Annotated in this window: 48 protein-coding genes; 20 read left to right on the top strand and 28 right to left on the bottom strand. The window is 72.6% G+C overall.

Annotation, left to right across the window (positions count from 1 at the left end; all coding sequences use genetic code 11):
• Positions 1-224: 224 nt before the first annotated feature.
• From argG to ABZY57_RS15270, 3 genes are all read right to left on the bottom strand, one after another.
• The gene (gene argG, locus ABZY57_RS15280; protein WP_356511958.1) at positions 225-1,673 is read right to left on the bottom strand and encodes an argininosuccinate synthase; all 1,449 of its coding nucleotides are present in this window, start codon (positions 1,671-1,673) and stop codon (positions 225-227) included.
• A gap of 159 nt (positions 1,674-1,832) precedes the next feature.
• Entirely contained in the window at positions 1,833-3,008 is a 1,176-nt protein-coding gene (locus tag ABZY57_RS15275) for a GDSL-type esterase/lipase family protein (RefSeq protein ID WP_356511956.1), read from the bottom strand.
• Between the two features lie 66 nt (positions 3,009-3,074).
• Positions 3,075-3,644: a TetR/AcrR family transcriptional regulator gene (locus tag ABZY57_RS15270; RefSeq protein WP_356511966.1), complete on the bottom strand. Its 570-nt coding sequence runs from the start codon at positions 3,642-3,644 to the stop codon at positions 3,075-3,077.
• 71 nt (positions 3,645-3,715) lie between these two features.
• Between ABZY57_RS15270 and ABZY57_RS15265 the strand changes: the two genes are divergently transcribed.
• From ABZY57_RS15265 to ABZY57_RS15255, 3 genes are all read left to right on the top strand, one after another.
• The gene (locus ABZY57_RS15265) at positions 3,716-4,207 is read left to right on the top strand and encodes an FBP domain-containing protein (RefSeq protein ID WP_356511954.1); all 492 of its coding nucleotides are present in this window, start codon (positions 3,716-3,718) and stop codon (positions 4,205-4,207) included.
• 235 nt (positions 4,208-4,442) lie between these two features.
• Positions 4,443-5,858 (top strand): Ig-like domain-containing protein, encoded by a 1,416-nt coding sequence (locus tag ABZY57_RS15260; RefSeq protein WP_356511952.1) that lies wholly within the window; start codon positions 4,443-4,445, stop codon positions 5,856-5,858.
• A gap of 56 nt (positions 5,859-5,914) precedes the next feature.
• Complete coding sequence (locus ABZY57_RS15255) at positions 5,915-6,817, top strand: glycosyltransferase family 2 protein (protein WP_356511950.1); 903 nt, start codon at positions 5,915-5,917, stop codon at positions 6,815-6,817.
• A gap of 39 nt (positions 6,818-6,856) precedes the next feature.
• Here the strand turns inward: ABZY57_RS15255 and ABZY57_RS15250 are convergent, their stop codons facing one another.
• Positions 6,857-8,152, bottom strand: coding sequence for a helix-turn-helix domain-containing protein (locus tag ABZY57_RS15250; RefSeq protein ID WP_356511949.1), 1,296 nt, complete (start codon positions 8,150-8,152; stop codon positions 6,857-6,859).
• Positions 8,153-8,280: 128 nt separating this feature from the next.
• Between ABZY57_RS15250 and ABZY57_RS15245 the strand changes: the two genes are divergently transcribed.
• On the top strand, positions 8,281-9,171 hold the full coding sequence (locus ABZY57_RS15245) for an alpha/beta fold hydrolase (RefSeq protein ID WP_356511947.1): 891 nt from the start codon (positions 8,281-8,283) through the stop codon (positions 9,169-9,171).
• On the opposite strand, the gene ABZY57_RS15240 is transcribed toward ABZY57_RS15245, so the two are convergent.
• The 4 genes from ABZY57_RS15240 to ABZY57_RS15225 all read right to left on the bottom strand — a co-directional run bounded on the left by ABZY57_RS15240 (position 9,168) and on the right by ABZY57_RS15225 (position 13,245).
• Positions 9,168-10,127, bottom strand: a complete 960-nt coding sequence (locus ABZY57_RS15240; RefSeq protein ID WP_356511945.1) for an aldo/keto reductase — start codon at positions 10,125-10,127, stop codon at positions 9,168-9,170. The two genes, ABZY57_RS15245 and ABZY57_RS15240, sit on opposite strands and share 4 nt — an antisense overlap.
• A 9-nt stretch (positions 10,128-10,136) precedes the next feature.
• The gene (locus ABZY57_RS15235; RefSeq protein ID WP_356511943.1) at positions 10,137-12,143 is read right to left on the bottom strand and encodes a peroxidase; all 2,007 of its coding nucleotides are present in this window, start codon (positions 12,141-12,143) and stop codon (positions 10,137-10,139) included.
• 181 nt (positions 12,144-12,324) lie between these two features.
• Positions 12,325-12,489 (bottom strand): hypothetical protein, encoded by a 165-nt coding sequence (locus ABZY57_RS15230; RefSeq protein ID WP_356511941.1) that lies wholly within the window; start codon positions 12,487-12,489, stop codon positions 12,325-12,327.
• Positions 12,490-12,753: 264 nt separating this feature from the next.
• Complete coding sequence (locus ABZY57_RS15225) at positions 12,754-13,245, bottom strand: GNAT family N-acetyltransferase (protein WP_356511939.1); 492 nt, start codon at positions 13,243-13,245, stop codon at positions 12,754-12,756.
• A gap of 182 nt (positions 13,246-13,427) precedes the next feature.
• Here ABZY57_RS15225 and ABZY57_RS15220 point away from each other — a divergent pair, with 182 nt between their 5' ends.
• Both ABZY57_RS15220 and ABZY57_RS15215 read left to right on the top strand, forming a co-directional pair.
• Positions 13,428-14,249: a hypothetical protein gene (locus ABZY57_RS15220; RefSeq protein WP_356511937.1), complete on the top strand. Its 822-nt coding sequence runs from the start codon at positions 13,428-13,430 to the stop codon at positions 14,247-14,249.
• Positions 14,250-14,373: 124 nt separating this feature from the next.
• Complete coding sequence (locus ABZY57_RS15215) at positions 14,374-15,054, top strand: TetR/AcrR family transcriptional regulator (protein WP_356511935.1); 681 nt, start codon at positions 14,374-14,376, stop codon at positions 15,052-15,054.
• Positions 15,055-15,532: 478 nt separating this feature from the next.
• On the opposite strand, the gene ABZY57_RS15210 is transcribed toward ABZY57_RS15215, so the two are convergent.
• Positions 15,533-17,017, bottom strand: a complete 1,485-nt coding sequence (locus ABZY57_RS15210) for a HAMP domain-containing sensor histidine kinase (protein ID WP_356511933.1) — start codon at positions 17,015-17,017, stop codon at positions 15,533-15,535.
• Positions 17,010-17,687: a response regulator transcription factor gene (locus ABZY57_RS15205; RefSeq protein WP_267815321.1), complete on the bottom strand. Its 678-nt coding sequence runs from the start codon at positions 17,685-17,687 to the stop codon at positions 17,010-17,012. Before ABZY57_RS15205 ends, ABZY57_RS15210 begins: the two co-directional genes overlap by 8 nt.
• 133 nt (positions 17,688-17,820) lie before the next feature.
• Here ABZY57_RS15205 and ABZY57_RS15200 point away from each other — a divergent pair, with 133 nt between their 5' ends.
• Entirely contained in the window at positions 17,821-18,513 is a 693-nt protein-coding gene (locus ABZY57_RS15200) for a hypothetical protein (RefSeq protein ID WP_356511930.1), read from the top strand.
• A gap of 106 nt (positions 18,514-18,619) precedes the next feature.
• On the opposite strand, the gene ABZY57_RS15195 is transcribed toward ABZY57_RS15200, so the two are convergent.
• From ABZY57_RS15195 to sigK, 3 genes are all read right to left on the bottom strand, one after another.
• Positions 18,620-20,287, bottom strand: a complete 1,668-nt coding sequence (locus ABZY57_RS15195) for an AMP-binding protein (RefSeq protein ID WP_356511928.1) — start codon at positions 20,285-20,287, stop codon at positions 18,620-18,622.
• A 462-nt stretch (positions 20,288-20,749) separates the two neighbouring features.
• Positions 20,750-21,496: an anti-sigma factor gene (locus ABZY57_RS15190; protein WP_356511926.1), complete on the bottom strand. Its 747-nt coding sequence runs from the start codon at positions 21,494-21,496 to the stop codon at positions 20,750-20,752.
• Positions 21,493-22,017 carry an ECF RNA polymerase sigma factor SigK gene (gene sigK / locus ABZY57_RS15185; RefSeq protein WP_356511964.1) on the bottom strand — a complete coding sequence of 175 codons (525 nt, stop codon included), beginning with the start codon at positions 22,015-22,017 and terminating at the stop codon, positions 21,493-21,495. Before sigK ends, ABZY57_RS15190 begins: the two co-directional genes overlap by 4 nt.
• Positions 22,018-22,505: 488 nt before the next feature.
• On the opposite strand from sigK, the gene ABZY57_RS15180 reads away from it, so the two are divergent.
• From ABZY57_RS15180 to ABZY57_RS15165, 4 genes are all read left to right on the top strand, one after another.
• Positions 22,506-22,745: a chaplin gene (locus ABZY57_RS15180; RefSeq protein ID WP_356511923.1), complete on the top strand. Its 240-nt coding sequence runs from the start codon at positions 22,506-22,508 to the stop codon at positions 22,743-22,745.
• A gap of 264 nt (positions 22,746-23,009) precedes the next feature.
• Positions 23,010-24,695, top strand: coding sequence for a molybdopterin-dependent oxidoreductase (locus ABZY57_RS15175; protein WP_356511921.1), 1,686 nt, complete (start codon positions 23,010-23,012; stop codon positions 24,693-24,695).
• A gap of 83 nt (positions 24,696-24,778) precedes the next feature.
• Positions 24,779-25,438: a fasciclin domain-containing protein gene (locus tag ABZY57_RS15170; protein WP_356511919.1), complete on the top strand. Its 660-nt coding sequence runs from the start codon at positions 24,779-24,781 to the stop codon at positions 25,436-25,438.
• A gap of 282 nt (positions 25,439-25,720) precedes the next feature.
• Entirely contained in the window at positions 25,721-26,353 is a 633-nt protein-coding gene (locus tag ABZY57_RS15165; RefSeq protein ID WP_356511917.1) for an RDD family protein, read from the top strand.
• 53 nt (positions 26,354-26,406) lie between these two features.
• Here the strand turns inward: ABZY57_RS15165 and ABZY57_RS15160 are convergent, their stop codons facing one another.
• Together ABZY57_RS15160 and ABZY57_RS15155 are read right to left on the bottom strand one after the other, a co-directional pair.
• The gene (locus tag ABZY57_RS15160) at positions 26,407-27,243 is read right to left on the bottom strand and encodes a serine protease (RefSeq protein ID WP_356511915.1); all 837 of its coding nucleotides are present in this window, start codon (positions 27,241-27,243) and stop codon (positions 26,407-26,409) included.
• Positions 27,244-27,419: 176 nt separating this feature from the next.
• The gene (locus ABZY57_RS15155) at positions 27,420-27,740 is read right to left on the bottom strand and encodes a hypothetical protein (protein ID WP_356511913.1); all 321 of its coding nucleotides are present in this window, start codon (positions 27,738-27,740) and stop codon (positions 27,420-27,422) included.
• A 92-nt stretch (positions 27,741-27,832) separates the two neighbouring features.
• On the opposite strand from ABZY57_RS15155, the gene ABZY57_RS15150 reads away from it, so the two are divergent.
• Both ABZY57_RS15150 and ABZY57_RS15145 read left to right on the top strand, forming a co-directional pair.
• Positions 27,833-28,228 (top strand): hypothetical protein, encoded by a 396-nt coding sequence (locus ABZY57_RS15150; RefSeq protein WP_356511911.1) that lies wholly within the window; start codon positions 27,833-27,835, stop codon positions 28,226-28,228.
• A 300-nt stretch (positions 28,229-28,528) separates the two neighbouring features.
• Positions 28,529-29,815: an extracellular solute-binding protein gene (locus ABZY57_RS15145; protein WP_356511909.1), complete on the top strand. Its 1,287-nt coding sequence runs from the start codon at positions 28,529-28,531 to the stop codon at positions 29,813-29,815.
• Positions 29,816-29,971: 156 nt separating this feature from the next.
• On the opposite strand, the gene ABZY57_RS15140 is transcribed toward ABZY57_RS15145, so the two are convergent.
• The 7 genes from ABZY57_RS15140 to ABZY57_RS15110 form a co-directional block, all read right to left on the bottom strand.
• On the bottom strand, positions 29,972-30,313 hold the full coding sequence (locus tag ABZY57_RS15140; RefSeq protein WP_356511907.1) for a TcmI family type II polyketide cyclase: 342 nt from the start codon (positions 30,311-30,313) through the stop codon (positions 29,972-29,974).
• A gap of 20 nt (positions 30,314-30,333) precedes the next feature.
• Positions 30,334-30,813, bottom strand: coding sequence for an SRPBCC family protein (locus ABZY57_RS15135; protein ID WP_356511905.1), 480 nt, complete (start codon positions 30,811-30,813; stop codon positions 30,334-30,336).
• 1 nt (position 30,814) lies between these two features.
• Positions 30,815-31,072, bottom strand: coding sequence for a phosphopantetheine-binding protein (locus tag ABZY57_RS15130; protein ID WP_112448182.1), 258 nt, complete (start codon positions 31,070-31,072; stop codon positions 30,815-30,817).
• Positions 31,073-31,090: 18 nt separating this feature from the next.
• Positions 31,091-32,326: a beta-ketoacyl synthase N-terminal-like domain-containing protein gene (locus ABZY57_RS15125; protein ID WP_356511902.1), complete on the bottom strand. Its 1,236-nt coding sequence runs from the start codon at positions 32,324-32,326 to the stop codon at positions 31,091-31,093.
• Entirely contained in the window at positions 32,323-33,606 is a 1,284-nt protein-coding gene (locus ABZY57_RS15120) for a beta-ketoacyl-[acyl-carrier-protein] synthase family protein (RefSeq protein WP_356511900.1), read from the bottom strand. Before ABZY57_RS15120 ends, ABZY57_RS15125 begins: the two co-directional genes overlap by 4 nt.
• A complete protein-coding gene (locus ABZY57_RS15115) occupies positions 33,603-34,049 on the bottom strand; it encodes a cupin domain-containing protein (protein ID WP_243333070.1) in 447 nt (148 codons plus the stop codon). The genes ABZY57_RS15120 and ABZY57_RS15115 overlap by 4 nt, the downstream gene beginning before the upstream one ends.
• 111 nt (positions 34,050-34,160) lie before the next feature.
• A complete protein-coding gene (locus ABZY57_RS15110) occupies positions 34,161-35,282 on the bottom strand; it encodes a SchA/CurD-like domain-containing protein (RefSeq protein ID WP_356511898.1) in 1,122 nt (373 codons plus the stop codon).
• Between the two features lie 285 nt (positions 35,283-35,567).
• Between ABZY57_RS15110 and ABZY57_RS15105 the strand changes: the two genes are divergently transcribed.
• Positions 35,568-37,208 carry an FAD-dependent monooxygenase gene (locus tag ABZY57_RS15105; RefSeq protein ID WP_356511896.1) on the top strand — a complete coding sequence of 547 codons (1,641 nt, stop codon included), beginning with the start codon at positions 35,568-35,570 and terminating at the stop codon, positions 37,206-37,208.
• Between the two features lie 84 nt (positions 37,209-37,292).
• Here the strand turns inward: ABZY57_RS15105 and ABZY57_RS15100 are convergent, their stop codons facing one another.
• Positions 37,293-37,520: an acyl-CoA carboxylase epsilon subunit gene (locus ABZY57_RS15100; RefSeq protein WP_356511894.1), complete on the bottom strand. Its 228-nt coding sequence runs from the start codon at positions 37,518-37,520 to the stop codon at positions 37,293-37,295.
• Between the two features lie 248 nt (positions 37,521-37,768).
• Between ABZY57_RS15100 and ABZY57_RS15095 the strand changes: the two genes are divergently transcribed.
• The gene (locus ABZY57_RS15095) at positions 37,769-38,128 is read left to right on the top strand and encodes a DUF6204 family protein (protein ID WP_356511892.1); all 360 of its coding nucleotides are present in this window, start codon (positions 37,769-37,771) and stop codon (positions 38,126-38,128) included.
• 45 nt (positions 38,129-38,173) lie between these two features.
• On the opposite strand, the gene ABZY57_RS15090 is transcribed toward ABZY57_RS15095, so the two are convergent.
• Positions 38,174-38,845: a DUF4360 domain-containing protein gene (locus ABZY57_RS15090; protein WP_356511890.1), complete on the bottom strand. Its 672-nt coding sequence runs from the start codon at positions 38,843-38,845 to the stop codon at positions 38,174-38,176.
• Positions 38,846-39,173: 328 nt separating this feature from the next.
• Here ABZY57_RS15090 and ABZY57_RS15085 point away from each other — a divergent pair, with 328 nt between their 5' ends.
• Positions 39,174-39,449 carry a galactose oxidase early set domain-containing protein gene (locus ABZY57_RS15085; RefSeq protein ID WP_356511962.1) on the top strand — a complete coding sequence of 92 codons (276 nt, stop codon included), beginning with the start codon at positions 39,174-39,176 and terminating at the stop codon, positions 39,447-39,449.
• Between the two features lie 12 nt (positions 39,450-39,461).
• Here ABZY57_RS15085 and ABZY57_RS15080 read toward each other — a convergent pair whose 3' ends face one another.
• From ABZY57_RS15080 to ABZY57_RS15070, 3 genes are all read right to left on the bottom strand, one after another.
• The gene (locus tag ABZY57_RS15080; RefSeq protein ID WP_356511888.1) at positions 39,462-42,857 is read right to left on the bottom strand and encodes a CARDB domain-containing protein; all 3,396 of its coding nucleotides are present in this window, start codon (positions 42,855-42,857) and stop codon (positions 39,462-39,464) included.
• Positions 42,858-43,540: 683 nt separating this feature from the next.
• The gene (locus ABZY57_RS15075) at positions 43,541-44,152 is read right to left on the bottom strand and encodes a HutD family protein (protein ID WP_356511886.1); all 612 of its coding nucleotides are present in this window, start codon (positions 44,150-44,152) and stop codon (positions 43,541-43,543) included.
• A gap of 149 nt (positions 44,153-44,301) precedes the next feature.
• Positions 44,302-45,837, bottom strand: coding sequence for an MFS transporter (locus ABZY57_RS15070; protein ID WP_356511884.1), 1,536 nt, complete (start codon positions 45,835-45,837; stop codon positions 44,302-44,304).
• Between the two features lie 143 nt (positions 45,838-45,980).
• On the opposite strand from ABZY57_RS15070, the gene ABZY57_RS15065 reads away from it, so the two are divergent.
• From ABZY57_RS15065 to ABZY57_RS15050, 4 genes are all read left to right on the top strand, one after another.
• Positions 45,981-46,424: a MarR family transcriptional regulator gene (locus tag ABZY57_RS15065; RefSeq protein ID WP_356511882.1), complete on the top strand. Its 444-nt coding sequence runs from the start codon at positions 45,981-45,983 to the stop codon at positions 46,422-46,424.
• 146 nt (positions 46,425-46,570) lie between these two features.
• The gene (locus ABZY57_RS15060) at positions 46,571-46,762 is read left to right on the top strand and encodes a DUF5302 domain-containing protein (protein ID WP_356511880.1); all 192 of its coding nucleotides are present in this window, start codon (positions 46,571-46,573) and stop codon (positions 46,760-46,762) included.
• 330 nt (positions 46,763-47,092) lie between these two features.
• Positions 47,093-47,503 (top strand): rodlin, encoded by a 411-nt coding sequence (locus tag ABZY57_RS15055; protein WP_356511878.1) that lies wholly within the window; start codon positions 47,093-47,095, stop codon positions 47,501-47,503.
• A gap of 175 nt (positions 47,504-47,678) precedes the next feature.
• Positions 47,679-48,590 carry a glycoside hydrolase family 19 protein gene (locus tag ABZY57_RS15050; RefSeq protein ID WP_356511960.1) on the top strand — a complete coding sequence of 304 codons (912 nt, stop codon included), beginning with the start codon at positions 47,679-47,681 and terminating at the stop codon, positions 48,588-48,590.
• 21 nt (positions 48,591-48,611) lie between these two features.
• Here the strand turns inward: ABZY57_RS15050 and ABZY57_RS15045 are convergent.
• On the bottom strand, positions 48,612-50,118 hold a 1,507-nt coding region (locus tag ABZY57_RS15045; protein ID WP_356511876.1), incomplete at its 5' end, for a LuxR C-terminal-related transcriptional regulator.

Raw genomic sequence — 50,118 nt, 5'->3', positions numbered from 1 at the left:
CGGGCCGGCAGCCCGGCCGCGGGGGGGGGGGGGGGGGCCCCGGGGGGGGGGGGGGCCGGGGGGGGGGGGGCGCGGGCGCCGCCGCCCGCGGCCCCCCCCCGCGCGGGGCCCCCCCCGCCCCCCGCGGCGTGCGACCCCGCCGGCCCCCCCCCCGCCACGACACCCCCGCCCGGGGTCCCTCCGGGGACCGCGGGCGGCGCTTCACGTCCTGCCGCCGGCAGCGACTAGTCGGTGCCGAACTCCATCGCGGCGCGGTCCAGCAGCTCGTCGTCGCCGGAGACCTCGCCGCGGGAGGCGATGACCTCGGCGCCGCCCTCGGGCATCGCGCCGATCAGGCCGGAGCCCGGCGCCTCGACGGCGCCGATCAGGGCGGGGTGGGTCGTCCCGACGATGCCCAGGCCCGCGTACTGCTCCAGCTTCGCGCGCGAGTCGGCGATGTCGAGGTTGCGCATGGTGAGCTGGCCGATGCGGTCCACCGGGCCGAACGCCGAGTCCTCGGTGCGCTCCATGGAGAGCTTGTCCGGGTGGTAGCTGAACGCCGGGCCCGTGGTGTTCAGGATCGAGTAGTCCTCACCTCGCCGCAGGCGCAGCGTCACCTCGCCGGTGATCGCCGTACCCACCCAGCGCTGCAGGGACTCGCGGATCATCAGCGCCTGCGGGTCCAGCCAGCGGCCCTCGTACATGAGGCGGCCGAGGCGCCGGCCCTCGTTGTGGTACTGGGCGACGGTGTCCTCGTTGTGGATCGCGTTGACGAGGCGCTCGTACGCGGCGTGCAGCAGGGCCATGCCCGGAGCCTCGTAGATGCCGCGGCTCTTGGCCTCGATGATCCGGTTCTCGATCTGGTCCGACATGCCCAGGCCGTGGCGGCCGCCGATGGCGTTCGCCTCCATGACCAGGTCGACGGCGGAGGCGAACTCCTTGCCGTTGATCGTGACGGGGCGGCCCTGCGCGAAGCCGATGGTCACGTCCTCGGTGGCGATCTCGACCGCGGGGTCCCAGAACCGGACGCCCATGATCGGGTCCACGGTCTCGACGCCGGTGTCGAGGTGCTCCAGGGTCTTCGCCTCGTGGGTGGCGCCCCAGATGTTGGCGTCGGTGGAGTAGGCCTTCTCGGTGCTGTCGCGGTAGGGCAGCTCGTGGGCGAGCAGCCACTCCGACATCTCCTTGCGGCCACCGAGCTCGGTGACGAAGTCGGCGTCGAGCCACGGCTTGTAGATGCGCAGGTGCGGGTTGGCGAGCAGGCCGTAGCGGTAGAACCGCTCGATGTCATTACCCTTGAAGGTCGACCCGTCGCCCCAGATCTGTACGTCGTCCTCCAGCATCGCGCGGACCAGCAGCGTGCCGGTCACGGCGCGGCCGAGCGGCGTCGTGTTGAAGTAGGCGCGGCCGCCGGAGCGGATGTGGAACGCACCGCAGGCGAGAGCCGCCAGGCCCTCCTCCACGAGCGCCGCACGGCAGTCGACCAGGCGCGCGATCTCGGCGCCGTACGCCGTGGCCCGCGCGGGCACCGACGCGATGTCGGGCTCGTCGTACTGGCCGATGTCGGCGGTGTAGGTGCAGGGGACGGCACCCTTGTCGCGCATCCAGGCGACGGCGACGGAGGTGTCGAGGCCGCCGGAGAAGGCGATACCGACGCGCTCGCCGGTGGGCAGGGAGGTGAGAACCTTTGACATGGGATGAGTATGCGCGATGATGCATGATCATGCAAAATGGCGGGCCGGTGAAGTGATGGGGAACCGACGGGCGTGCCGACATTGTGACGCGCGGCCGGGTCGGCGGCGAGTCCGGCGGGGCACCCGAGGGGGCCGCCCCGCCGGTCACGGCAGGGCGGTTCAGCCGGCCGTGGGGGCGAAGGGGCCCCCGGCGGCGAAGGCGTGGCGGGCGAAGTTCCCGGCGATGCGCACGTGGCCCGCGGGGTCGGGGTGGAGGTCGTCGGGCAGTGGGAGCTCGGCGTGGTCCTTGGCGCCGTAGAGCTCGCGGCCGTCGAGGTAGGACAGGTGGGGGTCCTCGGCCGCCCGCTGCGCGACGATCCCGGTGAGAGCCTCGCGGATGACGCCCAGCGTCAGGCGCCCGGCGGCCCGTTCGGCGGGGTCGCCCAGGGCCTTGAAGCGCAGGGTCCCGGTGCTGAAGTCGGTGGCGAGGGGGCCGGGGGTGTCCTCCTGGATCGGGCACAGGAGGGGAGACACGACCAGGAGCGGCGTGGTCGGATGGCCCTCGCGCAGCGTGTCGAGGAAGCCGTGGACCGCGGGGGCGAAGGCGCGCAGCCGCATCAGGTCCAGGTTGACGATGTTGATGCCGATCTTGACGCTGATCAGGTCGGCGGGGGTGTCCCGCATGGCGCGGGCGGTGAAGGGGTCCAGCAGGGCGCTGCCGGAGAATCCCATGTTGACCAGGTCCACTGCCCCCTGCGCCGCCGCCAGGGCCGGCCAGGTGCCGGTCGGACGCTCCGCGTTCGAGCCGTGGCTGATGGAGCTGCCGTGGTGCAGCCACACCCTGCGCCCGCTGGCCGGCGCGGGCGTGACGGGTGCGTCGGTGCGCAGGGCGATCAGCTCGGTGATCTCGGTGTGGGGGAGCCAGATCTCGACGTCCTTGTCGCGGGCGGACAGATCCGCGAAGCGGGCGGTGCCGGGCGGTCCGTCTTCGAGTGCGACGGCCTCGGTCGCCAGATCGAGGGTGCGGACCCTGCCCCCGGGCACGGTGGCCCGGGCCGCGAGCACGCCGTCGATCACCAGGTCGTACGCGCCGTCCGGCGAGGCCGGGAAGCCGCGGTAGGCCCTCTTGGTGGGCAGGGCGTCCAGCTCGATGACGGTGGCCGCGGTACGGAAGACCAGCCGCACGCCGGACGGGCGGGCTTCGGCCGTGGCCAGCTGGTCGTCGGGGATCTGCAGGCGGGCCCGGGCGGGCAGCCGGTGGGGCAGCAGGCCGTGCGCGGTGCGTTCCACGTCGAGGGCCCCGCGCAGGAGGCCCTCGGTGACGGGCGTGGTGATCCATTCGTGGTCGGTGGTCATCGCCTCAGCCTCGTGATGATCGGGGATACGGGGTTACCGGGATACGGGGTCACGGGGTTACGCGGGTCACGGGGTCCCGGACGTGCGCAGCATCGCGTCGAGCGAGTCCACGATCCAGTTCCAGGACTCCTGCGGGTCCACGGCGGTGTGGCTGAAGCCGCCGCCCAGTTCCAGGCTGACGTAGCCGTGGAAGACGCTGCCGAGCATCCGGACCGCGTGCGTCTGGTCCGGTTCCGTCAGGTCGTAGCCGCGCAGGATGGCCCGCGTCATCTGGGCGTGCCGTACGCCCGCACTGGCGGCGGCCGTCTCGGGGTCGAGCCGGAGCCGGGCGGCGTCGTAGCGGCCGGGGTGCTGCCGGGCGTAGTCCCGGTAGGCGTCCGCGAAGGCGGCGAGGGCGTCCTTGCCGGCCCGCCCGGCGAGGGCGGCCGCGACCCGGTCGGCCAGTTCCTCCAGCGCGAACAGCGCGATCCGGGTCTTGAGGTCCTGGGAGTTCTTCAGGTGCGAGTAGAGGCTCGCGACCTTGACGTCGAACCGCCGGGCGAGCGCCGAGACGGTCACCTGCTCGAAGCCGACCTCGTCGGCGAGCTCCGCTCCCGCCCGGGTCAGCCGCTCCGCGGTCAGTCCTGCTCGAACCATCATGTGCCTCCTAGCTGGCGATAGACATTATGCATTTGCCTAAAATTTTTAGGCAAATTAGCCTGCCACTCATGAAGCCGTTGACCGAGCAAGAGATCCGTGCCGCCTTCGTGAACTGCACCAAGGGCGAAGCCAAGCGCCTGTCCGTACCCCGCGATCTGGCCGAACGGCCCTGGGACGACCTGGACTTCATCGGCTGGTGGGACCCCAAGGCCCCCGAGCGCGCCTACCTCGCCACCGCACTGGACGGGCGCCCGGTCGCCCTCGCGCTGCGCACCTCCGCCGCCGCCCCCTCGCAGGCGCGGCGCAGCATGTGCTCGCTGTGCCTGACCACCCACACCGGGGGCGTCTCCCTGATGGTCGCGCCGAAGGCGGGCAAGGCCGGGCAGCAGGGGAACTCCGTGGGCGCCTACATCTGCGGGGACCTCGCCTGCTCGCTCTACGTACGGGGCAAGAAGGACGCGGGCCCGGGCGCACGGCTCCACGAGTCGCTCACGCTGGAGGAGAAGATCCAGCGGACGGTCGCGAACCTGGCCGGGTTCTTCGCCAACGTCACGGCCTGAAGCCCCCGGTAGCGCCCCTCCCCCACGGCGGCCACCTGGAGCACCCCTCCCCTACTCCGTACGAGCCCTCTTCGGTGCCCATTCGGCCCCACGAGCCGCGTTCATGATCATCAGGCTGCCCGGAAATCGTTTTGATGCTGCCATCCGGCCGAAGGCGATCTGGGAGGGCTGCGTGGCGCGCATGCTGTCATCGACACACCGTGGAGGACTCCGGCGACGGGGCAGGACGTGGAGCGTGGCCGGGGCGGTGGCCGGAGTGGTCTTCGTCGTCGCCGCCGCACCGCAGTCGGCGTCGCCGTCCGGTGCCGGGAGGCAGGCCGGCGGCGAGCGCACCGGATCCGTCGAGCTGTTGGTCGGCCGGGCACTGGACGACGGGGGCCGGCGGTGCGCGATGGACGCCTTCCGGGCCGGGCTGTGCGGCGGGCTGGAGCAGCAGGTGGTCCGGGCCACCTCCAGCGGAGCCGGTTCCGTGGTGCGCGACGCCTCGTCCCACGGCGCGTCCCGGGCGGCGGCGCACACGGTCGTCCTGCCCACCGACGCGGCCGGCCCCCTGGAGATCACCCTCGGCGGACCGGGGCTGCTCACCTACGTCACCGTCCACGACGGTCACGGCCGCCACGTCGGGGGCACCCTGGGCGCCCGGGGGCACCACTGGGCCAACACCGAGCCGTTGCGGGCCGGCGAGACCTACACCGTCCGGGTCGGCGCCCAGGACGTGGCCGGAACCCCGGTCGGCGTGACCATGGCGTTCCGGACCGCGCCCGCGGCGCGGGACGACCGGCTCACGGCCGAGTTCGGGCCCCGGCCCGGGACGTACGGGGCGGGACAGATCGTGACGGCCTCCCTGAGCCGCCCCGTCCCGGCCGCCGACCCGGCCGCGCGGGCCCGGCTGGAGCGGGCCCTGCAGGTCACCTCGGAGCCGGCGGTCGAGGGCGCCTGGCACTGGGTCGACGACTCGACCCTGCACTACCGGCCCCGCACCTACTGGCCCGCCCACGCCGTGGTGCACGTGGTGAGCGGCCTCGACGGGGTCGAGGTCGGGGAACGGGAGTACGGCGGCCCCTCGGAGTCCCTGCGGTTCACCATCGGGGACCGGATCGAGGCGCTCACCGACGCCGCCTCGCACGAGATGACCGTACGGCGCAACGGCAGGACCGTCCGGACCATCCCGGTGACCACCGGCAAGGCGGGGTTCCTGACGCGCAGCGGCATCAAGGTCGTGCTCGGCAAGGAGCGCAAGGTGCGCATGCGCGGGGACAGCGTGGGCATCAAGCGCGGTACGAGCGAGTTCTACGACCTTCCCGTCTTCTACGCGACCCGGGTGACGTGGAGCGGCGAGTACGTGCACGCGGCGCCCTGGTCGGTCGACGCGCAGGGCGAGGAGAACGTCAGCCACGGCTGCACGGGCATGAGCACGGCCGACGCGGCCTGGTTCTTCGACACGGTGCGGGAGGGGGACGTGGTGTCGGTGGTGAACAGCGGCGGGGAGCCGATGGCCCCGTTCGCCAACGGGTTCGGGGACTGGAACCTCAGCTGGGACGCCTGGCTGGCCGGCAGCGCGCTGAGCGGCCACACCGATTCCCCGCTCGCGTCCCCCGCCTCCGCGCCCGCGTCGGCGCACGGCCCCTCCCGGCTCCTCCCCCTCACCTGAGCCGGCCGGGCGGCTTCCCGCGTGCATGGACCGCAGGCTCCGATAGCCTCCGGTCCATGCCCGACTCCTCCTCCCGCACCTCCCCCACCGCGACCGGGATCGACGTCGTCCTGCTGACGATGAACGACCGTCCCGACGAGGAGGCGGCGGCCGTCCGGACGCTCCTCGCTCAGCAGGACGTCGACCTGCACATCGCGGTCGTCGGCAACGGCTGCGTCCCCGGGCTCTCGGTGGGCGGTGCCACCGTCCTCGCGCTCCCGGAGAACCTCGGCATCCCCGAGGGCCGCAACCGCGGCGCGCTCGCCCTGCGGGACACGGGCAGCGAGTTCCTCTTCTTCCTCGACAACGACGCCTCCTTCCCCCGGCCCGACGTCCTGGCCCGGCTGGTGGCCGAAGCCCGCCGGCGCCCGGAGGCCGCGTACGTCCAGCCGCGGCTGACCGGGCCCGACGACACCACGACGCCGCGCCGTTGGGTGCCCCGGCTGCGCGCCGGCGACCCGGGGCGGCCCGGCACCATCGCCACCATGACGGAGGGTGTGGTCATGGTCCGCCGGGACGCCTTCGACGCGGCCGGAGGCTGGCCCGACTTCTTCCTGTACCACGAGGGCATCGACCTCGCGTACCGGCTCTGGGAGCGGGGCGGCACCGGCTGGTACGCGGCCCAGGTCCGTATGCACCACCCGGTCACCAGCCCCACCCGGCACGCGCTCTTCCACCGGCTGGCGGCCCGCAACCGCGTCTGGCTCGCCTACCGCAACCTCCCCGCGCCCCTCATCCCCGCGTACCTCGGCATCTGGACGGCCGTCACGGCCCTGCGCGGGCTGCGGGGCGGCGGACTCCGGGACTCCCTGCGGGGATTGCGCGAAGGGTGGGCGGCCCGGCACGACCAGGTGCGGCGGCCCATGCGCTGGCGCACCGTGGCGCGGCTGACGGCCGCCGGGCGGCCGCCGGTCCTCTGACGAACCGGCCTGTCCGGCCTGCCGGCCCGCCGGTGCGCATCAGGGGCCGCTGCGGCGGGCGGCGCCGTAGGCCGTGAGGGCCGCCGCGAGGTGGCGGGCGCCGGTGGGGTCGGTGGCGTCGTGGCCGGTGAGCAGCCGGATGCGGCCCAGGCGGTAGGTCAGGGTGTTGCGGTGGACGGTGAGGGCGTCGGCGGCCTCGGCACGCCGGTAGCCGGCCGCGATGAACTCCCGCAGTGTGGCGATCAGATGGGGCTGGTCGTCGAGGGGTGCCAGGACCCGGGCCAGGGCGTCGCGGGCGGGGCCGGGCTGCACGAGCTGGTACTCGACGGCGAGGTCGGCCAGTCGGTAGAGCCCCGGTGGGCGGCCCAGGTCCTCGGCCAGGGAGAGCACGTCGGAGGCCTCCGCCTGGGCCCGCGGGATCGATCCGTGGTCCTCGGCGACGGCGGCCGCCGCCGTGCACCGCAGTTCGGCCGCCGTGTCGAGGCGGGCGAGCAGCCGGCGGGTCGCGCCGTCCGGGCCGGGCGCGCCGTGCGGGCCGTCCGGGCGGTGCGGGCCGAGCGGGACCAGGAGGACGCCGCCTTCGCCCTTGAAGGTGGCCAGCACCTCGGGGTTGCCGTCGAGTTCGGAGCGCAGGGCGCGCAGGATGCGGTGCGTCGCACCGCCGGGTGCGTCGGGGAGGCGCAGGACGACCACCTCGTACCGTTCGGCGAGGGTGCGTCCGTACCGTTCGGCCGCGCGCCGGGCCGGCCGGCCCGCGAGCAGGACCCCCGCGAGGTTGCGGCCGTGTTCGCGCTGCTCCCAGTCGAGGTCGGCCTGTTCCCGCAGGTAGGCCTCGGCGACCTTGGGCATGACCTCGCCGAGGAACGCCAGCAGGCCCGTGACCAGGGCGTACGGGTCGGCGACGGGCTCGGGGCCGGCCGCGGCGAGCTCCCAGGCCCGTCGGGCGCCGAGCGGGTAGACCCGTAGTACCGCCTCCAGGGGGACCCCGTCCCGGGCCCGCTCGGCGCCCCAGGCGACGGGGGCGGCCAGCTCTGCCTCGGTGGGCGCCCGCCCTTCGGCGACGGTGGTGAAGAACAGTTTCAGCACGGCTTCGGTGTTCGCGACGAGGTCTCCGCCGAGGACGCTGTCGGGCAGCAGCCGGTAGGCGGGGATGTCGGCGGTCAGCCGGGCGACGGTCTCGGCCGCCATCTCCGGTATCCGGGGCAGCAGCGCGGCGGCGAGGACCCGCGCGGCCGCGGACTCCCCGTCCGCCGCCGTGCCGCCCGCCGTGCTGTTCGCCGTGCCGCTCGCCATGCCGCTCGCCGTGCTGTTCGCCGTCCCGCCCGCGTCGCCCATCCCCGCATTGTCACCGTGCACAAACGCGGGAGGAAGCATTCTGCGCGTACCGCCAGGGGACACCGGCGGCGCACCGGAGCATTCTGTGCAGTCCGACCAGCACACGACCCCCCGTCAGGAGATGTCGTATGGCCCGCCGTACCCGTGCGTCGCGCACCCGCACCCTGCTCGCCAGAGCCGCACTCCCGCTGGCCCTCATGCTCGGAGCCGCCTTTCCGGCGCACGCCGCGACCGAGGGCGTCACGGCAGGCGGGGTCAACGACTTCTCCTGTCGGCCGGGCGCCGCGCACCCCGAGCCCGTGGTGCTCCTGCACGGCACCTTCGCCACCTGGTACGAGGACCTCAACTTCCTCCAGCTCGACCTCGCCGCCCGCGGCTACTGCACCTTCGCCCTGACCTACGGCGCCTACGACGGCTTCCCGCTGGTCGGAGGCCTCAAGCCGGTGGCCGTGTCCAACCTGGAGATCAAGGAGTACGTGGAGAAGGTGCGCGGCGCGACCGGCGCGGACAAGGTCTCGGTGGTCGGCCACTCCGAGGGCGGGCTCCAGGCCCTGTACCTCGCCAAGATGCAGGGCATCCAGCCCCACATCAAGGCGGTCGTGGCCATCGCTCCCCCGACCCACGGCACGAACGCCGCCGGGCTGCTCGACCTGGGCGACAAGCTCATCGGCCGGGCGACCATGGAGAAGATCGTGACCACCATCGGCATCCCCGTGCTCGCCGACGAGGTGCCCGGCGGTCCCGCGATCCTGGCGCTGAACGACGGTCCGGTGGCCCAGCCCGGGATCGCGTACACCATCATCACCTCGCGCTACGACGAGCTGGTGACCCCGACCGAGACGGCGTTCGTCCGCGAGCCGGGGGTCAAGAACCAGTACGTGCAGGACTTCTGCCCCTTCGACCCGGTGGGCCACATCGGCGAGGCCTACGACCTCAACGTCTGGCACCTGGTCAGGGCCGCCCTCGACCCGCACCGGGCCACCCCGATCCCGGTGTGCGCGGTGGGCTCGCCCGGCTAGGGAAGCGGCCCGCCCCGGGCGGTGAGCCACAGGGAGTACCACTCCTCGTGGCCGAGGTCCGGGGCGCGCAGCGCCGCGTCGCGGCAGGCCCGGATGCGGTCGGGCCGACCGGTGCCGATGACGGGGGCGATCCGGGCCGGGTGGCGTTGCAGCCACCACAGCAGGATCGTCTCCGGTGTCGTGTCCTTGGCCTTGGCCAGGGCGCGCACGTGCTCGGCGGTCGCGTGCTCCCCGACGCTCGACTCCCTCCCGGTGAAGCGGCCTTGGGCCAGCGCCCCGTAGGCCTGGAGGCGGACTCCGTTGGCCGTGCAGTACTCGACGGTGCCGGCCGGGAAGCCGACGGCGGCCGCGGCCGGGGTGTTCACGAGGACCCCGTCCTCCAGCCAGTCCCGCCGCTGCAGGCTCATCTCCAGCTGGTTGGCGACGAGCGGGACGTCGAGGTGGCGTTGCAGGTGGGCGCATTGCGCGGCGTTCATGTTGGAGACGCCGAACTGCCTGACGAGGCCTTGGCGGTGCAGCGAGGTGAGCGCCTCGGCGATGTCCGCCGGGTCGGCCAGGGGGTCGGGCCGGTGCAGGAGCAGGACGTCGATGACATCGGTGCGCAGCCGTGTGAGGCTCTCCTCGACACGGCGCAGGATGCTCGCGCCCCGCAGGTCGTAGATCCCGGGACGGTCGCCCTCGGCGAGGCGGATGCCGCACTTGGTCTGCAGCGTGATGCGCTCGCGCAGGCCGGGGGTGCGGGCGAGCACCTCGCCGAAGACGGCTTCCGCTTTTCCGTGCCGGTAGATGTCCGCGTGGTCGAACATCGTGATACCGCTGTCGAGGGCGGCCTCGATCACCGCCTCGGCCGCGTCGATGTCCTCGGCCTGGTGCGGGCCGGGCTCCCAGCTCCCGCCGAGAGCCATGCAGCCGTAGATCAGCCGGGTGTCGTCCTTCACTGGTGCCGTGATCGCCATGCGGTCACCCTACGAGGCGGAGGCCCTCCACAGCACCCGGGTCCCGGACAGGATCACCAGCTCTCCGGAGGGGCGCAGCAGCAGGCGCGCGCCCGGGTGGCCGCTGGTTCCGCTGGACCAGACCGCACCGCCGTCGGCGTCACGGACGAGCAGTTCACCGTCCTGGGTGAGCACGGCGTCGTGGCCGACGCCACCTGTGTAGGTGTGCCAGGTGCGGGTGCCGCGTGCGTCGAGCAGGGCGAGGTCGCCGGTGGCGTCGAGGGTGAGCCGGGCCTTCCCCGCGTCGAGGACGCCGCCGGGGCGCAGGACGGAACCGGTGTGGAACTCGATGGAGACGTCGAGTTCGCCCTTGGCCAGGGCGCGCAGGACGGGGAGGGAGGGGCTGAAGGCGTAGACCGATCCCTCGGTGCGGACGAAACGGCCGAAGTGGAGGGTGTTGGCCCGGCTGCCGGTGCCGTCCGCCGAGGGCGTTTCGAAGGCGATGGGAGAATCGGGGCCGATCACCGGGTCGCAGCCCGCGCGGGGGTTGCGGCCGGCCGGGAACTCGGGGTCGTTCACCCACTTGCGCATCACCAGCTCGAACTGCCCCACCAGGTCCGACTGGTGGCAGACGAAGACCAGCCCGCGCTGGGCCTGCGGACCGTGCTCCTCGCCCAGTTCGGGCTTGTAGACGGGGCCGTACGGGATTCCGCGCCGCATCAGGCGCCGCGCGTCGAGCTCCGCCTGGGCCACGGGGGGACGGCCCGGGGTGAGGACGAGGCCGCCGCGCGGGTTCCCCTTGCGGATGTGCGCGAACAGCGGCATGCCCCAGCCCTGCGGGTCCTGGCTGTAGTCGAGTCCGGCGTCGGGATGCTTCCCCGGCACGGGCAGTTGCTCCGCCGCGGGGCACAGGGCCACCGGCATGCCGCCCGGCCAGCGGCCCATCAGCCGGGCTCCGAGCCATTCCCGGCCGGCGTCGGCGGGCGCGGCGCCGGCGCGCTGGAGTTCGGCGAGGCGCAGGGCGACCTGGGTCCACCAGCCGGGCACGTCCTGCGCGAGGCGGCGTACCACTTGGAAGGCGCCGCCGGTGGCCCAGGCGGGCAGGCCCGTGGGGCGCTTGCCCACCCGCTCGGCGCCGACGACGAACTCGCCGGCGGGGATCAGCCTGGATCCGGGCTTGCCGAGCACGCCGGTGGCGTCTGCCGGGTCGGGCTCGTCGAAGCCCCGTACGCCGGGCTGGCTGATGCAGTCGAGGAAGCCGAAGTGCTCGTGCCCGCGCAGCTCGCCGGGGAGCGTGGCCCCGTCCTGGAGGAACAGGACCGTCGCCCCCGCGGCGCCCGCGCCCTCGCGGTGCTGTGCGACGGCGGCTGCGAGGCGTTCGGGCTGGTCTGCGGCGAGCGTGAGGACGGCGTGCACCACGCGCCCGGGCTCCTGCGAGCCGAACAGCCAGGACTGCGGGGCGCTGGTACCGGTGTCGCCGAGCTGCTGCGCGCGGGCGGCGGAGCCCTGGGTGAAGGCCTCGGCGCTGGAGCCGGCCGGGGCCGCGGGGAACGGCTCCTTGCCCGCGAACAGGACCAGCCCCGGATGCGTCAGGCTGAGCCCGGTCCACAGCGTGGCCATGGAGTCGGGATCGATGCCCCCGCTGCGCCGGCGGGCCCTGCTGAAGGCCCGGTTGAAGCGGGCCACTTCCTCGGTGGTGGAGATCGAGGGCAGCAGGCCGGCCAGCCAGCGCCGGGCCTTGCCGGCGTCGCGGAAGTGGAGGAAGAGGAAGCAGGCGTGGTCCTTGCGGAACCCGGCGAGGATGTCGCCCTGGGAGTCGCGGTCGGTGCGCAGCGGGAGGAGCGCGGGGTCGGTGTCCCTGCGCGCGGGCTCCGCGGCCGGTCCCGCCGGCGGGCGGGCCGGGGCCTCGGCGGCCCACGCCGCGGGTGCGAGGCCCGTCGTGACTCCGGCGGCGGCGAGGGCCGCCGCCTGGACCACGGTCCTGCGGGCGGGTCCGGTGTGGGGGCAGCCCGGGGGCGGCGACGGGGCGAGGGCCATCGGCTTGCTCCAAGTGGCAGTGGGGGCGAAGGAATCACATACGGCGGAGATGGAACCGCACCGCGCCGGTGGGCGGCAGCGCGATGTGGGCGGCGAAGTCCGGGGAGTCGGCGCGGGCGACTCCGGGACGGGACATGGGGAACCTTTACGTGGGGGGGAGAAGGGGGAAAGGAGGGGGGTCTCAGAGCGCGTGGGCCATGGCCCGGGTCTCTTCGTCCGTGGAGCCCTCACGCGTCCTGGGCCGCTCGTGGTCGATGGCCGGGAGCGCGTGCCCGGCGTGGCCGCGCACCTCCGCCTCGGCGGGGACCGGCAACCGATCGGCGGCGGGGTGCGGCGCGACAGCCATGGGGCCGGTTACTCCTCGATGCGGGGGCCGACGGGCAGCGCACGCTGCCAGTGATCAACACACTCGGTGATCAACGCCGTGCGCGCGCGCCGGGGCCACCGATGGGGTGACGCATCCCTGTCGGACCGTCACCCGTACGCATCAGGACCGGGGCTGTCGCCCCGTTCGGGCGGAACGGGGCGGGCGGGGCCGGTCAGCCCTGGAGGGTCAGCCGAGGGCGGTTCGGCCGTCGACGGTAGGCCGGCAGCGGTCAGCTCGCGCCGGTCAGCCCTCGGCGGTCAGCTCGCGCCGGTAGCTCAGCCCGGGGCAGCCGTCCAGGACGGTCTCCCCCACAACCGTGAATCCGGTCCGCCGGAGCACCGCCGCCGAGGCCGCGTTGTCCAGGGCCGCTGACGCGGTGAGGACGCCGAGTCCGTACTCCGTGGCGGCGAGCCGGCAGACCTCCCGGACGGCGGCGGTGGCCGCGCCGCGGCCCGCCGCTCGTTCACCGATCCGGTAGCCGAGGTCGGCTGCGCCGTCCTCGAGGTCCACCAGGTTGACACGCCCGATCAGCTCTCCGGCTGCGTCCATCACGAGGTGGAACCGGCACGCGCCCGTCTCCTGTTCCGCGAGCAGGGCGCGGTGGCGGGCGGCGAACTCCGCGAAGTACGCGTCCCCGCGGTCCGGTACGGAGCGGGCGAAGTACGCCCGGTTGTCCCGCTCGAAGGCCAGTAGGGCGTCCTCGTGATCGGCCCGCAGGAGTTGGAGTCGCAGCATGCCGGGCAGGATATAAGGACTGCTCGGACGGGTGCCCCCGAGTTTCCCGGGCCTCCCGGGGGAACTTCGCGGCGGTTCGGCGGAGGCCGAAGGAATCGCTCACGGTCGAGGGACCGTGCGAGCGGGTGACGCATCGGGTCCCGTCCGGGGGACGGGGACGACAACCCGCCAAGGGATGGGGAATGAAGGCAGGGACAGTCACCGCGAGCATCGCGGCGGCCGTGATGGTGACGGCGGGCCCGGGCGGCTGTACGGCCGACGCCTCCGTGGGACAGAAGGCCGCCGACTCGGCCGAGACACTGGTCGCAACGCTCACGCAGGCCTCCGACGAGGCCGCGAAGGCGGGCTCGGCCGAGGTCGAGCTGAGCGTGACGATGCCCGACACGGGCGGCAAGCCGGTCCAGGTGAACGGCACCTACTCCTGGGGTGACGGCCTCGCGATGGAGGCCGAGATGCCGGCCGAGGACCTCCGGATGGAGGATCTGGTCGCCGACGGCACGATCACGTACCGGCTCGTCCAGGGGGTCTGCTACTACGGCATCGACCCGGCGCCGAGCGGCCCCTTCGCGGGCAGGACACGGCTGAAGGTCGAGGCCTCCGCCGTGCTCGGCGAGCAGGGCGCAGCCGGGATGAACGCGGGCGACAACGACCCGACGGCCGGGCTGAAGTCCCTGAAGTGGGCCGGCAACGTGACCGAGGTCGGCCGGGAGGACGTCAACGGCAAGAGCTCCGTGCACTATCGGGCCACGGTTCCGGCGGACAAACTGGGCGGCACCAAGGCGATGTTCGGGGCGGTGGGCGGGAGCGGTGCGACCGAGCTCGTCTCGGACCTCTGGGTCGACGACAAGGGGATGCCCTCCCGGCTGAACCAGACCTTCGGGACCGTCACCGTCGACATCGACTTCCTCTCCTTCGGCGTCGCGGAGGACATCGCGATCCCGCCGGCCGCCGACACGGCCGACATCACCGAGGCCGTCAAGGAGGGCCGCTCGGCGCAGGACTGACGCGCACCGGGACCGGGCAGGCAGGCAGGCAGTGCCGACCGGACGGTTCGGTTCATACACTGGACCCGGCGCGCACCGCCCCCTTGCCACCCCATGCCACCCCGCAGGTACGAAGGACTCCCCCATGGAAGCCGAGACGGCGAACGCCACCGACGCCTTCGGCATCCCGGTCATCCCCGTGATCCCCTCTTCCTCCGAGGCCGTCCGGCGCAAGCGCCGGGCGATCGCGGACGCGGCCGCCGCGGAGTTCCTCGCCGAGGGGTTCGCGGCCGCCTCCATGGACGCGATCACCAGCCGTGCCGGGGTTTCCAAGGCGACGGTCTACAAGCACTTCGGCACCAAGGAGCGGCTGTTCCTCGCCGTGATCGCCGGCCTGCTGCGCGAGACCTGCGCCGGACACGAACCCCGCGCCTCCGCCCTCGCGGAGGCCGCCGATCTGCGCGCCGCCCTGATCGCCCTCACCCGGGACCGGGCCGTGCTCCTGCTGCGCCCCGACGTCATGGCGCTGCGCCGCCTGGTGATCGGTGAGATCGACCGCTTTCCGCAGCTCGGCCGGCTCTGGTACCGGGTCACGTACGACAGGTACGACGGGCCCCTCGTCGAGGCCTGCACGGAGCTCGCCAGGCGCGGCCAGCTCGACGTCCCGGACCCCGTACTCGCCGTTCAGCAGCTCGTCGCCGTCACCGCCGGCGTCCCGCAACTGGTGCACACCTTCGCACCCGGCACCGGGAGGGACCCGGCGGAGCTGACCCGTGTCGTCACCTCGGGAGTCGACCTCTTCCTGGCCCGCTACGCCGCTTCGTAGGAACGGACGCGCGACGACAGGGTGAAGCTTCCCGGAATCTCACCCCGGCGCCGGATGCCTCGCCACGGTTGGTCACCGGCTGCCTGCAGACTGCTCCCGAGCGGGAGGGAGCAGACCCGCCCCCACGGCATCGGGCACGTGGAAGAAGGACTCCCCTACGACGGGGCGGGACTGACCAAGACCTTCCCGGACTCGGGCGGGGCCCTCTTCCACGGCGCCGACTTCCGCTACTACAGCGCCAACACCGTGTTCGCGGCGAGCGGGGAGACGCTGCTCCCCCCGTACAACACCGAGTGGGTGGACGCGCCGGCGGGCGGCGGCTGCCCGGCCCTCGGCGACTACCGGGAGCCGGCCCGCCACCGGCGGGACACGGACAGTTTCCCGGCGTACGTCTCGGCCCTCGGCACCCTGAAGGCCGTCTCCACGGGCCGGGTCACCGTGAAGCCCGCCCGGCTCTTCGACCCCCCGGGCCGCTACGTCAGGGGCCGAGCGGGAGCGTGGCGACCAGGCGGGCCCCCTTCGGGGAGTCCCGGACGGCGAGCGTGCCGCCGAGGCGCAGGGCGATGTCGCGGGCGATGGCCAGACCCAGGCCGGTGCCGCCCTCGTCGCGGGCGCGGGCGTCGTCGAGCCGGGTGAAGCGTTCGAAGACCCGCTCGCGGTCGGCGGGCGCGATGCCCGCTCCGTCGTCGGTGACCTCCAGGACGGCCTCGCCGCGGGCCTCGTCGACGCGCAGCACGAGGGCGACGTTCCGCTCGGCGTGCCGGCCGGCGTTGTCCAGCAGGTTGGTGACGAGCCGTGACAGCCAGATCGTGCTGCCGCGGATGGCTATCCCGGGCGCGATGTCGGCGTGTACGGGGACGCGGGCGCCCGGGCGCGTCCGGGCCGCTTCGCGGACCACCTCCGTGAGGTCGACGGCGGTGGCCGGTGGCGGCTCCGAGGTGTCGAGGCGAGCCAGCAGGAGCAGGTCGGCCGCCAGGTCCTGGAGCCGCACGGTGTCCTCGAGCGCGCCGCTGACCAGTTCGCCCCACAGTTCGGGATCCGGGTGGGCCTGCGCGACCTCCAGTTGGGTGCGGAGCACCGTGATGGGGCTGCGCAGTTCGTGCGAGGCGTCCGCGATGAAGCGGCGCTGGCGGATGCCGGCGGCTTCCAGCCGGTCCAGGGTGGCGTTCATGGTGACGGCGAGCCGGGCCACCTCGTCGCGGGTGGGCGGAACGGGCACCCGGCGGTGCAGTTCGCGGTCGCCGATCTCGGCGACCTCGGCGCGGATCGCCTCGACGGGGCGCAGGGCCCAGCCGGTGACGCGCCAGGTGATCAGGGCCACGACCAGGACGAGCAGCGGTACCACGACGGCCAGCACCGCCATGATCGTCGCGTCGGCGGTGTCGGCGTCCCGGAGCGAGGTCCCGGCGTAGACGGTGACCAGGCCCTTCTCGGTGACGGTGGTGACCTGCACGACGCGCTGGCGGTGTTCCTGGCGGACCCGGCCGCCCTTCCAGGTGTCGCGGACCGTGCCGGGTGCGACGGGTGGTTCGGGGACGAGGGCGGGGCGGCCGCTGAGGTTGGGGCTGGCGGCGAGCACGCGGCCCCGCGCGTCGACGACCTGGAAGAAGTCGCTCCCGCGGCCCGGGGGCGGTACGGGGTCCAGCCGGCCGGTGGCCGCCAGCGCGGCCACCTTGACGGCCTGCCGTTCGGCATCCTCCTGGGCGCTCCTGGTCAGGTTGGCCTCCAGGGCCCCGAGCAGGGCGAAGGAGGCCAGTCCGAGGGCCAGGGCCACCACGGCGGACGCGCCGAGGGTGGCCTGGGCACGGACGGACCTCGGACGGAGCCGGGACGCGGCCCTGCGCAGCCGGTACCCGAGCTCGCGCGGCCGGGACGCCGCCGCGCGGGGGCGGTCCCGGTCCGCGTGGAGCTCACAGAACCCGTGAGAGGGCTGGGAGTCGTGGGACCGGTCGGGATCAGCCACCGTCGGCCGCCAGCCGGTATCCGGCGCCCCGGACGGTCTCCACCGCGGCCCGGCCGAAGGGCGCGTCTATCTTCCGGCGCAGGGCGCTGACGTGGACCTCGACGACGTTCAGGTCGCCTTCGTAGGCGGCGTCCCAGACGTGGTCGAGGATGTCCCGCTTGGGTACGACCTCGCCGGCCCGGCGGGCCAGGTGCACCAGGACGGCGAACTCGCGTGCGGTCAGCCGGGCTTCGACGCCGCCGCGCGTGCAGCGCTGCCGGGCCGGGTCGACGAGGAGGTCGCCGAACTCCATGACCTGTGGGCTGCGGCGGCCGGTGCGCCGGATCAGGGCCCGCAGGCGGGCCACGAGGACCACGTAGGAGAAGGGCTTGGAGAGGAAGTCGTCGGCTCCGGTGTCCAGGGCCTCGGCCTCGTCGTACTCGCCGTCCTTGGCGGTGAGCATGAGGATGCCGGACTCACAGCCGGCCGCGCGCAGCCGGGCGCAGACCCGGTAGCCGTTGAGGCCGGGCAGCATGATGTCGAGCACGATGGCGTCGTAGTCGTGCTCGCCGGCCATCCACAGGCCTTGCGGGCCGTCGTGTGCCGTGTCCACAGTGAAGCCCTCGGCCCGCAGACCGCGTTGCAGGGCGGCGGCCAGCCGCCGCTCGTCCTCGACCACCAGTACGCGCATGGGGCAAGGTTCTCAGGTCGCGCCGCCGGCTTGCTGAAGGGTTCTTCAGCTCGCTTCAGCGGGGCTTCAGCATCCTGCTCGCAGGATCGGCCGAGCCGGGCACGTCGCCCGGAGAAGCGCGAGGAGCATCCAGATGACTCAGTCCAGTCCGCAGCCGCCCGAGTTCCCCCCGGCCGCTGTTCCCGTCGAGGGCGGCGGCGAGGGTGGCGGCGACCCGGCCGGCAAGGCGGCGGGGCGCGGCGCCCGCTTCACCCGGTTCGCCCGTGAGGGCCGGGGGCGCTGGGTGGCGCTCGGGCTCGTGGTGGTGGCCTCCGCCGGCGCGGGGGCGGCGGTGGTGGCCGTGGCGGATCACGACCACGACGTCCGCCGCACGCGTGCGGAGCGGGTGTGGGACCGGTTCGACGTCGAGCGGGAGGGGGGCGGCGAGATGACGGCTCCGCTTCCCGCGCGCCCCGGGAAGCCGGGCGAGCCCGGGAAGCCCGGCCTGCGGGGTCAGAAGGGCGAGCGGGGCGCCTTCCCGCCGGACGGGCCGGGCCGGCCGGGGGCGCCCGACGGCGAGGAGGGGTTCGTCGTGGGTGGCCCCGACCGGTCGCCCGTACCGCTGCCCGCGCTGCCGGCGGCCCAGGCCCTGGACAAGGCGGAGGCCGCCGTGCCCGGCGGCAAGGCGGAGGCCCTGCGCGTGGTCGCCCAGGAGGGCGGCGGGAGCGCCTGGCGCGTGGTGGTCCTCGGATCCGACGGGGTCCGGCACGCCGTGACCCTGGCCGGCGCCGACGGCGCGGTCACGAGCAACACCGTGGTGGGGAAGGGCGCCGGGGCGGCCCGCTGAGTGGGTACGGGCGCACGCCCTGTGTCCCGTACCGCGGCGACGGCGGTACGGGACACAGGCGCCGGCGGTACGGGACACCGCGCGGCCGTCCTCGGGTGGACCCCGGTCAGGAGGGAAGGCCCAGCAGCCGGGCCGCCGTCTCGCGCATCTCGACCTTGCGGATCTTGCCGGTCACCGTCATGGGGAACTCCTCCACGACATGGACGTAGCGCGGGATCTTGAAGTGGGCCAGCCGGCCCTCGCAGTACGCCCGCACGGCCGCCGCGGTCAGCGGCTCGGCGCCCTCCCGCATCCGCACCCACGCCATGAGCTCCTCCCCGTACTTCGGGTCGGGCACGCCGATGACCTGGACGTCCATGACGTCGGGGTGGGCGTGCAGGAACTCCTCGATCTCGCGCGGGTACAGGTTCTCGCCGCCGCGGATGACCATGTCCTTGATCCGGCCGGTGATGCTCAGGTACCCGTCCCCGTCCATGACGGCGAGGTCTCCGGTGTGCATCCAGCGGGCCGCGTCGACCGCCTCGGCAGTGCGCTCGGGCTGGTCCCAGTAGCCGAGCATGACCGAGTAGCCCCGGGTGCACAGTTCGCCCGGTTCGCCGCGCGGGACGGTCCGGCCGGTGGCCGGGTCGACCACCTTGACCTCCAGGTGGGGTCCGACGCGGCCCACGGTCGAGACGCGGCGCTCCACGGAGTCGTCCACGCGGGTCTGGGTGGAGACGGGCGAGGTCTCCGTCATGCCGTAGCAGATGGACACCTCGCGCATGCCCATCCGGTCGATGACCTCCTTCATCACCTCGACCGGGCAGGGCGAGCCCGCCATGATGCCCGTGCGCAGGCTGGAGAGGTCGTAGGTCTCGAAGTCCGGGTGGGCCAGCTCGGCGATGAACATGGTGGGGACCCCGTAGAGCGAGGTGCAGGCCTCCGCCTCGACTGCGGCCAGGGTGGCCCCCGGGTCGAAGGCGGGCGCGGGAATGACCATGGCCGCGCCGTGGCTGGTGCAGGCCAGGTTTCCCATGACCATGCCGAAACAGTGATAGAAGGGCACCGGGATGCAGACCCGGTCCTGCTCGGTGTAGCGGCACAACTCCCCCACGAAGTAGGCGTTGTTGAGGATGTTGTGGTGCGAGAGGGTCGCCCCCTTGGGGAAGCCGGTGGTCCCCGAGGTGTACTGGATGTTCACGGCGTCGTCCGGACTCAGCTCGGCCTGGGCACGGAGCAGTTCGGCCCGGTCGGCGCGGCGGCCGCGTTCCGGGAGGGAGTTCCAGAGCGGGCCGTCCAGCAGCGCGGTGAACTCCAGTGCCGGACAGCGCGGCCCGACCTCCTGGATCATGGCCGCGTAGTCGGAGCTCTTGAACCGGTCCGCCGCGACCAGCAGCCGGATCCCGGACTGGCGCAGGACGTACTCCAGCTCGTGGGAGCGGTAGGCCGGGTTCACGGTGACGAGGACCGCGCCGATCCTGGCGGTGGCGTACTGCACCAGCGTCCACTCCGGGCAGTTGGGCGCCCAGATGCCGACCCGGTCCCCCTTGACGATCCCGAGGTCGAGCAGGCCGAGCGCGAGGTCGTCCACGTCCGCAGCGAACTCCGCGTACGTCCACCGGCGCCCGGAGGCCATGTCGACGAGGGCGTCGCGGCCGGGGAACCTGCGGACGGTGCGGTCCAGGTTCTCGCCGATGGTGTCGCCCAGCAGCGGCACCTCACAGGCCCCGGAGGCGTAACTCGGCTCGACGGACGGCACGGACGGCACGGACGGCACGGATGACGTGGACGGCACGGACGGCACATGGACCCCCTGGCTCGGTGGCGGCGCCGGGGCCCCTTCGCTCCGGCGCCCCCTCATGATCCACGCGGCCCGCGGCCGGGGCCAGCCCCCGATGGGGCGCAGTGGGGACGCGGTGCGGCGGCCCCGGATCGGCGACGTGCACGCCCATCTGTGGCCCCCCTCCTACCTGGACCGGCCGGATCGGCCGGGCCGGACCGGCACGGGCACCCGGCGCGGGATCGGCGCGGACGCCACACCGGCTCGCTGCCCCCGGATGCGGATCCCGGCCTCCCCCTGGGCGGCGCGCCGCCGATGCCGCTCCAGCGCCTCGAACGCGGCGGCGCTGTTCGGCGGGTCCCTGAACCGGACCGGGCCCTGAGCCCGGCCGGCCGCTGGAGCCGGCAGGCCCGTGGCCCCGCCGGGCCGGTGACCGGAGCCCTCGCTCCATGCCACCCGCCCGGGCGCCCGTACGCCCTACGCCCGGAGGGCGAGCAGGAGCAGGGGGCTGGTCGTCGGCTGCGGCGAGCCCCCGGCGGGCTCCAGCGTCAGGCCGACCGCCGTGGCCGTACCGAGGCCGCCGTCCAGCACGGCCGCCCCGTCGCCGGTGAGGAAGCCGGCCGGGCGCATCGCGCCGCCGTCGGCGAGCCAGAGTTGGTACGTGCGGCCCTCCCCGGGGGCCGGCAGCCGGTCGGCGAGGAACACCGCCCGGTCCCGGGCCGCGGAGGTGATCACCGTCGCGGCGGCTCCGCCGCTGGTGCGGCCGTGCACGGTACGGGCGTCCGGGGCGGTGACCACCGCCCGCAGCTCCTGGCTGCGCGCCTCGGCCTGCCGGGCGTCCTGCCGGGCCCGGTCCGCCCGCCCGCTCTCGTAGAGCGCGGCGCCGCCGAAGAGGGCCGCTCCGGCGAGGGAAGCGGCGACGACGAAGGCGCCGGCCTTGCGCGGGAGCCGGTCCAGGAATCCGGCCGCCCGGCGGACGCCGACCCTCGGGGGGACCTGGCGGACGGTCTCGATGCGGGCCAGAACCTCCGCCTTCATCTGCGGCGGGGGCGCGAGGGCCACGGCGGAGGCAAGCCGTCCGGCCGTGGCGGAGAACTCCGCCACGTCCCCGGAGCACGGCGCGCAGCGGGCCAAGTGCCGGGAGAAGGACTCCTGTTCACCTGGGCCGAGCGCGTCCAGTACGTAGGCCGCGGTGAGGGTGTGCAGTTCTTCGTCGTGCTTCACGTGGTCACCCCCATGCAGTCGCGCAGGCGGATCAGTCCGTCGCGCATCCGGGTCTTGATCGTGGGAAGAGGGGTCTGGAGGGTCTCGGCGACCTCACGGTAGGTCAACCCCTGGTAGTAGGCGAGGGTGACGGCCTGGCGCTGGAGCTCGGTCAGCCGGCGCAGGCAGCGTGTGACCTGATCGCGTTCCAGCCGGGACTCCACCTGCTCGCTCACCTCGTCGAAGGGGCGTTCCTGGCCGCGTACGCCCACGTCGTGCTCGCGGGTGGCCGAGGCCTGGGCGGAGCGGACCCGGTCGACGGCGCGCCGGTGCGCGATCGTGGCCACCCAGGCCATGACGCTCCCCTGGTCGGGGCGGTAGCGGGCGGCCTGGCGCCACACGTCGATCATCACCTCCTGGGCGACCTCTTCCGACTGGGCGCGGTCGCGCACCACCTTGACGGCGATGCCGAAGACGGTTCCGGCCACGGCGTCGTACAGCACGGAGAACGCGTCCTGGTCGCCCTGCGCGACGCACGCCATCAGCTCCGCGAGTGCGGCCGCGGCCGATCCGGGTCCGGTGCCGGGTCCCTGTCCGGTGCCGGGTACCTGTCCGGGGCCGCTGCCCGGGCCCGGTCCGGGGAAGCGCAGCTTCTCGGGGTTCACCTGAGCGGCCCCCCTGTACGGCCGGGCCCGTGCGGGCACGCCGGGGCCGCGAGCGGTTCTCGCCGGTCCATCCATCGCATGAACGATCCTTCGTGGCAGGCACACCTGTTCCCCGTCGGCCGAGGTCACGGCGCGCGCCGGGTCCTTGCTGTCTCACCCCCTCTTCGGAGCCGGGCCGCGTGCGGATGGGCCGACATGCACGCGAAAGGGCATCCGTTCGGGGGAACCGGCCCCCTGGACCAAACCGCGCCGGGGGTCCGGGCCGAAGGAGGGTCGCGGGCCCGGTCCAGGGGCCGCCGCGCGGCGGGTCACGGGGCTGATGGGCCCCGGAGTCCGCCGCCGCACAGCCAGCAAGGAGATCTGTCGTGTCGCGTGTCCTCAAGAGTGCCGCACTCGCCCTCGTTTCGGGTGCCCTTCTCGTAGGCGGGGCCTCGGCGGCCTCGGCCGACGCCGAAGCCCAGGGGCTCGCCGCCCACTCCCCGGGGGTCGGCTCGGGCAACCTGATCCAGATCCCGATCCACATCCCGATCAACGCCTGCGGCAACTCGATCAGTGTGATCGGGCTGCTCAACCCCGCGTTCGGCACCACCTGCGTCAACGCCTGACCCAGGACCCGGGATGCATGCTCCGGCCCGCCGCCGGCAACGGGGCGGCGGGCCGGTGGTCCTCCGGACCGGCGGGGAGTGGGTCGCCACTCCTGAGCGCCGCCGAGCCCCGCAGGACCCGCGCAGGCGGCGGCAGTCGGCGCCGCCGCCCGCGTGCGGGGGTCGTACGGAGCGATGACGTACGACCCGCACACAAAGGTCAACACACTGACGGATCTTCACTTGATCGGATGACCGACCCATCCGGGAGGGACCCCGTCCCGAATGAGGGTCGTGAGCATCAACCGAAGGACCGTCGAACGCGGGGCCCTCGCCGCGGCGAGCGGCCTGCTGGCGGGATACACGGCACTGGCCGCCGCCGAGCTGACCGCGTCCCTCGTACGACCCCAGGCGGGGCCGGTCACGGTGATCGGCGGGGCGGCCATCGACCGCACTCCGGCGGCGCTCAAGGACTTCGCCATCCGCACCTTCGGCGAGAACGACAAGCTGGTCCTCCAACTCGGCATCCTCACCACCGTGGGCCTCCTGGCGGCCCTGCTGGGGGTGTTCGCCCTGCGCCACCGCCGGACGGGAGCGGCCGGGGTACTGGCCTTCGGCGTCCTCGGCGCGGCGGCGGCCCTCGGCCGGCCCGACGCGGCCGGGGCGGCGGACGTGCTGCCCTCGCTGGTGGGGGCCGCGGCCGGGGCACTGGTGCTGTACCTGCTGGTGGGGAAGGTGGGCGGCCCCGCCACCGGCCCCGGCACCGGCCCCGCCGTCCAGCCCGCCGTCCGGCCCGCCGGAGGGGGCAGCGCTTCGGCGGACGCGCCGACGGACACCACGACGGGCACCCCGGGAGGTGGCTCCGAAGACCCGCCCTCCGCCTGGAACCGCCGGGGTTTCCTCCTCGCGGCAGGGATCACCGCGATCGCCTCCACCGGCGCGGGCGTCCTCGGCCGGGCCCTGACCGGCCGGCGCGGCCGGGACGCCAGCGCCTCACGCGCCGCCGTACGCCTGCCCGCTCCCGCTTCGCCGGCCCCGCCGATCCCGGCCGGGGCGGGCCTGCGGATTGCCGGAGTCAGCGCCTTCACCACACCGAGCAAGGAGTTCTACCGTGTCGACACCGCCCTCGTGGTCCCCAGGCCGGACGCCGGCACCTGGCGGCTGCGCATCCACGGCGAGGGGGTCTCCCGCCCGCGCTCCTACTCCTTCGCCGAACTCCTCCAACGCCCGCTGATCGAGCGCGACATCACCCTCACCTGCGTGTCGAACGAGGTCGGCGGCCCCTACGCGGGCTCCGCGCGCTGGCTCGGCGTACGCCTGTCGGACCTGTTGCGGGAGGCGGGCGTCCGGGCGCCGTCCGGCGGCGGCCGGGCCGACCAGCTGATCGCGCGCTCGGTGGACGGGATGACGCTGGGCACCCCCGTCGAGGAGGTCATGGACGGCCGGGACGCGATGCTGGCCGTCGGCATGAACGGCGAGCCGCTCCCCTTCGAGCACGGCTTCCCGGTCCGGATGGTCGTACCCGGTCTCTACGGCTACGTCTCCGCCTGCAAGTGGATCCGGGAGATCGAGCTCACCACCTTCGACTCCTACGACCCGTACTGGGTCAAGCGCGGCTGGGCCCGCCGGGCGCCGGTCAAGACGCAGGCCCGCATCGACACCCCCCGTCCCTTCGCCCGGATCCCGGCCGGGACCGTGGCGGTGGCCGGGGTGGCGTGGGCCCAGCACCGCGGCATCGAGCGGGTGGAGGTCCGGATCGACGACGGACCGTGGCAGGAGGCCTCGCTCGCGGCGCGGGCCACCGCCGACACCTGGCGCCAGTGGTCCTTCGACTGGAGGGCCTCGCCGGGGGGTCACCGTCTCACCGTCCGCGCCACGGACGGCCGGGGCGAGGTCCAGACCGAGCTGCGGACCCGCACCGTCCCGGACGGCGCGAGCGGCCGGCACGGCGTGTTCGTCACGGTCGGCTGACCGAAGCGCCCCCGGTTCCACACCACTTCACACACTTTCCATTCTTCCGTTCCGTATGTACCGACCCTTCTCTGGAGAACACCATGAACACCCTTCGTTTCCGCCGTACCGCCCTCGCCGTCGCCACGGCAGCCGTACTGCCCTTCGCGCTGGCCGCCTGCTCCGACTCCGACTCCGGCTCCGGAAAGGACGCGGCCGCCGGTGCGGCCGCCGAAGCGAGCGCGGACACCTCCTCCCCGGCCGCGGACGCCTCGGCGCCCATGACGGCGGACGGGCCCTTCGGTGCCGCGTGCGCCGGTGTCCCGAAGGAGGGCGCGGGCAGCTTCGACGGCATGGCCAAGGACCCGGTCGCGACCGCCGCGTCCAACAACCCGGCGCTGTCCACCCTGGTGGCGGCCGTGAAGCAGGCCGGGCTCGTGGACACGCTCAACAACGCGAAGGACATCACGGTGTTCGCGCCGACCAACGACGCCTTCGCCAAGATTCCGAAGGCCGACCTCGACAAGGTCCTCGCCGACAAGGCCACGCTGACCAAGATCCTCACGTACCACGTGGTCGGCGAGAAGCTGACGCCCGGGCAGCTGGAGAACGGCTCCTTCGCCACGCTGGAGACGGGGAAGGTGACCACCACCGGCTCGGGCGAGTCCTACAAGGTCAACGGCACGTCCAACGTGGTCTGCGGCAACGTTCCCACCGCGAACGCCACCGTCTACATCGTGGACACCGTCCTGATGCCGAAGTAGCGATGGCGGCGTACCGGTGACCCGCAGGGGCGCCGGTCGTTGTAGAAGCGGTCAGCGAAGTGGCCCCCGGAGTCCCGGACCCGTCCTCAGGGTCCGGGACTCCATGCTGTGTCTACCGGTCCGTCACGTGGTGGGCACAAGTGACAACGGATTGGACAAGTGGCCGATCTTACTAACACCATGGCCCCGCAAGTTCGCGGCTGCGCAGGGGGGCAAACCCGCTCGTTTCACGTCCCTCCGCCGGGCCGCTCGTCCCCGTCACACCCCTGGAGAGACTTCGCCATGAGCTTCGGCGACCCGAACAACCCCTACGGCCAGCAGCAGCCCCCGCAGGGTCAGCCCGGCTACCCGCAGCAGGCGCCGCAGGGTGTCCCCCCGCAGTACGGCTACCCGCAGCAGCCCATGGGCGGCGTCCCCCCGCAGCAGCCGTACGGCGCGTACCCGCAGACCGGGATGCCCGGTGGCATGCCGCCCATGCCGGGTACCGGAATGCCGCCGCTGGCGCACTGGGGCCTGCGCGTCGGCGCGACCATCCTCGACGGTCTGATCACCGTGGGACCGATGTACGCCCTCGGCTTCATCGACCTCGCCATGAGCGACGACGCGGGCGCCTCCGGGCCGGGCGTCTTCTTCATGATCGGCATGCTCTACGCCTTCGCCATGGGCATCTACCAGCTGTACAAGGAGGGCTCGACCGGCCAGTCGATCGGCAAGAAGGTCGTCGGGATCAGCGTGCGCCGCGAGGCCGACGGCAACGTCCTCGGCTTCGGCATGGCCTTCGTCCGCAAGCTGGCGCACTTCCTCGACGGGATCGCCTGCTACATCGGCTACCTGTGGCCGCTGTGGGACGCCAAGAAGCAGACCTTCGCCGACAAGGTGTGCAGCACCGTCGTCATCGTGGTCCCCAAGGGCTGATACCGCGCGGCGTCGGGGCCCGTCCGGATTCCGGGCGGGCCCCGACGCGTTCGCTACGGCTTGGGGAGCGTGCAGCCGGGGCGGCTCAGGTCGATCGTGTTACCGGGGCCGACGCAGGGGACGATGGTGTAGGTCTGCTGCGCGTAGTTGATGCCCTGGCGGACCGTCACGGCGCCGCTCTCGGACACCTCGCACGGGTTGTTCAGCGTGCAGGACCCGCCGTCCTCGTTGCCCGTGTTGTTCACGGCGACCACCTTGCCCGTCGTCGTGTCGATCACCGGGGAGCCGGAGGTGCCGCCGATGGTGTTGCAGGACGAGGTGTAGCGCAGGGAGTCCTTCCAGGTCCACTCCCCCTCCTTGAGGCGGTACGCGAACCCGTCGACGTTGCAGCTGTACGTTCGCTTCCAGTAGCCGGACACCACCTTGATCGCGGTGCCCTGCACGGGGTGGGCGTCGTTCAGGGTGAGCGCGTTGATGCCGTACTGGCTGCTGATCTGCGCGTAGGTCTTGGTCAGTTGGTAGATCGAGATGTCGGTGTCGGCCATCGTGGCGTACGAGATCTTGCTCGCGCGCAGGGTCGCGACCTTGGAGCCCGAGGCGTTCAGCAGCGAGAAGGAGCGGCTGGACGCCTTGTCCTTGACGACCTGTCCGGCCGCCGGCATGCCGGACTCCAGACAGTGACCGTTGGACAGGACGAGCGCGGGGTCGGTGGGCAGCGAGTTCGGCACGCGGACGACGGAGCCGGAGCAGTTGCTGAGAGCGACCGTGCCGGCGAAGTTGACTGCGACGGCCTGTCGGGCCGTGTCCCGGGGTGCCTGGGCCACGGCCGGCGAGGCCACCGCTCCGGTGAGGAGCAGGGCGAACGCGGCGCCGGCGAGAGGCTTGTTCATGTGGGGGTTCCCCTCTGGGTGACAATGCGACCGAAGATCCTTCGGTTGTCATGCGCATTGTTAAGAGGGGAACCTCAACTCACAAGAGTGCCTTACCAGTTCGGGTTCTCCGGAGAACGGCCGTAATCGGACTTGTGGCGCCGCCCCGTCGGCCGATCAGCGGGCGGCGGCCGCTGTCACGCGGCGAGCTCCCGCTCGGGGCCGGAGCCGTCGGCAGCCGCCTCGGGAATGACGTGCTGCTCCTCCTCGGGGCGGCCCTTCCTGGGCAGCAGGAAGGTGATGGCGAGGAAGGCCACCAGCAGACACGCCTGGACGATCAGCGCGCGGTGGAAACCGGTGGTGAAGTCACCGGCCTCGGCCCGGGCGAAGAACACCGAGCCGAAGATCGCGACGCCGATGGAGCCGCCGACGGCGGTTCCCACCGCGAGCGGCAGGTTGCCGAGTCCCGCCTCCCCGGCGGTGAAGCGCTGGCCGATCTGGAGGTAGAGGGTCAGCACGAGCTGCGTGCCGATCAGCCCGCCGAAGAACAGGGCGATGCCCGGTTTCGCCCTGTTCGCCGTGCAGCAGCGCGGTGCGGCCGCCGCGGGCCGTGATCACGCTGGTGACCCCGGGCCTGCTGCGCAAGCCCGCCTTCACCGTCGGGCTCGGCCGTCGCGGCCACGATCAGCGCCGCGATTCCGATGGGCAGGTTGATCAGGAACACCGACCGCCAGCCCAGACCGAAGAAGCCGCCTTCGATGAGGAAGCCTCCCAGGACCGGGCCGATGATCTGCGCAGCGGCGCCCACATCCAGGAACGGGCGGACGAGTTCTTCGGCCCGCTCGCCCACCGCCTCGACACCACGATGTCGCACTACCCGCCCCAGCTCCTGGAGCAGATCGAGTCGTTCATGGCCGACCTCCGCTCCGCCATGGACGCCCACCTCACGGAGCAGGGGCAGGCGACACCCCGCTCCCCCCGCACCCCCGGCGGCCGGACCGCCTGAGGGGCACGGCGTCCGCGGACGACCCCACCGCAAAGACACCAATCGATTCCGGGCCGAACTTCTCCCCGATTCGGCGCAGACGGGCTTTCGGCATGTCTACGCGCGTCCGCACGCTCACGCACATGTCGGAAAGCACCAGAAGGGAAACTCTCGGCTGGATCATCAACCACACATGTCCGTCCAAGGGATTCAAACCCGCCACCATCGGGAGATGATTCCGGCCGACGGGCCACGGGGCATCCCCGGCCCGAAGTGACATGCGCAGTAGCGAAATCCAAGCGAGATCAGGGGAATACACCCGTGCGACGAAGGATTTTCGGCACGGCCGCCACCACGGTGGTGCTCGGCCTGCTGGTACCGCTCTCCGGATGCGGCGGTTCTGAATACGGCGCGGGTGAAAGCGGCACTCTCCGCCTGGTGGCCGCGGAATACGGGGACACACCTGCCACGAGTTCCGAGGCTTTCTGGTCCAAGGTGACCAGTGAGTTCACCGCAGCCCACCCCGGGATAAAGGTCGAGGTCGAGCTCCTGCCGTGGGCCGACATCGACAGCGAGGTATCCCGCATGGTCAAGGCCGGCAATGCGCCGGACATGGCCCTCATCGGTTCCTACTCGGACTTCGCGGCCCAGGACAAGCTCTACGCCGCCCACGAAATCCTCCCCGTCAGCGCCGAGGCCAACTTCCTCCAGCCCCTCGCCGAGGCCGGCTCCGTCAGGAGCACCCTCTACGGCCTGCCCTTCGTGGCGAGCAGCCGGCTCCTCTTCTACAACGAGGCGCTCTTCGACAAGGCGGGCATCAAGGCCCCCAAGACGTGGAACGAGCTCAAGGCCGCCGCCAAGGCGCTCAAGTCGACGGGCGTGAAATACCCGTACGCCCTGCCCCTGGGCCCCGAGGAGGCGCACGCCGAGGCGATGATCTGGGAGCTGAGCAACGGCGGCGGATACGCCGACAACAGCGGCAACTACAGCCTGGCATCGGCGCGCAACGTCCAGACGTGGAACTGGGTGAAGCAGCATCTGGTCGCCCCGGGCCTGACCGGCCCCACTCCCCCGTCCAAGCTCAACCGCGCCGATGCCTTCGCCGCTTTCCTGCGCGGCGAGGTCGGCATGCTCAACGGCTACCCCTCCCTGTACCACGAGGCGCGCGCCAAGGGCATCGGCGTCGGCAGCGTCGCCATGCCGGTCTCGGACACCCTCCGGTCGGAGGAGGCTCCGCCGGCGGTGGGCGTGGCCGACTGGATGATGGCCTTCAAGCAGAACGGCCACCGCGAGGAGATCGGAGCGTTCCTGAACTTCGTCTACAAGGACAAGAACCTCATGGACTTCGCCGGCCGCTACCACTTGCTGCCGTCCACCGTCTCCGCGTCCCGCGCCCTCGCCGGCAGCGAAGGCATGGACCAGACCGACACCGAGTTCCTGAACGCGCTGCGCAGCGCCCAGCTCTACCCGGTCAACGACCCGTCCTGGATGGCGGTCAGCGACACGATCAAGCGCAACATCGGCCGCGCCGTGGAACCGGGCGGGGACCCCAAGGCCGTCCTGGAGGACATAGCCGACAGGGCCGTCGAGGTCAGCGCGAACCACTGATTCCCGCGCGGCTGCTCGAGCAGGCGCCGACCTGCCGGCCGGCCCGGCTTCGAGCGCGACCGTCGCCCGATCCGCGTGAGCGGCACGGTGGCGGGCCCCGCACCCGGGTGGGTGCGGGGCCCGAGGCCTGCCGGTCGCGCGGGTCGCTCCGTACGGCTAGCCCGTACGGGAGACGCCCGGACGCTCCCAGCGGTAGAACTCGTTGGCCATGGCGTCCTTCGGGCTGCGCCAGGTCTCCGGGTTGTGCGGGCTGACGTAGGCGGTGAGCCGGTCGCTGAGGTCCCGGAACTCCGGGTGGCCGGTGACTTCGGCGATGGCCGGGCCGGGGGGCCGGTCGGACTCGATGAAGTGCATGTACACGTCGCCGAACTGGAAGAGGCTGCGGCGGGTGACCCCGACGAGGTGCGGCAGTTCTCCCGCGTCCGAGGCCGCGAAGAGCTCGGCGATGTCGGGGGCGGACTGCGGCGCCATGCGGGCCACGATGAGAGCGCGGTGCATCCGGTGTGCTGCCTTTCGTCTCAGACGCGGCTGACCGCGGGCGTGCGGGTCTCGCGCTCGCGTTGTTCGATCTTGTCCCGGATCAGCTCCAGCTGGATCTTGGAGTTCTGATTGATGCGCGCGGTCATCCCGGCGTCGTCGACGGGTGCCTGCGGCTTCATCGCGAAGTCCTGGGTCCACACCATCCGGGTGCCGCCGGGAACCTCGAAGTACTGCCAGTGGATGTCCATGTGCTCGAACGGGCCGGTCTCGACCCGGCGGGCGCGCACGGTGCGGCTGACGGGGTCGGGGGTGCGTTCGGAGACCCAGCTCCACACGGTGCCGTTCTCGTCGGGGTGCATCGTCAGGCGGAAGCGGGTGGTGGGCCCGTCCTCCTCCAGGATCTCCAGCGAGGCGTACTCGCTGAACAGCTCGGGCCAGCTGGAGAGATCGTTGGTCATCTCCCAGACGGTGTCCATGGGCGCCTTGACGACGATTTCGTTCTCGGTGTGTCCTGCCATCTCAAGCTCCTGTCATGAGGCTGGTGTTGACGAGTTCGAGGAACTCCTTGGGGGTCTTGCAGCGGTCCGCGTCGGTGGGCAGGGCCCGGCCGCGCTGGTTCTCCAGCAGCCCGACGATGCCGAGCAGGCCCAGCGAGTCGAGGCCGTAGTCGTCGAACAGGGAGTCCGGGCGGTTCTTCATGTCGGCCGGGTCCACGGTGATGCCGGCCCCGGACTTCATCAGGGCGGCCAGCTCCTCGACGGTCAGTCGTTCGGACATGAGCGGCTCCTTCTGTCTCTAGGAGGGGATTCTGAGGACGAGCGCGGCGTTGGAGCCCATGAGGCCCCGGCTCAGCACGAGCGCGGTGCGCAGCTCCGCCGGGCGGGCGCTGCCGGTCACCACCTCGAGGTCGTGGCACACGTCGAACACGTTCGGCGTGGGCGGGATGATGCCGTGCTCCAGGGCGAGGACCGCGGCAGCGGTGTCCAGGGCGGGCGCCGCGCAGTAGGCCCGGCCCGTCCCGGTCTTGGGCGCCGTGACCGGCACCTTGCGCCCGTGTGCTCCGAGCGCGGAGGCGATCGCGGCCGCCTCGGCCCGGTCGGCTTCCGGGGTGCCGAGCGCGTCGGCGAAGACCACGTCGACTTCCTCGGGGGCGCAGCCCGCGTCCCGCAGGGCGCCCCTGATCGCGTGGGCCAGGCCCTCGGCGGAGGCGTCGGCCCGTTCGGGGTGGTGCGGGCCGGTGAAGGTCGCCGCGTGCCCGGCCAGGAGGGCCCGTACGGAGGCGCCCCGGCGCAGGGCCGCCCGCTCCTCCTCGACCAGGAACATCGCACCGCCCTCGGCGGGTACGAAGCCGCAGGCCTTCTCGGTGAAGGGCCGGTAGGCCCGCTCCGGGTCCTCGTCGGTGCTCAGGGCCTCGTATCCGAGCTGGCAGACGATGGAGTACGGGGCCAGGGGCGCCTCGGTGGCGCCGACCAGCATGGCCTTGCTGCCCTGGTTGATGGCCCGGGCGGCGTGCGCGAAGGCGTCGAGCCCGCCCGCCTCGTCGGCGGCGACGACCCCGCAGGGGCCCTTGAGGCCCCGGCGGATGGAGATCTGCCCGGTGCTGGCCGCGTAGAACCAGGCGATGGACTGGTACGGGCCGACGTAGCGCGGGCCTTGGCCCCAGAGGTGCTGCAGCTCGCGCTGGCCGAACTCGCCGCCGCCCGAACCGGCGGCGGTGACCACGCCGACCGAGAACGGGTCGTCCTCGTAGTCGGCCCGGCCGAGCCGGCCGTCCTCCAGGGCGAGGTCGGCCGCGGCGAGGGCGTGGTGGGTGTAGCGGTCGGTCTGGACGAGATAGCGCTCCTCGACCATCGAGGCCGCGTCGAAGTCCCGTACCTCGCCGGCCACGCGCAGCGGGAGGTGTTCGCAGCCTTCCCGGGTGACGCGGCCCAGGACGGAGGCGCCCGACTGGGTCGCCTTCCAGAAGGCTTCGACTCCGATGCCGTTGGGTGCGACGACTCCGATGCCCGTGATGACCGTACGGACGCTCACGAGACCACCTCCTCCTTGCGCTCGTCGGGCCGGGTCATGACCACCGCGGACTGGAAGCCGCCGAAGCCGCTGCCGACGGAGAGCACGTTGCGCAGTTCGCGCTCGCGGGCGACGCGGGGGACGTAGTCCAGGTCGCATTCGGGGTCGGGGGTCTCGTAGTTGGCCGTGGGCGGGACGACCTGGTGGGTCATCGCCAGGACGCAGGCGGCCAGTTCGATCGCCCCGATGGCGCCGAGCGAGTGCCCCACCATGGATTTGATGGAGGTCATCGGCGTCTTGTAGGCGTGGTCTCCCAGGACCTTCTTGACCGCCGCGGTCTCGTGGCGGTCGTTCTGCTTGGTCCCGGAGCCGTGCGCGTTGACGTAGTCGATCGCGCGGGCGTCGGTCCGGGCCTGGGCGAGGGCCGTTTCGATGGCGCGGGCCATCTCCAGGCCCTCGGAGGTCAGCCCGGTCATGTGGTGGGCGTTGCCGAAGGTGGCGTAGCCGCCGATCTCGCAGTAGACGGTCGCGCCGCGTGCGCGGGCGTGTTCCAGCTCTTCCAGGACGAGGACGGCGCCGCCTTCGCCGAGGACGAAGCCGTCACGGTCGGCGTCGAAGGGCCGGGAGGCGTGGGCGGGGTCGTCGTTGTTGGGCGAGGTGGCCTTGATGGCGTCGAAGCAGGCCACGGTGATCGGCGAGACGGGTGAGTCGGAGGCGCCTGCGATGCAGACGTCCATCTTGCCCTCGGCGATGGAGTGGAAGGCATAGCCGATGGCGTCGAGTCCGGAGGTGCAGCCGGTGGAGACGGTCTGGACCGGTCCGCGCGCACCCGTCTTCTCCGCCACGGCGGAGGCCAGGGTGGCCGGGGTGAAGGCCCGGTGCAGGTGGGCCCCGGCGAGCCGGTGGTCCACGTCCCACCAGTCTCCCGACTGGCTGACGGCCACGTAGTCGTGTTCCAGGCGGGTGGTGCCGCCCACGGCGGTGCCGAGGGAGACGCCGGTGCGCCAGGCTTCGTCCGTGGTGAGGTCGAGTCCGGCGTCGCGCACCGCCTCGGCTGCGGCGACCAGCGCGAACTGGATGTACCGGTCCGCGCGGGCCGCCTCCTCGGCGCCGAGGCCGTGTGCGGCGGGGTCGAAGTCGACCTCCGCGGCTATCCGGGAGCGGAAGCCGGTCGGGTCGAACAGGGTGATGCCGCGGGTCGCCGTACGCCCGTTGGAGAGCAGATCCCAGAAGGCGGAGGCGCCGATCCCGCCGGGGGCGACGACGCCGACCCCGGTGACGGCCACGCGTCGGCGGGTCACGAGACCGCTCCCGCGCGGTCCGGGGGCCGCTCCCATGCGGAGCCCTCCGGGTGGACGGCCTCCTCCGTGTCCACGTGCCCGAGCTTCGGGTCCGGGGCGAGCGGTCCGAGGTGGAAGACCATGCGGGCCTCGGTGCCGCCGACGTTGCGGAACCGGTGGCGCACGTTCATCGGGACGAGGAGTCCCTGGTCGGTGAGGAGCGGGTGGGCCTCGCCGTCGAGGTCGACCTCCAGCTCACCGGCGACCACGTACACGAACTCCTCGGAGTACGGGTGGTAGTGCTCGGCGATGTGCTCGCCCGGGGCCATGACGGCCAGTCCCATGAAGCCGCTGGTGCAGCCCACCGAGGTCGGTGTCAGGACGGCCCTCAGGTCGCCGCCGCGCCGCGTGTTGGGCTGCGTCTCGCTGAGGTCCACGATGTGCGGTGGGCGTTGTCTGGTCATGGCGGGGGTTCCTCCTGGCGGTGGGGGCCTGGACGGGGCTGGTGGGTGGGGGGGGCCGGGGATGAGGGATCCGGGTGGGCCGGTGGGCCGGGTGGGCGGGGCCTCCGCGGGTCAGTTTTCGGCGGGGGCCCTGCGGTCGGTGATCAGGCTCATGGTGTGGCGGACCACGGACGCGACGGCGCCGTCGGTCCCGCTGACGGGTCCGGCCATCAGGCGGGCGAGTACGGCCGCCTTGCGCGGTCCGCGGACGCCGAAGGCGGTTTCCAGCCCCTCGTCGTGCGGGGTGCGCACATCGATGAGGCGTACGACGATGTCGTCGCGCTGGAAGATGCTGCTGCTCACGGTCGGGGCGTCGGACCGGTGGGCCGCTTCCTCGTCCTGCCGGGCGAGGAACCGGGCCAGCGCCGGTCCGCAGCCGGGCTTGGCCGGGTAGAACAGCGCGTGGCGCCGTACGTCGGAGCGGTCGGCGCCGCCGGCCTCGTCGGCGGCGACGTGGTGGACGGCGGGGAGCGCGGCCCGCATGAAGAACATCCGGGCGGACTCGGGGTCGCCGAGGTCGCGGTCCTGCTCCAGGTAGGGGTTGATGGCCTCTTCGACGGCCCGCACCTCGGGCTGCTCGGAGACGTGTCGCAGGGCCGCCATCAGGTCGCCGCGGACCTCCACCGTACGCACGACCCGGTTGCCGTGCATGAACAGCGAGGTCCGCAGGAGCCGGGTGTGGCCGTCCACGTCGGCCGCCGGGGAGGCGTAGCTGGAGAGGATGGCGGCGACGTTCTTCTCGCTGCCGGGCTTGACCGTGAAGGTCAGGGCGTGGCGGACGATGCCGGCGCCGAGCCGGGGCGATGCCTGCAGCCGGGCCGCGGTGGGCCGCTGCGCGTCCTGGTAGCCGCGGCCGGTCTCGCGCAGGACGGTGTACTTGAGCGGGCGCATGGCGCGGGCGCAGGCGCCGAGGGGGCGCACCTGCTCGGCGTGGTGCTCGCTGTTGACCCAGGCGAGGTACTGCGGTGCGCTCTCCCACTCGCTGGTGATGAGCCACTGCGAGGGGTTCTCGAAGGACTGGCAGAGCTGGTCGCTGATGTGGCCCGGTTCCGACGCGATGTCGTGGCGCAGTTGCTCGTACGCCTCGAAGAACCGCTGCTGGGCTCCTTCGTGGAGGTCCATCAGCAGGACGACCCGCAGCATGGATCCGTCGAAGGCGGACTGTGACACCCGTTCGGACAGGGTGGTCGTCATCTGCTCGCTCCTTCGTGAGGGCCCTGGGGTAGGGCGGGGGTTTCGTCGCGTACGGACCCTCGTCCGTCATGGGCGGTGGCCGCCCCGGACCGGCGGCCGTCGGGGGGACGGCAGGCCGGCGTGTCTTCGGGGGAACCGCTGTCGCTCATCGTCATCCGGGTGCGGACGTACCGCTACATCTCCGGATCAAGCGGGTGACAACCGGCGTATCTCCTGGGCTTGGCCGGCGATCGGGGGCATAAAAGAGTGCACTCCCCCCACACAGAATTCAGGAGCTCGCAGCTGATGGAAGACACGGCAGATGTTCGCGTACCGGTTCTCGTCGTGGGCGGCTCCCTCGTGGGTCTGTCCACCTCGCTGTTCCTGAGCCGCCACGGCATCAGGCACCTGGTAGTGGAGAAGCACGCCGGTACCTCCGACCACCCGCGCGGTCGCGGTATCAACGCCCGGACCATGGAGCTGTTCCGTGTGGCCGGGGCGGAGGGCGCCATCCGGCAGGCGGCGTCCGCGCTGGAGAACAACATGGGCATCCTTCAGACGGAGTCCCTGCTGGGCGGCGACCACAAATGGCTGGTCAAGGCCATCGATCCGGCCGGGGCGCTCAGCAAGTTCAGCCCGACCGGCTGGTGCGTGTGCAGCCAGAACAACATCGAGCCGATCCTCGCCGCGCAGAGCCGCGCCCAGGGTGCCGACGTGCGGTTCTCGACCGAGCTGATGAGTTTCGACCAGGACGAGACCGGGGTGAACGCGCTGGTCAAGGACCGGGAGACCGGCGAGCACCGCACCGTGCGCGCCGACTTCCTGATCGCGGCGGACGGCCCGCGCAGCCCGGTGCGCGAGCAGTTGCGCATCCCCCAGACGGGCAGCGGCGAGCTCTTCCACAACGTCAGCGTCACCTTCCGCTCGCGCCGGCTCGTCGAGGTGCTGGGCGACCTGCGGTTCATCGTCTGCTACCTGATGAAGCCGGGTGCGGACGGGGCGCTCCTGCCGGTGGACAACGACACCCAGTGGGTCTTCCACCTCCCGTGGCACCCGGACCAGGGGGAGACCCTGGAAGACTTCACCGAGGAGCGGTGCAGGGAGCAGATCCGGGCCGCGATCGGCGTACCGGACCTGGACGTGGAGATCGGCGGGAAGGCTCCCTGGCACGCGGCCGAACGGATCGCCGAGCGGTACTCGTCCGGACGGGTGTTCCTGGCCGGCGACGCGGCCCACGAGATGTCCCCCACCGGAGCGTTCGGCTCCAACACCGGCATCCAGGACGCGCACAACCTGGCCTGGAAGATCGCGGCGGTCCTGAACGGTTCGGCGGGCATGGAACTGCTGGAGACCTACGGGGCGGAACGGCACCCGGTGGCCGTGGCGACCGCCCAGCGCGCCTCGGCCCGTTCGGCGGAGCACAGCCACCCCGGGTACGCGCCGCCGCCCACCATGGGCGGTGGACCGGGCAGCGGGGTCCTGACGACGGCCATGGCCTACGCGTACCCGAGCGGGGCGTTCGTCGGCGGGTCGCCGGACCGCCCGGTCATCCCGGAGGGGATGCGCATGACGGGCGACCCCGGCACGCGGGCCCCGCACATGTGGCTGACGCGGGCCGATGGCGAGCGGGTCTCCACGGTGGACCTGTACGAGCGCGCGTTCGTGCTGCTCTGCGGCGCGGGCACGCCCTGGCGGGCGGCGGCCGAGCGGGTGGCCGGGCGGCTGTCGGTGAAGCTCGACGCGTACGCCATCGGGTCTGCGAGCGCTCCCGGCACCGATCTGGTGCAGGAGGAGGGCGCCGACTGGAGCGAGGTGCACGCCATGTCCCAGGCCGGTGCCGTGCTGGTGCGGCCCGACGGGTTCGTCGCGTGGCGCTCGCAGGGGCCGGTGGCCGATGCCGAGGCCGCGCTGTCCGAGGCCCTGTCGACGGTGCTGCGCCGGGCCTGACCGCCCGTACGCCAGGTGGTCCCCCTGCCGCCGGCCCGTAAGCGGGCCGGGGGCAGGGGCGTTCATGGGTGCTGCCGGTCCGCGTCAGCGGCAGGCCCAGCAGCCCGCCCAGCAGCCGGATCCGTGATGCGCGGCGCGCCGGCGGCGGGCGGTCTCGGCACGTGCCGTTGCCGCGCCGGCGGAGTTGCGGCGGGCGAAGCAGGCGACGACCACCGCGATCGCGGCGAGTTCCTCCGGCGCGGCCACGCCCTTCTCCACACGGATCAGGCTGGCCAGCGGGGGCGTCTGGGCTATCGGAGCGTCCTTCAGCATCGGATCGGCCTCTCGCACAGGCGGACAGCAGGACCCCCCTCGCGGAATCCAAGGACTCCGGACTCTGCCGACGCTAGCGGGGCGCGACACGCCCGGCATACCGGGCAGTTGCGCGAAAGCCCAGGTCGCAGCCGCGTCGACCGGGTGATGCCGGGGTTGTTCGCGGCGCGCGGTGATTGGGCCGTCGGAGTGGCGGGCCCCGGAAAATCCCGGTGCGGACGGCCAGGAGTCCGGCCTAGGGTGACGCAATGAGTACCCGTACCTTCCGCATCACCGTCCGGGGTTCCTTCGACGGTCTCACCGGGGAGCAGCGCGCAGCGCTCCTCGCGGACTCGGCCCGGCACGACATGCTGACGGCCGAGTTCACCCCCGAGGGGCACCTCACGTACGACGTGGCGGCCCGCCCCTTCTTCACCTTCCGCTTCCTGGCGGAGGGCGAGGCCGAGGAGGACATCCTGGACGCGACCGCCCATGCCGAGCTCACCGCCGAGATCTGGCTGACGGAGCACGGATACGGCTTCAAGCGGATGAGTTCGCAGGCCCAGGACCTCACGCTGGCCCCCTTGAGCAAGCGGCAGCGGCAGGCGGCCGCGCGGGGGGACTCCTGAGCGGGAGTCCCGCGCGGCCGCCCGTGGGGCGCGCGGCGGGCCGGTTCAGCGGGCCGTGCACCTCTTCCAGGAGAAGTGGTAGACGCTGTTGATGCTGCCGTCGGTGGAGTCGAGCGCCATGTAGCTGGTCGTCGCCGGGTCGGAGGTGCCGACCTCGGCGCGCAGCTCGGTGTTGATGTTGAAGTTGCGCTGTTCGCCGCAGGGGGCGAAGACGAGGGCCTCGATGCCCGTGGTGTCGGAGGCCTGCCAGTTGTCGTCGAGCTGGCCGTAGAACTTGTGGGTGCGGTAGTCGGTCTGCTTCATGCCCTGGAAGTAGTAGCTGGCCTTCTGGGTGCCGACGGCGCCCTTCTGGAGGCTGCCGAATCCCCGGTAGTCGACCTGGGCGACGGCGTAGGTGAACCCCTGCGGGACGTGGACGAGCAGGGACAGCAGACAGTTCTTGCGGCCGTCGGTCGGGGCGCTGCTCCCGCCCGCCATGGCCAGGTACTCGCTGTAGGTGACGGTGAAGGCCGAGTTGTCCTCGGCCACGGCGACGGTGGCGCTGCCCGGCTTGCAGCCCGAACCGTTGACCGTGGCGACGTCGACGGTCACCCTGTCCTCCGGCGCGGCCGGGGCCGCGGGGCCGCCCGCCGCCCCGGCGGCGGAGGCGGGCAGGAGGGCGAGGAGGCCGCCGGTCACGAGGACGGCGCCGAGCGCGCTGCGCAGTGTTCTGATCATCCGGCCATGGAAGCGGTCCGTACCGCGCCGATGGGGGAACGGGTGCGCGGCCTCACTCCGATGGCCGGGCCATTTCACCGGAGAAACGTTCGGGCAGGGGGTCGGGGAGGGCCGAACGGCTCATCGGCGGGACACCGACTAGGTCGATTCACCCGATTCATCCCGGTAGTACCTATGTCGAGCGCCCTACGGAACCGCCCGCGCCGAGGATCCCCATGCGCCGCCTGCACGGGTCCGCCCTGCTCGCCGCGACCGCGGTCGTCTCCGCCCTGGTCCTCGCGACCGCGCCGGCCGCCGCCGGGGCGCCGGGACACGGCCCGGACGGCTCCTGGACCACGGAGGAGACGCGGAGTTCTCGGTGGAGAGCTCGACGGCCGCCGGAGTACGGCGGGCCGTGCTGCTGGCGCCGGCCACCGTCACCCATGCGGTGAACACCAGCCAGCGCCATCTGGAGCTGCGGATGACCGGCGTCCGCGGCCGCACGATCGGGCTGCGGGCGCCGGCCACCTCGGCCGACGCCCCGCCCGGTTACTCCATGCTGTTCCTCCTCGACGCGAAGGGTGTCCCCGGTACGGCGAACTGGGTCGAGCTCGGCAAGCGGTGAACCCGTGTGCCGTCAGCCGCCGTTGATCACGAACTGGGAGCCGGGTTCGATCAGGATGTTGCCCTGGGCGGATCCGGTGATGGTGACGCCGGACAGGGTGGCGTTGCCGCGCGCTCCGCCCATGGCCAGGATTCCGGAGCCGTTGTTGGACTTGTCAATGGTCACGTTCGTGATCTTGACGTCGGCCATGACCCCGCCGCCGGTCTTGAACTGGATGCCGTCGTAGGTCGAGTCGTGGATGTCGGTGTCCCTGATGACAACGCCCGGGATGGGCAGGTTGGACGGGAACAGGGTGATCGCTCCGAACTCCTGGTCCTCGTTCCAGAAGGCGCCGCCGGTGCGGAAGAGCCCGTTGCCCGCGATCAGGGTCTGCCCGGAGAAGGGCAGGGGGTCGTGGTCGGTCGCCAGCATGATGCCGGGGTAGTTCATGGTGTCGTAGATCAGGTTGTTCTCGATGGTGTTGCCGTAGCCGCCGTAGATGGCGATGCCGTTGGCCCGCCACGGCAGCTGGATGGTGTTGTTGCGGAAGTGGTTGTCGTGGCCGATGTCCACCGACTGGTCCTTGACGTACTTGCTGGACCAGACCGCCAGGGCGTCGTCACCGGTCGTACGGAAGGAGGAGTTGAAGACGGTGGAGTTGCGCGTGCCGTTGGCGAAGTTGATGCCGTCGGCGTAGGTGTCGCGGATCCTCATGCCGTTGAACTCGATGCCGTCGCCGGGACCCCACAGGGCCGGGATGTTGTCGTAGTCGCGGCCGACCCAGACACCGACGTTGGCGTGCTCGATCCAGACATTGGTGATCTTGGTGTTCTTGCCGAAGCGGCCGTTGAGGCCCACGCCGCCCTCGGCGTTGCCGTCGCCGCCGCGGATCCGGCCCGATCCGAAGATCGCGATGTCGGAGATCTGCGTGTTGTCGTCGATCTCGAAGCCGAAGTTGCCCTCGTGCGGGTGGTTGATGCCGCCGGCGTCCTGCGGCTGGGTGAGCGTGTAGAGCTGGGAGTGCCACATGCCCGCGCCCCGGATCGAGACGTTGCTGATGCCCACCTGGTTGAACTGGCCGCGGTTCAGCGGGTCGTCGGTGAGGATCTTCTGCTCCTGGCGCCACTGTCCCTGCGGGATCCAGACGCAGGCGATCTGCCCGTTCTGGTCCGCCGTCACGGCCTTCTGGATGGCCGTCGTGTCGTCGATGCCGTCGTTCGGGATCGCGCCGTAGTCGGTGATCGAGGTGCACTCGGCGGGCTTGGACGCCGCCGGGGCCACCTGCTCCAGGTCGATCAGGTCGATGACGTAGTACGAGGCCGTGTCGCCCGCGTCGCGCTGGAGGCGGAAGGTGGTGCCGGGCGGGTAGCTCTGCGCGAGCAGGGCGTGGGACTCGTCGAAGAGCCTGCGGGCGTCGCCGCCGGGGGTGTTGGTCAGGCCCTCGGGGCTGTCGGTGCTGCCGTAGAGCCAGCTGTGCCGGGAGGAGAGCGTCAGCTTCTGGGCGAAGCCGCCGTTGACGTACAGGCTGATCGTGGCGTCGGCTCCGCCGCCGTTCGGGGAGTCGGGTACGGAGTTGCGCACGACGATGGAGTTGGCCTGGTTGGTGGAGGTGAACTGTACGTACTGGCCGGTCGAGGAGAGGCGTACGGACTCGCGGCCCGAGGACTCCGTGGCGAAGTTGGTGTGCCCGAAGGTGCGCTTGGCGTCGCTCTGCAGCAGGGTGCCGCTGTAGCTGCCGGCCTCCGCCTCGTACTCGGTGTACGGGAGCGCCGCCCCGCGGCCGACGACCACGGCGCGGGAGTGGCTGTTGTTGTTCTCGTTGGTCTCGGCGACGAGGCCGGTCCCGTCGGCGGTGGCGGTGAGGGTGGCTCCGCCGCTGACCGCCGTCCAGGTCCCGTTGATCGGCACGTTGACGGTGGCGCCGGCGGCGATCGCCGGGGTGGGGCCGTTCAGGGTGGTGGCGCCCGCGACCAGGCGGGTGACGGTCCCCGCAGCCACCACTGCGGTGCCCCGGTTGCGGACGGCCACGGTGAAGGAGACCGGTGCGCCCACGGCCGGGTTGGCCGGGTTGGTGGTGATGGAGAGGGCTTCCAGGTCGGGTCCGGGAGCCTGGCCGACGACGAGCTTCGCGGCGGCCGTGCGGCTGTTGTTGGTGTCGTCCTGTTCGGGGACGCTGCCGGCCGGGTCGACCACGGCGGAGACGGTGTAGCTGCCCATCGGCCGCTTGCCCACGGCGACCGGGACGGTGGCCGAGGCTCCGGCCGCGAGGACGCCGACCTGGGCGCTGCCGGCGACCGCGCCTTCGAGGCTGACGTTGACGGCGGTGGCCGGGGAGGCGACCGAACCGGAGTTGCGGACGGTCGCGTTGACCGTGACGGCATCGCTCTCGGAGGGGGTGGCCGGGGACCAGGAGAGGTCCGTCACCGTCAGGTCCGGGTTCGGGGCGGCGGCGCCGATCACCTGGAACTCGGCGGCCTGGCCGCCGCCGGCCCCGGTGTTGCCCGAGAACTTGAGCTGGACGTCGGCGAGGCGGCCGGTGACGGGAACGGTCACGGTGTTCTTGTTGCCGGCCGGGCTGAACGCGTAGTCGGCGCGGGCCTTCAGGGTGGTGAACCCGCTCGCCGACTGCTCCCGGCCCAGGATCTCGAAGCTCTGGGTGCGGTTGCCCCAGGCTGCGTCGGGGTTGAGCTTGAGGACCACTCCGGTGACGTCGGCGTTGGAGCCGAGCTTCACGGTCAGCGTGGACTGCTGGCCGCCGGCCTCCCAGTAGCTGGTGACGCTGTCGTCGTTGGCGTTGGCCGCGACGAACGACTGGGTGGTGGAGGAGGCCTCGATCGGCTTGCCCTTGGCGAGGTTCACGCCCACCGGGGGCGGAGTGCCCGGGTCTCCGGGATCACCCGGGCCGCCGCTGCCGTCGGCGGAGTACACCTCCAGCTCGGATATCTGCGCGGCCTGCCAGCCCGTGTTGGCGCTGACGTTCACCCGCACGTAGCGGACCGTCGCGGCGGTGAACCCGATGGTCACCGCGTTGGACTGGGCGGGGTTGAACACCCGTCCCGCCGAAGCGGACAGGGTGGTGAAGGTGTTCCCGTCGGTGCTGCCCTGCACGGTGAGCGTCTCAGTGCGCGTCTCCCACGGGGCGGGCAGCTTCAGCACCACCTGGTCGACGGCGATGCTGCTGCCGAGGTCCACCTGCACCCACTGCGGGAAGGCGCCCGAGGGACCCTCCCAGTACGAGCCCTGGTTGCCGTCGGCGACTCCCGAGGCGCCGTACCCGCCGAGGGATCCGCTGGCGGAGACCGTCTTGCCCAGGGCGAGGTTGGGTCCGCCCGCCGCGGCGGCGAGGGTGACGGGCAGGAGTCCGACCGACATCAGTCCGGCGACCACCGTGCCGGCCAGCATCAGCCGGCCGCCTTGCTTCCATCTCATGCTGTCCTCTGTTCCATGAGGGGACCGGCCCGACGCAGCCGCGCCTGCCGCAAACTTGCGCAACGTTATTTATTTTTTGAGTGATCTGATCGCAGTTATGCGGCCATGGCGCCACAGGTTTCTAGCAGATGACGACTTTGTCAACGCTTCGCACAGAGAGGGGAGTTCGGCCTACACGTCGGGCCGGCCTCGCTCCAGGTAGTCGAAGGCCGCGTGCGGAGCGCGCCGCGGTCCGCAGTCTCCGGGGCGCAGCGGGCCGGGATCCGCACCGGATCGTCATCGGCCGGACGTCCGCGCCTCGCGCCGGAGGTGCGCAGCACCGACACCCCGGCGGCGCGGCCTCGTACCGCCCGGGCGGAGGACCCCTCACGCTCGGAGGCGTCCTCCCGGATCAGCGCCTCCCGCCCTTCCCGCCGGGGAAGGGCGCGAACGGGGTCGTCAGGGCCGCGTCGGTGACCTTGACCGCCCTCGGCGCCCTTGACCTGGTCGAAGCCCGTCCCAGGAGGAGCCGCGGGGGCGGCGGCGGCGGGCGCCCGCCGCGGTGCGGCCCTTTTGCGTTCGCGTCGCCCGGGGCGCGGCTTTCTGGCTGCCGGCGGCGCCGGAGGCGCCCCCGCGGATGCCATGGCCGTCAGCCGCGCCGCCGTCATGGGAGCGCCCCGGAGCCCGGTGGAGCGGATGACCTCCTACGGCCGCCGAGTCCGGCCGGGCTCCGTCGGGGCCGGGACCGCCGGGGCCAGGCGGACCACCGCCACACGCCCGGAGCTCCGGAGCAGGGCCTCCCGCCCTCCTGTCATCAAGACGGCGTCGTACGCGTCCAGTGCGGCGGAGCCGTCGACCTCGGCCGTCCCTTCCAGGGCGACGATCAGCAGGCTCTCCCCGGGCCGGACGGCGAGCGCGAGGTCGCCCCGTACGACGGCGGTGTCGGCGCTCACCACGCCCCGGCGGTACATCACGTTGAAGTTCACCACCGGCCCGGCCAGCAGCCGGCAGTCCGTCGGCTCGTCCCCGGGAAACCGCTGGGGCGCGTACCGCCGGTCCACGAGGCGTCGCACGCCGCCGATCGCGAGGTCCATGCCCGCGCCCTCCGCGAGGGTGAGCGTGCGGTCGATGCCGGGGAACACGGAGAAGGCGCCGTCGGCGGTCACCTCCGCGAGGCTGACCCGCCAGCCGAAATCGTCCATGCCGCAGCCCTCGGGTCCCGCGGCGATCTCGCGGGTCACTCCCCCGCCGTTCTTCCACCGGGCCGCCGGACGGTCGGCCGCCCGCAGGATCCGGATCGCTTCTTCGCTGGTCATGACACCCTTCCGGCCCCGGTGACGCGCGTCCCGGGCTCGGCCGAGCCTATCCACCGGGTGTGGCCTGCACGCGGGAGCGCCCCCGGGCCGCCGCGGGTGCGCGGCGGCCCGGGGGCGGCAGGGGATCGGGACGGTGCGGTGCGGACGGATCAGGCGTCGGCCTTCTCCGCCGGGCGGGCGGACACCTTCGCGGTGGAGGCCGGAGAGGCGCCACCGCCCGCGGCCGCCGGTGCGGGGGCGTCCGTGCGCGGGCCGTGTGCCCCGCGCAGGCCGATTCCGCTGATCACCGCGACCAGCCCGAAGGCCACGGCGCCGATGGCGAAGGTGAGGGTGAAACCGGATTCGGCGGGCAGTGCGGGGACTCCGGCCGGGAGGTGTTCGATCGTCTTCGACGCCAGGATGGTGGTCACGATGGCGCTGCCGATCGCGCTGCCGGTGGAGCGGGAGATCGAGTTGATGCCGTTGGCGATGCCGCTCTGGTGGTGCGGAACGCTCGCCATGATCACGGCGGGCATGGCCGCGTAGCCGAAGCTGACGGCCGCGCCCACGATGAGGCCCGCGCCGATCACCGAGACGCTGTGGCCGTGGTCCAGGGCCAGCCAGCCGAAGCCGGCGGCGCCGAGGGCCGCCGCCACCGCCAGTGCGGCGCGCGGTCCGCGGTGGCGGACCAGCTGCCCGCCGATCGGCGAGGCGAGGAGCGAGACGATCGCTCCGGGCAGCAGGAACTCCACGGAGGCGCGCAGGATGGAGGCGTCGAAGCCGTATCCGGTCAGGGCCTCGGGCATCTGGACGAGGTAGGAGACGCCCAGGAAGTTCGCGAACATGCCGAAGCCGACGAGGATGCCGGCCAGGTTGGCCATCAGGACCGGACGGTGGACGAACATCCGCATGTCGACGAGGGGCTCGCGGACCTTGAGCTCGGTGAACACCCAGACGGCGGTCATGACGACGGCGCCGGCGAAGCTGCCGAGCGTACGGCCGGAGGCCCAGCCCCACTCGTGGCCCTGGGAGATCGGCAGCAGGAGGAGCAGCAGGGCGATGCCCAGGGTGAGCGCGCCGAGGAAGTCCGTACGGCCACCGGTCTTGTGGCGGGTCGCCGGAACCAGGAGGACGACCGCGAGCAGCGCGAGCACGGCGAAGCCGGTGGCCATCCAGAAGGCGTTGCGGTAGTCGGCGTCGCTGCCGGAGGTCAGCAGGCCGGTGGCGACGAGCGCGAGGCCGCTGCCGAAGGCGAGGGTGCCGCTGACCAGGGCCATCGCTCCGGGGAGCTTCTGGGGGCGGACCTCTTCGCGCAGCACCGAGAGGGCGAGCGGGAAGATCGCGGTCGCGGCGCCCTGGAGGACCCGGCCGAGGAGGAGCAGGGGGAGCGAGGACGCGAGTGCGGCGATGACGGAGCCCGCGACCATGACGCCGAGCACGGCCACCAGTGTCGGCTTCTTGCCGTGCTGGTCGCCGAAGCGACCCAGGAGCGGGGTGAAGACGGCGGCGGACAGCAGGGTGGCGGTCGTCACCCAGCTGACGTTGGCGGTGGTGGTGCCGAGATCGCTGCGGATCAGCCCCAGGATCGGGACCGGCAGCGTCTGCATCATCGACACGACCATGGCGGCCAGGCTCAGGGCGAAGACGATGACCGTCTCGTTCCGGCGGCCGCCGGCCTGCGTGGTGGCGGTGGGGGTGGGGCTCATGGCAGGGAGAACCTTTTCAGTGCTTCAGATCGCAGATGTTTGACGTCATCAAGTACTTCGACTCCAGCAGACGGTAGACGTCAATAGTTAAGGTGGTCAAGTAAAAGGTTGATAATATGAAGCACCTTGAGTACGCTCCGAGCATGAGCGCCACCACCCCCCACGCCGTCCCGACCAAGCTGGAGCTGCTGGAGCTGCTCGCCGCGATCGGCACCGCCCAGTGGCGGGATTTCGCGGCGGCCGCCGCACACCACGGCCTCACCTCCACCCAGGCGAAGGTCCTCGCCCAGCTGAACGGACCGCTGCCGATGCGCGGCCTCGCCACCCTGCTGGTGTGCGACGCCTCGAACGTGACCGGCATCGTGGACCGGCTGGAGGCCCGTGAGCTGGTCCGCCGCGAGCCCGACCCCGCGGACCGGCGCGTCAAGAACGTCGTGGCCACGGACGCGGGCCGCGAAGTGATCCGCAAGGTGCGCGAGGAGATGCAGGCCACACACGGCGCCCTCGACGTCCTGGACGACACCGAGCGCGGCACGCTCCACGCCCTGCTGGAGCGGCTGCGCCCGACCCTGGAGAAGGACGCCTGAGCCCGGCCGAGGCTCCCCGCACGCCGCTCCCGGACCACTCCCGGACCGGTCCGGGGGCACGGGGAGGCCGCATCGCCCGAACCCGTTGGCCAGGGGAAACACCACCTGACAGACTGCAACGGCTTCAGAACATTCCAGGAGGACGCATGTCAGAAGAATCAGACACCCCGCAGAACGAATCGCCGGCCGAGGAGGCCAAGCGGAAGTTCAAGGAGGCCCTGGAGCGCAACGCCGCCAATGCCCAGTCGCAGCAGGCGCACCAGAGCCGGGCGAAGATCCAGGGTTCCAGCGGCGGCCCCGGGGGCAAGAACAAGAAGGTCCGCCGCAAGACCGGCTGACCACCGCGGCGTCGCATTGCCGCGACACCGCCCCCGTCGACCCCGACGGGGTCCGGGACCCGCATGCGGTCCGGACCCGGTCGGGGGCGGCACCCCCCAGCGCACGGGGCGCGAACCCGGCGCGCATGCGCACGTGACCACACGGGGAACGGGATCCGCCCGCCTGTCGGCATTGGGTCAATCGGCCGACGCCCGACCGCACCGGTGGAGTGCAAGGTTGAGCCACTCGGGTGATGGGTGATAACCCCCGGTGTCCACGGCAGTTGAGCAGCTCGTCCCGCCGAGGGCAGCTATCTCATGCGACAGTGCGACAGAAGAAGGATCCCCCACATGCTCAAGAAGTTCATGGCCACCGCCGCCGCCACCGCCGCCGTCCTGGGTGCCGGTGCCGCCGTAGCCTCCCCGGCGATGGCGATCGGCAACGACAACGGCGTCAACACGGTCAACGGCAACGACTCCTCGCAGCTCTACGGCAACCAGGAGACCGGCGGCGCCATGAGCCCGCAGATGTCCGCCATCCAGGGCTCCCTGAACAAGCTCTGCATCGGCCTGCCCGCGAAGGTCAACGCCCAGTCGATCCTGGCCCTGGTCAACGTCGGCGTCCAGGACATCCCGATCGCCTCCAACCCGCAGAACCAGCAGTGTGCCGAGAACTCCACCCAGGCCAAGGGTGACGAGACCGCCTCGCACATCCTGGACAACATCCCGGTCCTCTCCGGCAACCTCTCCGCCGGTAGCTGACCCCGAACGAAGCGCCGGTGCACCGCCCTTCGGGGTGGCGCACCGGCGCTTCGTTTTGGTCTAGACCTTGACAGGTCCAGACCATACTCGCTTCAGTGGGCGCAGTTGTCCGTTCGACCGTTGCCCCCCCCACGGCAACTCCCCCCACTGAAGGAGAACTTCCGTGCAGCCCACCCTGCGCCGCCGCGCCCTCTCGCTGGCCGCCGCCGCGGCCGTCACCCTCGGCCTCGCGATCGCCCTCCCCTCCTCCCCCGCCGCCGCCGCTCCCGCCTGCGCCGGCGCGTGGGCGACCTCCGCCGTCTACACCGGCGGCATGAACGCCTCGTACGGAGGCCACAACTGGCAGGCCAAGTGGTGGACCCAGGGCGAGACCCCCGGCACCACCGGCCAGTGGGGGGTCTGGTCGGACCAGGGCGTCTGCGGAGGCGGAACGACCCCGAACCCGGACCCGACCACCCCCAACCCGTCCGGATTCGTCGTCAGCCAGGCCCAGTTCAACCAGATGTTCCCAAACCGGAACCCCTTCTACACCTACAACGGCCTGGTCGCGGCCCTCTCGGCCTACCCCGGCTTCGCCACCACCGGTGACGACACCGTCAAGCGGCGCGAAGCGGCGGCCTTCCTGGCCAACGTCTCGCACGAGACCGGCGGACTCGTCCACATAGTCGAGCAGAACACCGCGAACTACCCGCACTACTGCGACACGAGCCAGTCCTACGGCTGTCCCGCCGGGCAGGCCGCCTACTACGGGCGCGGACCCATCCAGTTGAGCTGGAACTTCAACTACAAGGCGGCCGGCGACGCCCTGGGCATCAACCTCCTGGCCAACCCCTACCTCGTGGAGCAGGACCCGGCCGTCGCGATGAAGACGGCGCTCTGGTACTGGAACACGCAGAACGGCCCGGGCACGATGACCGCCCACGCCGCCATGGTGAACGGCGCCGGCTTCGGCGAGACCATCCGCTCCATCAACGGCGCCCTGGAGTGCAACGGCGGCAACCCGGCGCAGGTGCAGAGCCGGATCAACACGTACCAGAGCTTCACCCAGCTCCTGGGCGTGACCCCGGGGAACAACCTGAGCTGCTGAGCCCGGCCGGCGCGCCTTCGGTCAGCTCAGCCGCAGCGTGGTGGCCAGCTGGGCTCGGGACCGGACGTCGAGCTTCTGGTAGATCCGGGTCAGCCGGGCCTCCACGGTCTTCACGCTGACGAAGAGCTTCGCGGCCGCCTCCTGGTTGCTGGCGCCCTGGGCGACCAGCACCGCGAGGCGGGTCTCCGCCTCCGTGAGGGCGGCCAGGGGCCGGGGCCCGTGCCCCTCCCCCGGGGAGGGGCACGGGGACGGCTCCCGGGCGAGCTCGGTCCACGGAGCCGCGCCCGCCCGCTCGAAGACCTCGGCCGCCGCCCCCAGGGCAGAGCGGGCGGGGGCGCGCCGGCGCCGGCGGCGTTCCACGCGGGCGAGCGCCAGCAGCGTACGGGCCCGCTCCAGGGGGAGTTCGAGGAGCTCGAAGCGCCGTGCGGTGTCCTCCAGCAGGGCTACCGCCGCATCGGCATCGCCCTGCGCCGACAGGCACAGGCCCCTGGCCCGGTCGAGGGCGGCGATCACGCTGGTGCGGCCGAGCGCGAGGGCCGTCGTACGCACCTTGGCCTGGAGTTCAGCGGCCTCCTCGGGCGCGTCGACGGCGACCAGGGCCTCGGCGAGCTCCCCGTGCCAGCGCAGGATCGAGGGGTCCACCACCTGCTGCGCGGCCTCCAGTTCGGCGACGCGGCGCAGGGTGGTGACGGCTTTCGCGGCCTCGCCCGTGGCCAGTTCGACCAGGCCGAGCACGTACAGGCCGCGGGAGAGGAAGACCTGGTCGTGCTCCTCCTCGGAGGCCTGGATGCCGCGCCGGGCGTATCCGGCGGCGCGTGCGAAACCTCCGCCCATGGCCTCGGCCAGGGCGGCCAGGTACCAGGCGGGGCCGGGCGACAGGCCCGCCTCGACGGTCAGTTCCAGCGCGTCCCGGGCGTGCGCGGTGGCCGCCGCGCACCTGCCCCGGCGCAGTTCCACCTCGGTGAAGCTGCGCAGCACCTCGAAGACGTCCTCAGCGGAGCCGGTGCGCCGTACTGCGGGCAGCAGCACGAGCAACTGGCGCCGGGCGTCGGCGTTGCGGTCGTCGAAGAGGGCGTGGCGGACGGCGAGGTACTGCGGGGCGTTGCGCATGCCCAGCGGTACGTCGGGCGCGGGCAGGGCCAGGGCCTCGCCGAGGATCTCCTCGGCGTCCGGGTCCCCGAGGATGCGGCCCATGCGAGCCCGTACGGTCAGCGCCATGGCTTCGGCGACCTGGTCGCCGCCGCTGCGGGCCAGTGCGCCGGCCTGCGCGGCGGCGTCGCGGGAGCGGACGGGGTCGCCGTCGCTGAGGTTGTGCTTCCAGGCGGTCCGCAGCCGGACGGCGGCCTGGAGGGCGGGGTCGCCCTCGGCGTCGGCCATGGCGTGCGCGAAGGTCTCGTCCAGGGCCCCGAGGGCCTGGCCGGCGGCGTCGATGACGGCGAGGCGGGCCCGCACCCGGTCGCCGGGCGAGGCGTCACGGGCGAGCACGGCGCGGGTGGCGCGGCGGGCGAGGTCGGCGCGGTGACGGCGG

The sequence above is a fragment of the Streptomyces sp. NPDC006450 genome, from assembly GCF_040612195.1.
Classification (GTDB): Bacteria; Actinomycetota; Actinomycetes; order Streptomycetales; family Streptomycetaceae; genus Streptomyces.
This window is presented reverse-complemented; position numbering and strand designations above follow the sequence as displayed.

Coding starts and splice junctions, on each gene's coding strand:
- ABZY57_RS15265 (WP_356511954.1), top strand. CDS start 3,716: ATGAAGCCGTTGACCGAGCAAGAGATCCGTGCCGCCTTCGTGAACTGC.
- ABZY57_RS15250 (WP_356511949.1), bottom strand. CDS start 8,152: ATGGGCGACGCGGGCGGGACGGCGAACAGCACGGCGAGCGGCATGGCG.
- ABZY57_RS15080 (WP_356511888.1), bottom strand. CDS start 42,857: ATGAGATGGAAGCAAGGCGGCCGGCTGATGCTGGCCGGCACGGTGGTC.
- ABZY57_RS15070 (WP_356511884.1), bottom strand. CDS start 45,837: ATGAGCCCCACCCCCACCGCCACCACGCAGGCCGGCGGCCGCCGGAAC.
- ABZY57_RS15075 (WP_356511886.1), bottom strand. CDS start 44,152: ATGACCAGCGAAGAAGCGATCCGGATCCTGCGGGCGGCCGACCGTCCG.
- ABZY57_RS15165 (WP_356511917.1), top strand. CDS start 25,721: ATGAGCTTCGGCGACCCGAACAACCCCTACGGCCAGCAGCAGCCCCCG.
- ABZY57_RS15115 (WP_243333070.1), bottom strand. CDS start 34,049: ATGACCAGACAACGCCCACCGCACATCGTGGACCTCAGCGAGACGCAG.
- ABZY57_RS15220 (WP_356511937.1), top strand. CDS start 13,428: ATGAAGGCAGGGACAGTCACCGCGAGCATCGCGGCGGCCGTGATGGTG.
- ABZY57_RS15240 (WP_356511945.1), bottom strand. CDS start 10,127: ATGGCGATCACGGCACCAGTGAAGGACGACACCCGGCTGATCTACGGC.
- ABZY57_RS15130 (WP_112448182.1), bottom strand. CDS start 31,072: ATGTCCGAACGACTGACCGTCGAGGAGCTGGCCGCCCTGATGAAGTCC.
- sigK (WP_356511964.1), bottom strand. CDS start 22,017: ATGGCGTGCGTCGCGCAGGGCGACCAGGACGCGTTCTCCGTGCTGTAC.
- ABZY57_RS15140 (WP_356511907.1), bottom strand. CDS start 30,313: ATGCACCGCGCTCTCATCGTGGCCCGCATGGCGCCGCAGTCCGCCCCC.
- ABZY57_RS15175 (WP_356511921.1), top strand. CDS start 23,010: ATGAGGGTCGTGAGCATCAACCGAAGGACCGTCGAACGCGGGGCCCTC.
- ABZY57_RS15270 (WP_356511966.1), bottom strand. CDS start 3,644: ATGGTTCGAGCAGGACTGACCGCGGAGCGGCTGACCCGGGCGGGAGCG.
- ABZY57_RS15170 (WP_356511919.1), top strand. CDS start 24,779: ATGAACACCCTTCGTTTCCGCCGTACCGCCCTCGCCGTCGCCACGGCA.
- ABZY57_RS15255 (WP_356511950.1), top strand. CDS start 5,915: ATGCCCGACTCCTCCTCCCGCACCTCCCCCACCGCGACCGGGATCGAC.
- ABZY57_RS15245 (WP_356511947.1), top strand. CDS start 8,281: ATGGCCCGCCGTACCCGTGCGTCGCGCACCCGCACCCTGCTCGCCAGA.
- ABZY57_RS15055 (WP_356511878.1), top strand. CDS start 47,093: ATGCTCAAGAAGTTCATGGCCACCGCCGCCGCCACCGCCGCCGTCCTG.
- ABZY57_RS15235 (WP_356511943.1), bottom strand. CDS start 12,143: ATGGCCCTCGCCCCGTCGCCGCCCCCGGGCTGCCCCCACACCGGACCC.
- ABZY57_RS15095 (WP_356511892.1), top strand. CDS start 37,769: ATGAGTACCCGTACCTTCCGCATCACCGTCCGGGGTTCCTTCGACGGT.
- argG (WP_356511958.1), bottom strand. CDS start 1,673: ATGTCAAAGGTTCTCACCTCCCTGCCCACCGGCGAGCGCGTCGGTATC.
- ABZY57_RS15160 (WP_356511915.1), bottom strand. CDS start 27,243: ATGAACAAGCCTCTCGCCGGCGCCGCGTTCGCCCTGCTCCTCACCGGA.
- ABZY57_RS15065 (WP_356511882.1), top strand. CDS start 45,981: ATGAGCGCCACCACCCCCCACGCCGTCCCGACCAAGCTGGAGCTGCTG.
- ABZY57_RS15110 (WP_356511898.1), bottom strand. CDS start 35,282: ATGACGACCACCCTGTCCGAACGGGTGTCACAGTCCGCCTTCGACGGA.
- ABZY57_RS15275 (WP_356511956.1), bottom strand. CDS start 3,008: ATGACCACCGACCACGAATGGATCACCACGCCCGTCACCGAGGGCCTC.
- ABZY57_RS15135 (WP_356511905.1), bottom strand. CDS start 30,813: ATGGCAGGACACACCGAGAACGAAATCGTCGTCAAGGCGCCCATGGAC.
- ABZY57_RS15100 (WP_356511894.1), bottom strand. CDS start 37,520: ATGCTGAAGGACGCTCCGATAGCCCAGACGCCCCCGCTGGCCAGCCTG.
- ABZY57_RS15105 (WP_356511896.1), top strand. CDS start 35,568: ATGGAAGACACGGCAGATGTTCGCGTACCGGTTCTCGTCGTGGGCGGC.
- ABZY57_RS15200 (WP_356511930.1), top strand. CDS start 17,821: ATGACTCAGTCCAGTCCGCAGCCGCCCGAGTTCCCCCCGGCCGCTGTT.
- ABZY57_RS15225 (WP_356511939.1), bottom strand. CDS start 13,245: ATGCTGCGACTCCAACTCCTGCGGGCCGATCACGAGGACGCCCTACTG.
- ABZY57_RS15090 (WP_356511890.1), bottom strand. CDS start 38,845: ATGATCAGAACACTGCGCAGCGCGCTCGGCGCCGTCCTCGTGACCGGC.
- ABZY57_RS15230 (WP_356511941.1), bottom strand. CDS start 12,489: ATGGCTGTCGCGCCGCACCCCGCCGCCGATCGGTTGCCGGTCCCCGCC.
- ABZY57_RS15060 (WP_356511880.1), top strand. CDS start 46,571: ATGTCAGAAGAATCAGACACCCCGCAGAACGAATCGCCGGCCGAGGAG.
- ABZY57_RS15205 (WP_267815321.1), bottom strand. CDS start 17,687: ATGCGCGTACTGGTGGTCGAGGACGAGCGGCGGCTGGCCGCCGCCCTG.
- ABZY57_RS15215 (WP_356511935.1), top strand. CDS start 14,374: ATGGAAGCCGAGACGGCGAACGCCACCGACGCCTTCGGCATCCCGGTC.